The sequence below is a fragment of the Acinetobacter sp. WCHA29 genome, from assembly GCF_002165335.1.
Lineage (GTDB): Bacteria > Pseudomonadota > Gammaproteobacteria > Pseudomonadales > Moraxellaceae > Acinetobacter.
Map to the genome: position 1 here is coordinate 115,343 of NZ_NHRQ01000004.1, position 57,671 is coordinate 173,013.

The window sequence follows — 57,671 nt, forward strand, 5'->3', positions numbered from 1 at the left end:
TATCGAAAAAGACTCAGCAATCAACGACCACATTGACCAAATGCGTCTTTCTGCAACGCGTGCTTTATTAGAGCGTCGTGATGCCATTATTGTCGCTTCAGTTTCAGCGATTTATGGTTTGGGTGATCCAAACGCATATATGCAAATGTTATTGCATATTGTGCAAGGTGATCGTGTCAGCCGTGATGACATTATTCGCCGTTTAGTTGAAATGCAATATACCCGTAATGAATTGGAGTTCTTACGTGGTACTTATCGTATCCGTGGCGAAATCATTGATATTTTCCCTGCCGAGTCGGATAAAGATGCGATTCGAGTGGAGTTATTTGATGATGAGGTTGATTCGATTCGCTGGTTTGACCCATTGACAGGAAAATTGGTGCGTAAAGTGCCACGAGTGACGATTTATCCTAAAAGTCATTATGTTACGCCAAAAGATTATTTAACTCGTGCGATTGATACCATTAAAGATGAATTGAAGGATCAGCTTAAATTTTTCAAGGATCATGACAAATTACTGGAAGCGCAACGTATCGAACAGCGTACTCGCTATGATTTAGAGATGATGCAGCAGTTGGGTTATACCAATGGGATTGAAAACTACTCTCGCCATCTTTCAGGCCGCACAGCAGGCGAAGCGCCGCCGACTTTATTTGATTATATCCCTGAAGATGCCTTGCTGATTATTGATGAATCGCATGTGACAATTCCTCAAATTGGTGCGATGTATAAAGGTGACCGTTCACGTAAAGAAAACTTGGTGAATTATGGTTTCCGCTTACCCAGTGCTTTGGATAACCGTCCAATGAAATTTGAAGAGTGGGAGCGAATTGTTCCGACCACGGTTTTTGTGAGTGCAACGCCTGCACATTATGAATTGGAAAAGTCAGAGCAAATTGTTGAGCAGGTCGTTCGTCCAACAGGCTTGATTGATCCTGAAATTGAAGTACGTCCAGTATTAACTCAAGTCGATGATGTACTTTCTGAAATCAATATTCGTAAACAATTAAATGAACGTGTCCTTGTGACAACCTTGACTAAACGTATGGCGGAAGATTTAACCTCATACCTGAAAGAATATGGCGTTAAAGTCGCGTATCTGCACTCGGATATTGATACTGTTGAACGTGTGAAGATCATCCATGAGTTGCGTACAGGTGTACATGATGTTCTGGTTGGGATTAACCTGCTGCGGGAAGGTCTGGATATGCCAGAAGTATCTTTGGTTGCAATCTTAGATGCAGATAAAGAAGGTTTCTTACGTTCAGAACGTTCTTTGATTCAAACCATTGGTCGTGCAGCACGTAATGTGAAAGGTAAAGCGATTTTATATGCAGATCGTATTACTGATTCGATGCGTAAAGCGATGGATGAAACAGATCGTCGTCGTAACAAACAAATTGAATTTAATGAATTACATGGTATTACCCCACGTAGTGCGGTGCGTCAAGCAATTAAAGAAATAGATACGGGTGAAGTACTCAGTGATGATGAAATTGATGAAAAAGTGTTAGAGCAAGCGCAGAGTATCAGTGCCGACGAACAGCATCTTTTATCGGATCCAAAACTGTTTGCCAAGCATATTACCAAGCTTGAAAAAGAGATGTTAAAAGCTTCAAAAGAGCTTCAGTTTGAGCAAGCAGCTAGATTGCGAGATGAGATTGTTCGTCTCAAAGCCCATATGTTGCAATCGTAATCTAGTAGAGAAATCCTCAAGAGGGATACATATCGCAACAATCTTTGTTTATAAAATAGGCTATGTTGAAAAGCTAAATATATGACTATTGATAATAAATTTCTGTTTTGAGGATTTCCCATGCCGCTGATTAAGAATTTCCCTAAAGCAAGTTGGCGTTTAACAAAAATTGCAATTGGTGGAGTGGTCTTAACTGGACTGGCTGTAGGAACGATTGCTTATGCACAATCAAAGTCTTTACCTACAGTTGATAAAGTAGAACTGGATAAATATTTAGGTGTTTGGTATGAGGTTGCTCGTAAGCCAATGTTCTTTGAACGTAAATGCGCTTATAACGTGACAGCAACTTATACGTTAAACGAAAATGGCAATATTGTTGTTGATAACAAATGTTATGATGGTGAGGGTGCTTTACAACGCAGTTTGGGTGAGGCGTTTGTTGCGAATGCGCCTTTTAACACCAAATTAAGAGTGAGCTTTTTACCAGAAGCTGTGCGTTGGATTCCTGTTGCACGCGGAGATTACTGGGTTTTAAAGCTTGATGAAGATTATCAAACCGTGCTTGTGGGTGAACCACGCCGTAAATATCTATGGGTGTTGTCACGTACACCTCAGCCGAAAAAAGAAATTATTCATGAATATCTAAATTATGCCAAATCATTAGGCTATGATAATCATGATGTGATTTACCCTGAACATCGCTAAATCGGTTATACTTAGTTAAAACCATGCTTGCATGGTTTTTTTATTTTTATATAGTGGATAATTCAAGTTTTTAAAATACGTCCCAAATGCTTCTGAGGTCAAAATGTTAAAAGGCATCGCTTATTCAGTTTTGGCTTCTGTCACCTTTGGGGTTTTGTATTTTTACACTCAATTACTGGGTGCATTAGATAGTGAACAAACTTTTGGGTGGCGAATTATTGCCACAATTCCATTTTTGACTTTATTTATGTGGTTTAGTGGTGACTTGACGCATATCAAAACCATATTTAATCGAATCATAGCAAAGCCTAGTTTATTAGTGTTTCTAATGATCACTTCCGTACTGACCTCAGCACAATTATGGTTGTTTTTATGGGGACCTATGCATGGTCGTGGGTTACAAGTTTCTTTGGGGTATTTCTTGTTGCCTTTGGTTCTTGTGCTTGCTGGAAGCTTTTTATATGGCGAGAAATTGTCTAAGTTACAGTATCTCGCAGTATTTCTAGCAGTATTTGGTGTTGGGCATGAGATTTGGCGCTTAGGTACAATAGCTTGGGAAACTGCTTTTGTTGCTTTAGGTTATGCAGCTTACTTTATTCTTCGTAAAAAAATTCAAACGGACAACTTAGGTGGTTTTTGGTGGGATTTATTCTTGATCCTGCCAATTGCGATTTTCTTTACTCAGACAGGTGAAACTCCATATTTAAAGTTTTTAGAGCATCCTAGTTTGGGAGTTGTCGTTCTAGGTTTAGGTTTGTTGAGTGCGATTGGCCTAGGAAGTTATATTTTAGCAAGTCGCTATTTACCGTTGATTATTTTTGGTTTACTGGGGTATTTGGAGCCTGTTTTATTGGCATTGGCATCGTTGGTGCTTGGTGAAAAAATCAGCTCAGGTGAATGGTTAACTTATATTCCAATTTGGTTGGCTGTATTAGTGTTGGTAATTGAAGGGGCGTTACATCTTTATCAGCAAAGGCTTCGCAAGCAGCATTTGGAATTGAATTTAAAACAGTACTCGCAACGTTTAGAGGATGATGAATAACAAGGGATATAAAAATCCAATTTTAATGAGATACTTTAAGTTTTGCATATATGTAATCAGTTAGGTTGATAGTGAGGAACATTAAAATGCGTCTATATTCTTTAGGAATACAATCAACTTCGCTATTGCAGTTGAAAAAGGGTTCGCCAATCCAAGAGATTGGAATGTAAACGATATTTGTGAATATAAGCTCGATCACACCAAATTTTAAAATTCATTTATCCTGATGTATTTTGAATACTAAATAAATTGAGATTAAAACTTTAATTTTTTTATTTCAATATCTTGTGTTTTTGTTGGGGATTGCTTGATCAGTATTGAACTGAGCATGAGATTTATATTTTTCCTTGATAGATGTTAAATATATTATGAGTAAAATCACTGAATGCGAGGGAGAAGTTTCAGCTAATCGAATGATTAAAGTCACTTTTTGGCAAAATTCACAAAAATAATTATAGGTATTTTATGAATTTATAGTGAATTAGGACAAAATCTTAGCTCAATTAACAGCTTTTGATTCAATCTTGATGATAATTCCATTACAATTATGGCGTTTTAAAAATTCACGCCCAGTATAGATATTAAATTTGAGGACGTAACTGTGAGCAAAGACACTATCGTTGCCCTACACGCAGAACATCAAGGCCGTTGGAAAAACCGTGAAGAAATCGCGGAACGCATGATTGCTTTGATTGGTCAATTATACCGTGAGAAAAATATTGTTGTTTCTGTTTACGGTCGTTCTTTAATAAACCGTTCAGTGATTCAAATTTTAAAATCACATCGCCGTACACGTATGCTTGATGTAGAACTTTCAGTTGTTCATACCTTCCCAATTTTGGAAGCGTTAATGAAAATTGAAAACATTGGTTCTGCTGAAGTAGACATCGGTAAACTTGCTGTTGAATATAAAAATCAAGGTGGCGATGTAGATGCATTTGTTGCAAATGCCGTTGCTTCGATTCAAGGTAAAGCAAAATCTGAACAACCTAAAGATGTCGTTCTTTACGGTTTTGGTCGTATCGGTCGTATCTTAGCGCGTTTAATCATCAGCCAATCTGGTTTAGGTCGTGGTTTAAGCCTTAAAGCAATCGTTGTTCGTAAATCATCTGATGGTGACTTAGCAAAACGTGCTTCATTATTACGTCGTGACTCTATTCACGGTACTTTTGACGGTACAATTTCTGTTGATGAAGAAAACGAAGCAATCATTGCAAACGGTCAATTCATTAAAGTGATCTATGCTTCAAGCCCAAGCGAAGTGGATTACACCGCTTATGGTATTGAAAATGCGCTTTTGATCGACAATACAGGTAAATGGCGTGATGCTGAAGGTCTAAGCCAACACTTGAAATGTGCAGGTATTGCACGTGTAGTCTTGACTGCACCAAGTAAAGGTGAGATGAAGAACGTTGTATACGGCGTAAACAATACAGATATCTTAGATGAAGACAAAATCATCTCTGCTGCAAGCTGTACTACGAACGCAATTACACCTGTATTAAAAGTTTTAGATGACAAATACAAAGTATTAAATGGTCATGTTGAAACAGTTCACTCATTCACAAACGATCAAAACTTAATTGATAACTACCACAAGGCTGACCGTCGTGGTCGTGCTGCGACATTAAACATGGTGATCACTGAAACAGGTGCTGCGAAAGCGGTTGCGAAAGCATTACCAGGTCTTAAAGGCAAGTTAACAGGTAACTCTGTACGTGTTCCTACACCAAACGTTTCACTTGCGATCTTGAACTTAAACTTAGAGAAAGAAGTTGATCGTGAAGAAGTGAACGAATACATTCGTCAAATCTCGATTAATTCTAGCCTACAAGGTCAAATTGGTTATACAAACTCGACTGAAGTTGTATCAAGTGACTTTATTGGTTCACGTACTGCAGGTGTGTTTGATGCGCAAGCAACAATCACTTCTGGTACACGTTTAACAGCGTATGTTTGGTACGATAACGAAGTGGGTTATAGCTGCCAAGTATTGCGTATCGCTGAACAAATGTGTGGCGTAAGCTATACAAAAATTCCAGCTGAAACAAATGCATAATTTGTGAAAGTATAAAAAAAGGAGCTGATTTAAAGCTCCTTTTTTTATACTTAGGTATATCTAAAATATTGTATTTTAATTTACCGTTTTTCTAGGTGGAATCACCACATGCGCTTGCCGATCTGCAATGACCTCACGGCATTGCTTGGTATCATAAGCTGCATTGGTATAAACAGAGTCAATCTGCTCATCTTGTGGAATCTGATTAAGTAAATCACTAGGCACCTGTGAATCACTGACATTATTGGTTGTAAGCTGGACTGCTCGTATTTGTAGGATTTTAGCGTCTATGCCCATATGCAGTTTACGCCATTGACGACGATATTCAGGTCCATGTTTCTTGCGTTTCCATTCGCCCTTAGCTAGAAACTTCATGCCTGTAGAGTCTATCAGTAGACGCAGGCCAATTGGTTGTGCGGTAGATTTTGTGTGTAGGCTTCTTCATTTGAAAATTATATCGATGAAAAAGCCTGTACAGATAGGTTTGTGCAACAAAGCCGAAATTATGTGAAAAATAATTAAAAAGCAGATTTATTTGAGTTTTTTAAAGAAGTTGATTGATTGCTTAATAAAATTCATGCAGAGCTGAGTAAATCTATTCGAGAAATTTATTAAAATGTGGCAAAATAGTCAGCTTTTAAGAATTTAGAGGATTGGCACATGCGCTTTGTTGATGAAGCAGTCATAACCGTAGAGGCTGGCGACGGTGGCAATGGCGTAGCCAGTTTTCGCCGTGAAAAATTTATCCCTTTTGGTGGTCCAGATGGTGGAGACGGGGGACGTGGTGGAAGTGTTTATATCCAAGCCGATGATGACACAGGTACGCTCGTAGATTATCGTTATACGCGTCGATTCCGTGCTGAACGTGGTAAAAATGGTCGTGGTGCAAACTGTTCAGGTCGCGGTGGTGAAGATGTTGTTTTAAGAGTACCTGTAGGTACAACCATCGTTGATATTGAGTCTGGTGATATTATTGGTGATTTGGTTGCTGATGGTCAACGTGTCAAAGTAGCCAATGGTGGTGATGGTGGTTTAGGTAACACACACTTTAAGTCTTCAACGAATCGTTCTCCACGTAAATGCACTCATGGTATCAAAGGTGAATACCGAGAAGTACGTTTAGAGTTGAAAGTACTTGCAGATGTTGGCTTGTTGGGTATGCCAAATGCAGGTAAATCAACGTTTATTCGTGCAGTCAGTGCGGCAAAACCAAAAGTTGCGGATTATCCATTTACCACAATGATTCCTAATCTTGGGGTGGTTGATGCAGATCGTCACCGTTCATTTGTGATGGCAGATATTCCAGGTCTGATTGAAGGTGCAGCAGAAGGTGCGGGTCTTGGGATTCGTTTCCTTAAGCATTTGGCACGTACTCGTATCCTGTTGCATATTGTTGATGTTCAACCGATTGATGGTTCAGATCCAGCGCATAACGCCAAAGCAATTTTGGGTGAGTTAGTGAAATTCTCACCAACTTTGGCAAAGCTCCCTGTGGTTCTTGTCTTGAACAAACTTGACCAACTTCCTGAAGAATCAAGAGAAGAGTGGTGTCAGCATATTCTTGATGAATTGCAATGGAAAGGTCCTGTATTTAAAACTTCTGGTTTGATGTCGGAAGGGACGAAAGAAGTTGTTTATTACTTAATGGATCAGATCGAGCAACAGCGTGAGCGTGAAGTTGAAGATCCTGAGTATGCAGCAGAAATGAAAGCATTCCGTGAGCAGCTTGAGGCTGAGACACGTGAACAAACCATCGCAGCAAAAGAAGCTTATCGTGCTATGCGTAAGGCTCAGCGTGAAGCTGGCTTAGAATACGATGAAGATGATTTTGATGACGATGAGGATGAAGGCGGCGTAGAAAGCATTTACGTTCGTGATTAGTGAACCGAGGAAAAAATGATAGAAGTGGTCGATGGGCAACGTCAGCTCAATGCGTGTAAACGAATCGTTGTTAAAATCGGATCATCTTTACTCACTGCAAATGGGCAAGGTCTAGATTTAAATGCAATTTCGCATTGGGCGAAACAAATTGCGGATCTACACAATGCTGGGCACGAAATTATTTTAGTGTCTTCAGGTGCGGTTGCGGAAGGGATGGTGCGCATGAAACTTGCGAGTCGACCCACTGATTTACCCAGTTTGCAAGCTTGTGCTGCTATTGGCCAAATGGGTTTAATCCATACGTGGTCAAGCGTATTGGATCAACATGGGATTCAAACAGCACAAGTCTTACTCACGCATGATGATCTTGCTGATCGTCGTCGTTACCTCAACTCTTGTGATGCTTTGCAGAACTTGATCGATTGGCGTGTGATTCCTGTCATTAATGAAAATGATACCGTATCTACCGATGAGATTCGTTTTGGTGATAACGATACTTTAGCCGCAATGGTGGCGGGGCAGGTTCAGGCTGAGCTGTTGATTATTTTGACAGATCAGCAGGGCATGTTCGACTCTGACCCTCGAAGCAACCCAAATGCTAAACTGTTTTCTGCGGTTCGGGCGCTGGATGACAGCCTGTTTGAAATGGCAGGCGGTGGCGGTGTACTTGGGCGTGGCGGTATGGTGACTAAAGTTCGTGCAGCACGTCTTGCAGCGAAATCTGGTTGTCCTACTTTAATTGCTAGTGGTGAAAGTGAAAATGTGCTTGCTCGCCTGATGGCTGGTGAAATGTTGGGAACATTATTTACCACAGATAATGACCGTGTGACCGCTCATCAACAATGGCTTGCAGCTCATTTGCAAACCGCAGGTCGTTTAGTGATAGATGATGGTGCTGTTGAAGCGATTAAACTGAAGCATCGTAGTTTATTGCCTGTTGGTGTGAAAGCGATTGAAGGTCATTTTGATCGCGGTGATGTGGTTGAATGTGTTGATAAGAATGGTGCTCGTATTGCTGTTGGTCGTGTGAATTTTAGTTCTCGTTCAGCAGAAATGGTGAAGGGTTTACCTTCTGAGAAAGTCTACCAAGTTTTAGGTGAGGCTCGTTCTTTAGAAATGATTCATCGAGACCACATGGCAATTTACTAAATACAAATATAAAAACAGCTCGCTTAGGCGAGCTTTTTTACGTTCGTTCTATATTGGGACTAACTCTTAGTGCCTCAAATTTTAATTCTGGAAGTGATTTATTTTCTCCCATCATGTACGGGTGGTCAGCCAATGACAACATATCTAGATCTTCTTCGCTATTTCCATAAGCATAGATATATTGGTAGTCTTCTAAATTGTATTGTTGCAAAATCCGTAATTTTTTCTGTTCACGGCTACAATCTTGAGAGCGATAACGACCTGTTAAAGTACCATTCTTAATTTCTGTTTGAGTACAAATCAACTCAATATTAAGCAATTCACAGATTGGTGCTAAATATAAATCGACTGACGCAGAAACAAGAACAATATGATCACCACGCTGTTGATGGAGATAAAGCTGCTTTAGTAAAGCTGGATCTAATTGTTTTAATAATTTTTGCGCATACTCATCAACCAAATTTTCTACAAATGTGGCGGAGATACCTTCAAACATCGTTTGAAATAGTCGAGGTCTCATCGCATGTGCAGGATATAAGCGTAAATAATAGGCTTGAATCCAAGGGAGTATGGTTAAGCCTTTTTTTACAATGTGACGCTTTGATAGGGTAAAGAAAATAAACCCCGTAAAACTATCTTTAGGATAGAGCGTGCCATCAAAGTCAAATAAAGCAAGATTTATAGTTTTATGCGTTTGGCTCTTTGCATGCATGTCTCATATCGTCCATTTACACGGCTTGCAAACCAGTTTGTATTGTAATCACGACTCAGTTTTGGTCCTGAAATAACGACTTGTGGCATGGTTGCATAAATTGGTTCTTTTTTGGTTTTATTTTGATATAGCTTTTGTACAGCTAAATAAGTTTGAGTATCTTCAAATTTTTTCTCTTTCTCTTTTTTCAAATCATCACGAATTTGGCGTGGTGTCACTAAAATATTATTTTGAGCAAAAACAGCGATGAGCTCTTTTTCACTTTGGCTTTGGTTTGATTTCACATCGCCATCTTTATTGTAAAGTAATAGATCACCATCGAGACTGATTTCAGTCTTGGTGAGTGCATTTAACATGCTTTGAAACGCTGCATTTCGACTTGAGTAAACACCAGAATTGTAGTCTGCAAAGCGATAGATTGCTTTGTCATAATCAGCAGGATATTCCATTAATCGATGAATACCATAGTATAAACCTCCATATTGGGTATATAGATCATTACGCAATTCGGCAATACTACCACTTTGGCGTTTATGTTCTTTGGCGTAATTAATATGGACCTGCATTGAACCCAATGTCGTAATCGGATTCATTTTTTCCCCGATATCTTGTCCAACGAGTTTCGCTGCACCCGTTAATGCACTGACATGATAATGTTTTGACATGTAGTCGAAAATCTCACGGTAGAGCAAATCCAGCTCGCGCTCCGTTTTAACTTTACGCATTTGACTCATGTAATTATTTTCTGGAGACGGTTGATTTTTGAGTACGTCCTCAAAATAGCCTGCAATTGTTCCGCCGATGGTTTCACCCAACTTTGCTTCAAATTTTTCTTTGAGTCGAGTATTAATTTCTTGTACTGCTTTTTCTCCAAGTCCTGGGACGGCTGGATCAGCAACAAAGTTGGATTCTTGATCTACCACAGCAACCACACTACATACGTTCTGCTTGGTTTTTGGAATGCTGAGTTCCTGCATAATGTCAAAAATATCCTGTGCCCAGGACTGTCGGTCATTCACACGCGCTGGAATGACTTTCTTAATTTGTTCTGCTTCCATTTCTGGTTCTTTACCATTAGACCACCATGCTTTATCTCCACAAGCTGTTAAGCTGAGACATGCAGTGAGGATGCCCATAATTTTTAATAAAGGACGAGTAGGGAAAGATTTATTCATAATCAGAACAACACCACATAAAAAGATGAGTCAAATGGGCGAATGAAGTATACTATGTTGCTCAGAATTTGTAAGAATATATATGTATATCGGTTCATATCAACTGTCAAATAATTTGATTGTTGCACCTATGGCAGGCGTAACAGATAGACCCTTTCGGACACTATGTAAATATTTTGGTGCAGGTCATGCCGTAAGTGAAATGATGACGGCTGATAAAACCTTACGTATGAGTAAGAAAAGTTTATATCGGGCAAATTTTGATGGCGAACTTGCGCCAATTTCAGCACAAATTGCGGGTTCTGACCCAGAGCAACTTGCGGAAGCTGCTCGTTACCAAGTCGCTAACGGTGCACAAATCGTTGATATCAATATGGGTTGTCCAGCCAAAAAGGTTTGTAACAAGTTGGCAGGTTCAGCATTATTACAAGATGAAGATTTAGTAGCCCGAATTCTAGATGCGGTGGTTGCGGCCGTGGATGTGCCAGTGACTTTAAAAACCCGACTAGGATTTTTAAATGGTCATGAAAATATTTTGCGTGTGGCAAAACGTGCTGAAGAATCAGGAATTTCAGCTTTAGCCTTACATGGTCGTACGCGTGAAGATATGTATTTAAATACAGCACGTTATGAGCTGATTAAGCAGGTAAAAGAACTGATTGATATTCCATTGATTGCCAATGGTGATATTGATAGTCCTGAGAAAGCTAAATATGTCCTAGACTATACTGGCGCAGACGCGATTATGATTGGACGTGCTGCACAAGGTCGACCATGGATATTTCGGGAAATAGCACATTACTTAAAAACAGGTAAACACTTGGCAGCGCCTGATATTGCTGAAGTCAAAGCTGTGCTATTAGGGCATTTATCAGAATTATATCAATTCTATGGCGAATATTCTGGTTGTCGTATTGCGCGCAAGCATATTGCTTGGTACACCAAAGGCTTGCGTTCGAGTAATGAATTTCGCCAAAGTATGTATAAAGTAGAGAGTACTGCTGATCAGGCCAAGGTTGTAGAAGCATATTTTGATCAATTGCTTGATCTAGGGCAGCGTATGAGTGATGTGGAAGTTGAACAAGTCAATTTACTAGACATTTAATAGTGATGCTATTTTTATTTGTTTAAAAGCCTGTAATGATGGATGAGTTTCATTACAGGCTTCCGATTACTCTAAATGTGCAGTGATTTTTTGCAGAATTTGAAAGATCACATCAAATTCACTTTGCAATGGTGTGCTTTTTCGTGTCACCAATGCCAATGTGCGGTTCGGGGCATCTTCAATTGATTTTACTGCAATTTCTTCATTGAAATGAATCATGCTGTTTTTCAAGGCAATTTCGGGTAGCAGTGTAAAGCCAAGATTTGACGACACCATTTCCACTAAAGTTGGAAGAGAGCTTGCCTTTAAACGATGATCATTTTTGCGCTCACCCACAGGGCAGGCACTTAAGGTGTGATCTCGTAAACAATGACCTTCTTCGAGTAGCATGAGACGCGATAAGTCCAAATCATCTAGTGAGTTTGCATTCTCAGCATTGTTGTCATTTTTATTGTAGACAACAAATAAATTTTCTTTTGCAATTTCTGCAACTTTTAATCCACGAGTGTCAAAAGGAAGCGCCAGAACAATCATATCTAAATTGCCGTGTTCTAGCTTTTCTACGATTTTCTCACTTTGAGCTTCATGTAAATGAAGCTGAATCTTTGGCAGTTGTCGATGCACTTCATCAAGTAGTTGAGTCAAAATAAATGGTGCAATCGTAGGAATAATACCGAGATGTAGATCACCTGTTAATGGTTCACTCATTTCTCTACTTAGGCGCATTAAATCTTGTGCATCGGCAAGTAATACTCGTGCACGTGCAACGACTTGTTCGCCTAATGGGGTTAAACGAACGTTTTGACGATCACGCTCAACTAGGACGCCACCTAAGAGGCGCTCTAGTTCCATGATACCACCCGACAAAGTAGATTGAGTGACAAATGAACGGCGCGCAGCTTCAGTAAAATGTAAAGTTTCTGACAACGTAACTAAATACGATAGCTGTCTTAATGAGGGTAATGCAGCCATAGAGTCCTAGTGTGATGATCTAAAGTGATGAGCAAACAAACCGCTAAGTTGTGGAATGAAGTGAGCAGGAATATCATGCCCCATTCCTTGAATTAATTCAAATTTAGCACCAGAAATCGCCTTTGCAACAGCTTTCCCGTGACTTGGTGGTAATAAACGATCTTTTGAACCATGTACAACCAAAGTCGGTTGAGTAATATTTTTGTTCAATGCTAACAAAGAACCTGTACATAATATTGCTAAAAACTGTTGAAGTACACCCGCTGGGTAAAAACTACGGCGATATAGTTTACGAATGGTTTGAATTGCTTCAACTTGATTCACATAACCTGGTGATCCAATAATATGAAATACTTTCAAACTATGATTCACAATCGCATCTTCGTCATGTGCTTCAGGTTTGCCTAATAAACTGAAAAGTTGTTTTGGAAACGGCGGTGGCAGGAAGGGTTGATTATTACTGGTAAATAATAATCCTACTTTCTCAACTTTTTCTGGATATTTCGCTGCTACGATTTGAGAGATCATGCCACCCATTGAAGCGCCTATGAGATATGTTTTTTCAAGCCCCAATTGGTCGATTAACATCGAAACATCATCAGCCATATCATATAAAGTGTAAGGTGCACCTTCGTTACCAAGCCCAATGATGAAGCGACTCATGAGTTTCATGGTATTGAGGCGTTTTCTTTTTTCACGAATTTTTGAAGATAAACCAATATCACGATTATCGAAACGGATAACGCGGAAGCCTTGATCAATCAATGATTTACAAAAGAAGTCAGGCCAAAACAGCATTTGAGCACCTAAACCCATAATCAACAGAATTGTTGGGTGTTCTGGATTGCCGCCCATTTCAACATGCAGTTCAATACCATTACCTAAAGTGACTTTGGTTTCTTGCATAAATGGAGCATAAGGTGACACATTAAATTGTAAAGCACTGTTCATGGCATTCATTCCGAATTGAATTCTTTTTATAGAATTAGAGTCTGCTAGAAATTTCTTTCTTAACAGACTCTAATTTAAACCTTAAACTTGTGCTGGAATCAAGTCTGGAACAAGTTTGGTTAAAGTTAAACGTTGTTTGCTTGCAGTCGCACCTAAAAGCACAAAACCTCTCAATGTACCTTCATCATCTGCTGCTCTAGCAAGCATACCATCTTCAAACTCTTCAGTTTCCCAATTCACGTCCACACCAATTGGTGCAGGTAATACAGTCAATGGTGCAGCAGGTGTTTTTACCGCAACAGGCATTGCAGGGTAGTGTACAGCAGTACTTTGCCCGCTCAGTGTTTTTGCTAATGCACGTGCTTGTTGCATGATTGGCATGACATATGGCAGTAATGTTCCATTCACTTCTGCACAGTCACCCACCGCATAGATGTCAGGCTGGTTGGTTTCCAATAGGGTATTGGTAATGATGCCACGACTTGTTTGAATATCTGCAGCTTTTGCTAAAGATATATTTGGCTGTAAACCAATCGCTGAAAGAACGATATCTGCAATTAAAGTCTGACCTGTTGCCAAAGTCACTTGGTAATCTTCACCATCATTGATTTTGGTTACTTTTTCAACAGTGGTCGACAATGCGAATTTAATACCCGCTTGTTCTAAGTTTGTTTTAAATGCTTCAGCAACGTGATTTGGTAGCAAGCGACCAAGTGGTTGTGGTGCAAGATCAATTACGGTGACATCGTAGTTGCTATGTAATAAATCATTGGCAAATTCACAGCCAATTAACCCAGCGCCTAGAATCACAACGCGTTTATCTTTACGCTTTGCTAAATTTTCACGGAACGTACGGTAGTCGATCAAGGAGTTCACGACATGAATATCATCACTACCATCACCAGCAATTGCTAAACGAATTGGGTTTGCACCTACTGCAAGGACCAGTTTTGAATAAGGTTGAGTGAAAATTTCACCATTTTTTTCTAAAGTGATTTCATGTTGTTCAGCATTAATTTCTTTCACCAAGGTTTCAGCTTCAATGCGCATATTCAGTTGCGTTGCCATTTTAGCTGCATCACCTAGGGCAATTTGTTCAGGTGCTTTATTCCCTGCAAAGGCATTAGATAATGTTGGTTTTGCATAATTTACCGCATCATCTGCGCAGATCATAACGAGTTCTTGTTCTGGGCTGAGTTTGCGAAACTCACGTGCAACAGTATAGCCTGCCATGCCCGATCCGATGATGACGATAGGATGCATTATATTCTCCAGTATTTCTTTCAATAAAAACAAACGATAGGAAAAAAAAGACCATGATCATGATCACGGTCTTTTAGATCTATTTAGATTTCAATCATTTCAAAATCAGCTTTTGAAACGCCGCAATCTGGGCAAGTCCAATCATCAGGGATATCTTCCCATTTGGTACCTGCTGCAATGCCGTCTTGTGGCCAACCATCTGCTTCGTCGTAAATCCACCCACAAACGATACATTGATATTTTTTCATGTGACTCTCCAAACTGATAGGTATGCTCAAATTGCCTTTCAGTAAAACTATTCCATAATGTCGCTACGATCGCTGTAATACAACAAACTTGTGTTAATCAGGAGTTAGATTTTTACGCAGAACTCCATTTAAGTAAAGCAAATGCAAGAGTTTAATCATTTATGTAGAAAGTGGAATGGCAATTTGTTCTGAAAGTCTTGTTATTTGAGCAATTACTCTAATTTTTTATGGATCTGTATATCTCTATCGCATTTTAAAAACAGTAAAAGTATAAATATAAGATGGTTGAAAAGTAACCATTTAAAATTAAAAGATCAAAAATAACACCAAAATTATGGAGAAAACTAAAATGCAGACTTTATCTTACGGTATTGAAATTAAGGCTTCGAAGCAAAAAGTGTGGGAAATATTATGGCAAAAAGAAAGTTACCAAGCTTGGACCCAATTTTTTCTTGCAACTCGACCATACGATCAGACTAGAAAGTAGGCGGTAAAACCTATTTCTATGATGATAAGGGGGGCATGATTTCAACAATCGAACGTTTAGATGAGCCGAATGTGATTATTTTTAAACATATCGGGATGATTCAAGATGGAGAGGAAGATACTGAAAGTGACGATGTAAAATCTTGGGCAGGTGCATTAGAAAAGTACATGTTATTTGATTTGGATGACGTTACTCAACTCTATGTAGAAGTGGATATTCAACCCCAATATATTGAAATGATAAATCAAGGTTTTGAAAAAGGGTTAGCTTTGGTTAAACAACTCGCTGAGCAATAGAAATCATTTTAAGTACATATTTATTGCAAGATAAAAGTATTATTTTCGCTTTGAAGTTGATAAATCTTTGCTTTTTTCACGATTGTGTGACTGAAATGGTGCGAAAATGGGCTTTGATCTGCTATTCTATGCCACTTCAATTTTACTTAAATCGAGGCAGAGATGACGCAACAAAACGCTCAATCGACTTCTGAACAAACACTTTCCGAAAACGATTTAATCGCACAGCGTCATGCCAAGTTAAAGCAAATCCAAGAGACTGCTAAACAAAGCGGTAAAAGTCCTTGGCCGAATACCTTTAAACGTGAGCACTATACAGGTGACTTACAGGAACAATTTAAAGATCAAGATAAAGCACAAATCGAAGGTGCTGAAAAAGTTTATGTAAAAGTCGCGGGTCGTGTCATGTTGAACCGTGGGTCATTTATTGTGATCCAAGATATGACAGGTCGTATCCAACTTTATGTAGATCGTAAAGGTTTGCCAGCAGACGTTTTAGAAACGATTAAAAGCTTAGATCTTGGCGATATTATTGCCGCTGAAGGTTATATCGGACGTTCTGGCAAAGGTGACTTATATGTACACCTTGAAGGATTTGAATTATTAACCAAATCACTTCGTCCGCTTCCAGATAAATTCCACGGTTTAACGGACACAGAAGCGAAATATCGCAAGCGTTATTTAGATTTGATCGTCAACGAAGAAACACGTAAGACTTTTGAAATTCGTGCCAAAGTGGTTGCAGGTATTCGTGCGTTCTTAACCAATGAACGTTTCATGGAAGTTGAAACACCAATGATGCATGTGATCCCGGGTGGTGCATCTGCAAAACCATTCGTAACACATCATAATGCATTGGATATGGAACTCTATTTGCGTATCGCGCCAGAGCTCTATTTAAAGCGCCTTGTAGTGGGTGGTTTTGAGCGTGTGTTTGAAATTAACCGTAACTTCCGTAATGAAGGGGTGTCAACACGTCATAACCCTGAATTTACCATGATCGAGTTTTATCAAGCCTACGCTGATTATAAAGACTTGATGGCATTGACTGAAAACATGCTTGAGAAATTGGCAGTCGACATTTTAGGTTCTACCGATGTGCCTTATGGTGATGAGGTGTATAGCTTCAAAGGTCCATTCAAGAAAATATCAATGTTTGACGCCATTCTTGAGCACAATCCAGACTTTACGCCTGAAAATGTAAATGATCGTGAGTTCTTGGCTAAATTTACTCAAGATGTGTTGAAAGAAAAAGTGAAGCCTGGTTTCGGTTTAGGCAAATTACAAACAATCGTGTTTGAAGAAACTGTTGAAACTAAACTTCGTCAACCAACATTCATTACAGAGTATCCAGCTGAAACCTCACCACTCGCTCGTCGTAATGATGATAATCCACACATTACCGATCGTTTTGAGTTCTTTATTGGTGGTCGTGAGTTAGCCAATGGTTTCTCTGAGTTAAATGATCCAATTGATCAGGCTGAGCGTTTCCAAGCACAGGTTGAAGAAAAAGATGCTGGTGATGATGAGGCAATGCATTACGATGCGGACTTTATTGAAGCACTAGAATACGGTTTACCGCCAACAGCAGGTGAAGGTATTGGTATTGATCGTTTGGTTATGCTATTTGCTAATGCGCCAAGTATTCGTGATGTATTGTTATTCCCACACATGCGCCGTAAAGATTAATTACTCACTTATTATTAATAAAAGGCCACTTTAAAAGTGGCTTTTTATTTGTTGGTTAAGAAATGTAATTGTTTGGTTTGATGATTGAAAAAAAAGCATAAAAAAACGATGATGTGCTAATGAATAAATTTGAGACCAGTTAAGGTATGTTTGTAAAAAAATCGCTTTATATCGCATTATTTTCGGCTATTTCAGCTGCTACTTTTGCACAAGGGCTTGTATTGAATGATGCAAACTTACGCACTGACTTAAATTGGTTAAATCAGCAAGGTGTTATACAAATCAGTACTTCAACTTGGCCGTTGAGTGGTGATGAAATTCAACGAGCTTTGTTGCAAGCAAAAGTGGCAAATAATACACAGCAAAAAGTCATCAATTCTGTAAAGAGTGCACTTCAAGCCGATAATGAAACCGTAAAAGTTGGTTTGCATGCGGCTACTGATTTAAAAACTATTCCTCAAACATTTGGTGAGAATCAAAAATCACAATATCAAGCAGCTGTTGAATTTAATGCGGGTGGGGAAAGCTGGGATGCAAAACTACGTGTTAATGGGGAAAAAGATCCTTTAATTGATAATGGTCATGATGCCAATGTTGAAGGTTCATATATTGCAGGAAAGCTTTGGAATCAATGGTTAATTGCTGGCCAAATCCCTATTTATTGGGGTCCTGGACATGATGGAAGTTTGATTCGTGGTGATGCTAGTCGTCCTGTTTATGGGGTGACTGTTCAAAGAGCAAATCAAAATGCATTTGAATCAAAATGGTTATCATGGATTGGACCTTGGCAATATCAGGCTTTTGCAGGCCAGTTAGATGATTACAAAGCTGTACCTGATGCTAAATTAATTGGTTTACGTTTAACAGCTCGTCCATTTCCAGCATTAGAAATTGGTGCTTCACGTGCCATTCAATGGGGAGGTGATGGTCGACCTGAAAGTTTAAGTTCACTTTGGGATGCCATTACAGGAACAAAAGACAATGGCGGTACTGGTAAAGAAGATCCTTCTAATCAGATTGCAGGATTTGATGGTCGGTTATTTTTACAACCTTTATTGAACGTTCCAGTCAGTTTGTATGGTCAGTTTATTGGTGAAGATGAAGCTGGTGGATTACCTGCAAAATATATGTACCTCGGTGGTGCAGATTTTTCTTCAATTTATAAAGATATGCCATATCAATTATATGCAGAATGGGCTGACACGCGTACCAATGGCGAGGTAAGACGTATTTCTTATGCCCATACTATTTATAAAGACGGCTATTACCAGCACGGTTTCCCATTAGGACATGCAATTGGTGGTGATGGGCAAACATATTCTGTTGGTGGCGATATTCGTTTTGATGTGATGAATCGTCTAAGTGGACGTGTACTTTATGCCCAAGTGAATGAATCTAACTTGTTAATTAATGAGGCTTTCCCAAAACAAGACACCTTAAAAGGTTTAGATTTAACATGGACACATTATTTAAAGCCAACGATTCCATTGAAAATTAATGGTTGGGTGAGTGACTCTGATCTCAATGGTAATGATGGTGGTATTTCTGTTGGCGTTGAGATTCCATTAGAAAAAAATATGTTCCGTTTCTAATCTTAACTAAATAGATAAGAAGCCGAATTCGGCTTCTTTTTTGTTTAATTTAATTTCATGTTATTTTTAACAGTTATTCTTCTCTTTTCGAGCTATGCATATCACAATTTTGCATATTGATATGAAAAAACAAGCTAAAGAAGCCGTTCTAAATTATTATAATGGATAAACTTTACTAGATTGCTCATTTGTCCACTAGTAAGAATATCGATATCACGAAAAATTGGAGTTGTTATGATACTCGTTCCTCCACACGGTCTTCCAAGTGGTGGTTTAATACCACTTATAGATTTTATGGGTAACATTGATAAGGGGGGATATGTACATGACTGAAAATAGATTAACTCACCTCAAGCAACTTGAGGCAGAAAGTATTCATATTATTCGTGAAGTTGCAGCTGAATTTGAAAATCCAGTGATGCTTTATTCAATTGGTAAAGATTCAGCAGTCATGTTACATCTTGCCTTGAAAGCATTTTATCCTGCTAAGCTTCCTTTTCCACTCCTGCATGTAGATACAGGTTGGAAGTTTAAAGACATGATTACATTCCGTGACAACATGGCAAAAACTCATGGCTTTGATTTGATCGTACATCAGAACAAAGAAGGTCGTGATGCAGGCATTAACCCATTTGATCATGGTAGTTCAAAATATACAGACATCATGAAAACTCAGGGTTTAAAACAAGCATTAGATAAATATCAGTTTGATGCTGCGTTTGGTGGTGCACGTCGTGATGAAGAAAAATCACGTGCGAAAGAACGTGTTTATTCATTCCGTGATACGAAGCATCGTTGGGATCCAAAAAACCAACGTCCAGAACTTTGGAATCTTTACAATGGTAAAGTGAACAAAGGTGAGAGTATTCGTGTTTTCCCTTTATCTAACTGGACTGAGTTAGATATTTGGCAATATATTTACTTAGAAAATATTCAACTTGTTCCTCTTTACTTCTCGGCTGTACGCCCAGTTGTGGAGCGTAGCGGTACGTTAATCATGGTCGATGACGAGCGTATGCGTTTAAAGGAAGGTGAAGTTCCTCAAATGAAATCGGTACGTTTCCGTACACTTGGTTGTTACCCATTAACAGGTGCAGTTGAGTCTGAGGCGGATACATTGCCTGAAATTATCCAAGAAATGCTTTTGGCTACCAGTTCAGAGCGTCAGGGTCGTATGATTGACCATGATGAAGCTGGCTCAATGGAAAAGAAAAAGCAGGAAGGTTATTTCTAATTTCCTTAAGCAAGTCCCTCTGTTAAAAGAGGGATGTAGGGAAATTACAAAATTAGATTTCAAATTTTGTGGAGTTTTGAGCAATGTCTCATCAATCAGATCTTATTAGCCAAGATATTTTGGCATATTTAAAACAGCACGAAAATAAAGACCTTTTGCGCTTCTTGACTTGCGGTAACGTCGATGATGGTAAGTCAACGCTAATTGGTCGTTTACTTTATGATTCAAAGTTGATCTATGAAGATCAATTACAAGCAGTAACGCGTGATAGTAAAAAAGTAGGTACAACAGGAGATGCTCCTGACCTTGCTTTACTGGTTGATGGTTTACAAGCTGAACGTGAACAGGGGATTACGATTGATGTAGCCTATCGTTATTTCTCTACAGAAAAGCGTAAGTTCATCATTGCTGATACGCCAGGACATGAGCAATATACGCGTAACATGGCAACAGGTGCATCAACGGCTGATCTTGCGATTATCCTGATTGATGCGCGTTATGGTGTGCAAACGCAAACTCGCCGTCATACTTTTATTGCAAGTTTACTTGGTATTAAAAATATCGTTGTTGCGATCAATAAAATGGACTTGGTTGAGTTCTCTGAATCTCGTTTCAACGAAATTCAAGTTGAATATGATGCATTCTTAAGCCAGTTAGGAAATCGCCGTCCTGAAAATATTGTATTCGTGCCAATCTCGGCATTGAATGGCGATAACGTGGTGAATCCATCAGCAAGCACGCCTTGGTACAATGGTCAAACCTTGATGAGCATTCTTGAGTCAGTGGAAATCAAGCGTGATTCAAACAAAAAAGAATTCCGTTTCCCCGTTCAGTATGTGAATCGTCCAAATCTTGATTTCCGTGGTTTTGCAGGTACGATTGCGCTGGGTGAAATCAATGTCGGTGATGAGATTGTTGCATTGCCATCAGGTAAAAAATCAACGGTGAAAGAAATTGTCACTTTTGATGGAAACCTTGAACAAGCAAGTGCAGGTCAAGCGGTTACTTTAACGTTAAATGATGAAATTGATATTTCACGTGGTAATGTTTTAGTTCGTGCAGGTGAACAACCGCTTATTTCGCGTAGTGTTCGTGCATCTGTTGTATGGATGAATGAACATCCACTAGTGAAAGGTAAACTATATAACCTTAAAATCGGTACGCAAACTGTTCCTGCAAAAGTCAGTGCGATCAATTACCGTGTCAACGTAAATACACTTGAACATACTCAAGTTGAAGAGCTTGAGTTAAATGCAATTGCAGATCTTGTAATTGAGTTTGATGCTCCAGTGGTATTTGACCAATATCAAGACAGCCGTTATACGGGTTCATTGATCTTTATTGACCGCTTAAGCAACGTTACTGTTGGTGCGGGGATGATTGAAGCTGCAGTTGAATGGACAGCGCATAGCAATCCTGTGACTGCGGAAGATCGTGCGGCTCGTTTAGGTCAGAAACCTGCAGTGATTGGTGTTTCTGCTCAGTTGATTGAACAGGCTCAGGCTTTGGAAAGTTTGTTGATTCAACAAGGTGTGGTTGCGATTGCAAAAGTTGGTTTAACGACTGAGCAAATTGTTTTATTGCGAGAAACAGGTGTAGTGGTGATCACGACAACTGTTGATGGTACAGATACCGATATTAATGCTGAAACAGTTGAAGAAGCAGCTGAAAAAATCGTGGAGTTAGTTCGTCTTTAATAGCTTGGACTGACTTCTAAAAGCCTGCTCATGCAGGCTTTTTTATTTTATAAATTCGAAATTTATATCTTTGAAGGTTTTTGATTCTTCGATTTAATTTAAAATACTGATAAATATATCGGGCTGATATTTTTTTATTCTGTTTTGAAAGGTCTTTTATGAGACAATAGTTCTTTGAATTATTGTCTAAGGACTCCCATGACTGAGCAAACTCCTGAATATTTAAGTGATATCGAAATTTTAGACATTTTACAGTCTATGAAAAAAGATAAGCTTGATGCAGAAGCGAACGAAATCATCCGTAATGGGGGTAAGGCTGGGCGTCAAGAAGCGCACAAGCAAGCTTTGGTTGCACTGAATACAAGTTTTGAAGATAAATTTGTAGAAGCAGTAACACTTGCATTAGGTTTAAATTCTGGACAAGCTAAAAAAATTCGTTATAAAAAAGATCGTATTCGTATTTTAAAAGTGCGAGGTATTGATTATCTTGCGATTGATGGAGCTGAAACAGCTCAAGTTCTGTCTCAGGTTGCTCAAGCAATTGTGCGTGAAGATTCAATAGTGACTCATGATCTGCATAACATCTTTCCATTTTGGAAAGAAGGGTGGCCAATGGTTCAGTTCGATAGTGCGTATAAAATCCTATCAGAAGATATTGCAATTCATTATCAAGCTACATTAGATCAATTAATTTCACTATATGGTGGAAATTAAATTTTCTACGAAATCAAATAAATTATTATAAATAACAAGGATGTTAAATTTATGAGTTTGAATATAGAGATCCCACATGAGGCTCTAGACGCTTTAAGAGCAGGTCAGTTGATCGATGCAATCAAAATTACTCGTGAGAAAACAGGTCTTGGGTTGAAAGAATCCAAAGACTTGGTCGAACGGTATTTAAAAGAACATCCACAAGAACAAGCGCTAATTCAGGAGCAGTTAGCCCAACGCAGTCGTGGTGGAATCCAAATCTTTATTTTGATTTTCTTCATATTGGTGATTTTAGTTTGGTTTTTGACCAGATAAATTAAGCCCTTCAAAGGGCTTAATTTTTATGAGTTATTCAGTTGTTGTTGAAGGCGGTTCATTTTCTAAGCTGGGAATAATTTGAGTGACCAGTAATTGATCGATTTTATAATGGTCAATATCAACTACCTCAAACTTAAAACCCGCATATTCTACTGCATCAGCTGGACGTGGAATTTTGCGTAAACGATACATGATGAAACCAGCAATCGTTTCATAATTTTCATTTTCAGGAAATTCTTCAATTTCCAATACATGTTTCACATCTTCAATTGGGGTGCTACCATCAATCAGCCATGAGTGATTATCACGCTTAATAATTTGTTGATCTTCTTCCATTGGTGTGACCCAATCACCCATCACAGTAATCATGATGTCGCTGAGTGTAATCACACCAACCACCAAGGCATATTCATTAATAACGACCGCAAATTTTTCTTTGGTTGAACGGAAGCGATCTAGTAATTCTGAAAGTGTTAATGTGTCTGGAATAATAAGAACAGTACGGATTGTTGATTCATTAAGCTGAAGGAGGGATTGATTGTTTAAGATACGCACCAAAATATCTTTGGTATCAACATAACCAATGACTTGGTCAATTTGTTCATTACAAACTAAAAACTTGGAGTAGGGATATTCGGCTAATTTTTGGCGAATACTGTTCTCATTTTCTTTTAAAGTGAAATAAACCACATTTTCACGTGTCGTCATACTGGACGGAACTGTGCGTTCCTCCAGCTCAAACACATTTTCAATAAAATGGTGCTCCTGCTTTTGCAGAACGCCTGCCTGTGCGCCTGCATCCATAACCGCAGAAATATCATCAAACGTAATATTGTCATCACGAATGGTATTTACTTTAAATAACCGGAACAATAAGTTTGCAATTGCATTGATTCCCCAAGCTAAAGGCTTGCAAATCTTGATAAAAACTTGAATCGGCTCAATAACGCGAATGGAAATTTTTTCTGGGGCGATCATTGCCAAACGTTTTGGCATTAGATCCGCGAACAAAATAAAAAGCGAAGTTACCAAAGTGAAAGATAAAGCAAAACCAATCGTTTCTAGCCAAGGGCCTACATAAAACTGTTTAAGCATTTCTACAAAAAATGGGCGAAAAGCTGCTTCACCTAAAATACCGCCTAAGATAGCAACAGCATTTAAACCGATTTGTGAGGCTGCAAAAAAGTCCGCAGATTGTTCCTGTAAATCTAAAACTTTTTGTGCTCGAATTTCACCAGATTCAGCCAAAATTTTTAATTTAACTTTTCGTGCGCCAGCAAGTGCAATTTCAGTGAGCGAGAGAAAACCTGCCGCAGTTATGAGCAGAATAATGACAATAATATTTTGGAAGAGACTCACACATCACCTGTGGTTCATCGTTTATTATGAATATGTTGTAACATAAAAAAAGAAGAGAGGTAATTGGGTATTACCTCAGTATAACAATTTTGCTTATGAAACAAGCATATCCGTAGAGGAAATCATATTGTTACAAAGCAATATTTTAGTATTGTGAAAATTGTGAATTATTTAAAAGAAACTCACGATTTTCTTCTTCGATCATTTGGCGTGCTACAAAGAGGATAAGTTGTCTTAACCAACGATGTGCAGGATGATGGTGTAGCAATGGGCACCAAGCCATTTTAAGCTCAAATTCTGGAATGTAAAAAGGAGGGTCTTTAATAAGAAGACGAGGATTTTGTGCTTGCAAACGGGCCATACGTGTTGGCAATGTTGCAATTAGATCAACATTTTGTGCTAAAAGTGCAGGCATTTGATAGTGGCGAGTAAAAACTGAAATCTTACGACGTTGACCAATTCGTTCCAAAGCTTGGTCAATCCAACCAAGTCCTGCTTGTTTATCTGGATTTACACCAAAGCCAACACCCATACCTGTTTTAGAAACCCAAATATGTTGAGCATCTAAATAGCTTTTAAGGTTGAGATGTGTTACGGCAGGGTGTTTATCATTTAAAATACAGCTAAAACTATCGCGCCATACCAAAACTTGATGGAAGCTTTGTGGGATTTCATTGAAGCGGTTAATGGCTAGATCAACTTTGCCTTGCTCCATATCTCGATAAGAGACATCACTTGGGGTTAAGAAGTCCAGTACAACATTTGGCGCTTCAGAGCGAAGTGCTTTTACAAGACGAGGTACAAGTGTTGCTTCAGCATAATCGGAAGTCATTATGCGAAAAACGCGCGTACTAGTATAAGGCCTAAATTCGGTACGTGGTTCGAGAATCATCGACAAATCTGATAATGCATCACGAATACGTGGTTGTAATTCAAGTGCGCGCTCAGTTGGTGTCATGCCTTCAGAAGAACGAATGAGCAGAGGGTCGTTAAATAAATTACGTAAGCGACGTAAAATATTACTCATTGCAGGCTGAGTGACACCCAGTTGTTCTGCAGCACGTGTGACATTTTTTTCACGAAGAAGTACATCAAGATAAATTAATAAATTGAGATCAACCCGCTCCAGATTCATAAAAAAAATACCGAAAATAAAATTTTTGAATTGTGATGAATTATGACATAACTAAAGCCGTTTGTGTAACTTAAAACGAGATAAAAGGTATAGCAAATAGTTGAATGGTTTGGTCTTGTTAAATTTGAATAAGCTTATAACAGATTCATTATCATGAGGAAATGATATTCAATATATAAAAACACTATAGCCATTTCTGCATTTATTCACTTTATTCATTCATATGTTTTGGTATTGGATAGTTGTTTTAAATGTATAGAAATAATACGATTTAGATTGTTTAATGAATAATTTATGATGAATTTTATTTTAAAAATATTTATATATCAAAGGCTTAGTTTATTTTTTTGAATATTCTATATCGTTTTATCTGTATATTTCATAAATAAATACTGAAAATTAACCAAGAATATTGGATTAATCTGTTTGCACAGACTAAGCTGTGCAATATGTTGATGAAGTGCTTAAAATCTAGACTATAAAAGCATGGTTTTTTGCGATCATTCGATGCCAATCCCTCTAAAGGAATATATCATGTCTACATATTTAACAGCGATTGATGCAATCCGCGAATTAAAAGCAAAATTCGGCGACACTTGGCGCGATATTAGCCCAGAAGATGCTGCTCGTATGCAAATGCAAAACCGTTTCAAAACTGGTTTAGATATTGCTAAATATACAGCTGCGATTATGCGTCGTGATATGGCTGCTTATGATGCTGACTCTAGCAAATATACTCAATCATTAGGTTGCTGGCACGGTTTCATCGCTCAACAAAAAATGATTGCGAACAAAAAATACTTCGGTACTACTGAACGTCGCTATATCTACCTTTCTGGTTGGATGGTTGCTGCACTTCGTTCAGAATTTGGTCCACTTCCTGACCAATCTATGCACGAAAAAACTTCTGTTCCTGCATTAATCGAAGAAATCTATACTTTCTTACGTCAAGCTGACGCGAAAGAATTAAACGATTTATTCCGTGCTCTTAAAAAAGCTCAAGAAGCTGGTGACACTGCTAAAGCTGCTGAAATCACTGCTCAAATCGATGGTTTCCAAACTCACGTTGTGCCAATTATTGCTGACATCGACGCTGGTTTCGGTAACGAAGAAGCGACTTACTTACTTGCTAAGAAAATGATCGAAGCTGGTGCTTGTGCGCTTCAAATCGAAAACCAAGTATCTGATGCGAAACAATGTGGTCACCAAGCAGGTAAAGTAACTGTTCCACACGAAGACTTCATCGCTAAAATCCACGCTTTACGTTATGCATTCTTAGAAATGGGTCTTGACGACGGTATCATCGTTGCACGTACTGACTCTGAAGGCGCTGACTTGACTCAAAAAATCCCAGTGGTTAAAGAGCCAGGCGACATCGCTTCTCAATACATCAGCTACTTAGACACAACTGAAATCGACATTTCAGAAGCTCAAGAAGACGAAATCCTGATCAAGCGTGATGGTAAACTTCACCGTCCTAAACGTCTTGCTTCTGGTCTATACCAGTTCCGTGAAGGCACTCAAATTGACCGCGTTGTACTTGACTGTGTAACTAGCTTACAGAACGGTGCTGACCTTCTTTGGATCGAAACAGCGACGCCTAACGTTGCTGAAATCGCTCACATGGTTAACCGTGTACGTGAAACAGTTCCAAATGCTAAGCTTGTTTATAACAACAGCCCATCATTCAACTGGACGTTAAACTTCCGTCAACAAGCTTACGACCGTTGGGTTGCTGAAGGTAAAGACGTTTCTGCTTACGACCGTGCTAAATTAATGAGCGCTGAGTACGATGCTACTGAATTGGCTGCTGATGCTGATGAAAAAGTACGTACATTCCAAGCAGATGCTTCTCGTGAAGCGGGTGTATTCCATCACTTGATCACACTTCCGACTTACCACACTGCTGCTCTTTCTACTCATGAGCTTGCACAAGGTTACTTCGGTTCTGAAGGTATGTTGGCTTATGTTGCTGGCGTACAACGTAAAGAAATCCGCGGTGGTATCGCTTGTGTTAAACACCAAGCAATGGCTGGTTCTGACATCGGTGATGATCACAAAGAAATCTTCTCTGGTGACAACGCTCTTAAAGCGCACGATGATGCTAAAAACACAATGAACCAATTCGCTGCTCACTAAGCCTCGATTGATTCAAAAAAACCCTGCTTAAGCAGGGTTTTTTATTTTAATCATAAAAATGCTCGCAACAGCGAGCATTTAAAATTTAAAAAGATTATTCAGCTTCTTTTTTGAGTTGATATTTATCAGCCAAATCACCCGTAATTTCTTTACCATCCATATCTAATGCTTTTAAATAACCCTCAGCAACAAAATATTTACGGCTATCACCAGCTTTATCTAATTCAATAATAGAAGAATTTTTGTTATCGAATTGGAAACTACCCTTGCTTTCAAATGGTTTGCCATCACCCTTACCAAGATAGGTTTCTTTAATCTCATAAGTTTTATCTGAATTAAGTTCTAGTTCGGTTTTAATACCTTCACAATCTGCACAAGGGAGTATGCCTTTATATGTGCCATTCCAATCTAATGCATTTTCAGCAGTATGTGCAGTATCAGCTACAGTTGCTTCTGATACAGTTTCAGTTGTAGCTGGTGTTTGCTCTTCAACTTTTTTATTTTCAGTTTTACTACAAGCGGCTAATACAAGAGAAGCTAGAGAAATTGCAATAATTGACTTTTTCATTTGGTATTAAGCTCTTTTTTGAAAATATTGTTATTTAAACTATGGGATTTTAAGAAGAAAGGGTAGTGACAGTGTGTAAGGGTTATTTAACCTTTGGTAAATCTATAAATGGCAGAATTTAAATTTATTATTTAACCTACTTATTGCAAAGTATTAAAATTTTAGAAAAAAGTAAATTTTAAATATAAAAAAACCTTTATCGTTAGATAAAGGCTTTTTAAATTTTGGAGCGGGAAACGAGACTCGAACTCGCGACCCCAACCTTGGCAAGGTTATGCTCTACCAACTGAGCTATTCCCGCAATAGGACGCATTATAGAGAGTTTCATCCAACTGTCAACTCTCTATGTTGCTGAGTGTTGAATTAATCAGCACGTCGCCAAATTGTGCCTTGGCGAGTATCTTCTAAAACGACACCTTGATCGAGTAAAGACTGACGAATGCTATCGGCTTTTGCAAAATCTTTAGCTTTTTTTGCATCAACACGCTGTTGAATAAAATCTTCAATTTCTACATCAGAGAGATTAAGCGCTTCTTGACCAATATCAGACTTTAAAAAATCTTCAACATCATATTGCACTAGACCAAGAATGTTCGTCAGATAACGTAGCGTTGAATAAAGAACAGTTGCTTGTTCAGCCTGTTCTTCTTTAACCGCACGATTTAATTCTTTATTGATTTCAAATAGTACTGCGATTGCTTCCGCAGTATTAAAATCATCACGCATTGCACTGTTGAAGCGTTCAACAAGATCTTGCGCTAAAGTTTCAACTGTTTTTTGACCATAAACTTGCTGATAAGCTTTAAATGAATGATAAAAACGACTTAGTGTGGTCTTTGCTTCTTTTAATGCAACATCAGAGAAATTGACAGGGCTACGATAATGAGATGAGACAATAAAGTAACGAATCACTTCGGGATGGAATTTTTCCATGACATCGCGAATGGTAAAGAAGTTGCCTAAAGATTTAGACATTTTTTCGCCATCAACATTGATAAAACCAACATGCATCCAATAATTGACATATTGTTCACCTGTTGATGCTTCACTTTGTGCGATTTCATTTTCATGGTGAGGGAACATGAGATCTGAACCACCACCATGAATATCGAAATGATTGCCTAAGCAGCAAGTCGACATTGCAGAGCATTCGATATGCCAACCTGGGCGACCATTGCCCCATGGTGAAGCCCATGCAGGTTCATTTTCTTTGGCATGTTTCCAAAGTACAAAGTCGAATGGATGTTTCTTGTCTACTTCGACATCGACACGTTCTGATGCTCCTGCTTGCATGTCGTCCAATTTACGACCGGATAAGCGACCATATTTATCAAATTTAGTCACTTCAAAATAGACATCACCATTGGCAGCGGGGTAGGCAGCACCTTTATCAACCAGTGTATTGATCATATTTTGCATTTGATCAATATATTCAGTTGCTTTTGGTGCCTCGTCTGGTGCTGCACAGCCTAAATTAGCTGCATCTTCATTCATTGCATCAATAAAACGAGCCGTGAGTTGTTGAATGCTTTCGCCATTTTCATTGGCACGCGCAATAATTTTGTCATCAATATCCGTGATGTTACGAATATAGCGAACTTTCCAGCCTTGGCTGCGTAAGAAGCGGATGATGTAATCAAATGCAACCATAACTCGAGCGTGTCCAATATGACAGTAATCATAAACAGTCATACCACAGACATACATGTCGATTTGACCTTCTTGACGTGGGACAAATTCAACTTTTTTACGTTGCTCAGAATTATATAGAACAAAAGGTTGCATAAGGGTTTTCAAACACTCTACAAAAATCGTGATTCATCATAACGTATGCATTGTATTTCATAAAGTTATCATGTGAAAAAAATGGAGGAGTGATTGACTTTATAAATGCCTTTTTTTTAGCAATATCGCATATTATGATTTTTTACTCTTGAGTTTATGATGAATAGCAATCTCAGATGTCTCATTCTTGCTTATCAAAGTGCAGTATGTGAGGTTCTAGCTCTTATGCAAGGATCTGGTATAAAGCAACCTATTACAAATATTGAATGAGCATGTATGGATATCCCTCAACTTGGTAAATTGATAGGAGGTATTCCATATTTTAAACATGGTTTTGGTTGTAAGGTTAAATTACCTAGAGGTGCCGTAGATTTTGATTTTGGAGAGCAGGGGCAGATCAATGGTTTTGATTTATGGAGACTGCTTGATTTTGCTGGTTCAAGATTATTTGAATATGGATTTTCTAGCGAAGCTGCTTTAAAGCAATGTTTTGAAGATGAAGTGAAAGCAGGTCGTTTAGTCTATTCAGGGTATATACTTTATTACTTAGTAGATTCTAGCAATTAACATAAGTTCAATCTCTCTTCATTTTTGATGAAAACTACTACATTTAGAAACGTGCATATTTTTCAATTATGCTAGAATCAGTATCATTCTTTTGATTAAAATCATCTGCCTTCAGGTGGATAGCGTATTATTCTGGGGTCAAAATCATATGTCACAAGCCATAAATTTTCAAAAAAGCGCATTAGAGACCCTGCGAATTGAGCAACAAGCCTTAGAAGTTCTTGCAACACAAATTAATGAAAGTTTTGATCGTGCATGTGAAATTCTTTTGCAGTGTAAAGGGCGTGTTGTTGTGACGGGTATGGGCAAATCAGGTCATATCGGTCGAAAAATGGCAGCGACACTTGCATCAACTGGGACACCATCATTTTTTATGCACCCAGGTGAAGCGGGGCATGGTGATTTGGGTATGTTGGTTCGAGGTGATGTATTAATCGCGATTTCAAATTCAGGCAAAAGTGATGAAATCATGATGCTCATGCCGTTAATCAAACATCTAGGTGTACCATTAATTACTATCAGTCGTGATGATAAAGGACCAATGCCACAGAATGCGGATGTTGCACTGACATTAGGTGAGGCGGATGAGGCTTGTCCTCTAGGTTTAGCACCAACATCTAGTACGACTGCAACACTTGTTTTAGGCGATGCATTAGCCGTCGCATTGTTGGAAGCGCGTGGTTTTACCGCAGATGATTTTGCTCGTTCCCATCCTGCGGGAGCATTAGGTAAACGCTTACTTTTACATGTAAAACATTTGATGCATACAGGGACTGAATTACCCAAAGTTAAACCTGATACACCGATGAACAAGGTGTTATATGAAATCTCAGATAAACGTTTGGGTCTTACCACGGTTGTTGATGAGAACGATATTTTATTAGGTATTTTTACTGATGGTGATTTACGCCGAATGATTGATCAGCAGCAAGGTTTTGATGTAAATCTCCCAGTTGCTGAAGTTATGACCAAAAATCCACTCACTATTTCTGAAGAAGCCCGTGCGGTGGAAGCATTGGAAAAAATGCATGAGAGAAAGATTAATCAATTTGTAGTTGTTGATCATACCAATAAAGTGATTGGTGTGATTAGTATGCATGACCTTATTCAGGCAGGAGTAAATTAAGCCATGGCATCTTATGCTTTACAAGAACAAGCACGTCATTTACAAGCATTAGTGCTTGATGTGGATGGAATCTTAAGCGATGGCTTTGTAACTCTAACAAACTCAGGTGATGAACTTAAATCATTTGATATTCGTGATGGGTTAGGTATGAAATTGGTTCAACAAGCAGGAATGAAAGTGATTATTATCACTGGACGTAAGAGCAATATTGTTGAAAAAAGAATGACAGATTTAGGTGTTGATCTTATTTTTCAAGGGCGAGAAGATAAAGGTGTGGCATTACGTGAAGCTTGTGCTCAGTTAAATATTTTACCTGAAGATTGTTTATATATGGGCGATGACTGGCCTGATTTATCTGCATTTGCGATTGCTGGCATGAGTATTACTGTTCCCAATGGACATGAGGAAGTTCGTCGTCGTGCAAATTTAGTCACTCAAGCGATGGGTGGACGTGGCGCAGTTCGAGAAGTATGCGATATGCTCTTATGTTCAAAAGGCGTTTACCAAGAGCTACTTGCAAAATATTTAGCTGTACCACATTAATAGTAGCGTGAATTACCCAAAGGTCAGGTAACTCTGTTTATGGATACCAAGGTTTTATATGTTGTCGCTGTTTTGATTGCTGCTTTAAGTGGTGGCTATTATTATTACAGCGGCAAAGCAAAAAAGTTGGATGTTGATTCAGCGAAAAATATGACTTATTCAGCGCAGGGTGTTCACTTAACTCAGACTGATGAGCAGGGTAATTTATACATTCGGGCTGAGGTGAAACAGTTGCAGCAAAATATGCAGCAGAAAACATCCCAACTTGATCAATTAAATGCCGTGATGTACAAGCAGGGTAAGGCTGATGCAACGTTTTATGCAAAACAAGCACAAGCCTATGACGATAATACAAAGATCATATTACAAGGCAATGTCGTTGCAACTAAATTGTCTGATCAGGGGAAAATGGAGTTTCATACTAATGAACTCACAGGATATCCAAAAACCAGAGAATTAGAGACACAACACTCAGTCACTGTAAAAACGCCAAGTTCTGAGTTTGTTAGTCAAGGTCTAAAGGCAAATTTGAATAATGGTCAATATGAATTCTATAAAATTCGAGGAAAGTATGCGCCAAGCTTTTAATTCTAAATTTCGTTTCACTTTCCTAAAACAGGTCACTTGTATTGCCGCTGTATTATTTTCTTCGGCTTCAAGTTTTGCTTTGCCATCAGACCGTAGCCAACAGTTATCATTGGTTGCTGATCGTGCAACCTATAATGATAAAACGGGTGTAACAACCTATACGGGTAACGTAGTGATCGAGCAAGGCACGATGAAGCTTCAGGCTGATTCTATTATTGCGACATTGAATAGCAAAAAAGAAATACAAACGATTACAGCTAAAGGTCAGTTGGCAAAATTTCAGCAGCAAATAGATGCTAAAAAAGGTTTAGCGCGTGGTGAAGCGCAGACCATTGTTTATAATGCCGATACAGGAATTATTACTTTGACTGGTAAGGCTTATCTGTATCAAGATGGTTCTAGTATTCGTGGTAATAGTCTGAAATATAGTATGAACAAAGGTGATGTAGAGGCACAAGGTTCTTCATCAAATCGAGTTCAAATTATTATTCCGCCATCAAGTTCTAAAAGTTCTCCAGGGGCGCGTGATTAATGGATCAATCAGTACAGCAATCACAAACTTTATGTATTAAACACCTAGCTAAAAACTATAGTAAACGGTGGGTGGTAAAAGACGTTTCATTTACGATGCAAAGCGGTCAAATTGTCGGTTTACTTGGACCAAATGGTGCAGGTAAAACCACAAGTTTCTATATGGTTGTCGGACTTGTTCGGATGGATAAGGGTGAAATCCATTTAGATAATTTAGATTTATCTGATCTAGCGATGCATGAGCGGGCACGTAAAGGTATTGGATACTTACCACAAGAAGCATCAATTTTTAGAAAGCTCACAATTTCCGAAAATATCATGGCAATTTTGGAAACACGCAAAGATTTAAATAAGCAGCAACGCCAGCAACGCTTAACTGAATTATTAAATGATTTTAAAATCAATCATATTAAAGATTCATTGGGGATGAGTGTTTCAGGTGGTGAACGCCGTCGTGCTGAGATTGCTCGTGCGTTGGCTGCTGATCCGAAATTTATGTTATTGGATGAACCATTTGCGGGTGTTGATCCAATTTCTGTGGGTGATATTAAAGATATTATTCAAACGTTAAAGAGTCGAGGAATTGGTGTTTTAATCACTGACCATAATGTTCGAGAAACCTTAGCCATTTGTGAAAAAGCTTATATTGTCAGTGAAGGTTCTGTGATTGCAGAAGGTACTCCGCAAGAAATTTTAGATAATGAGCAAGTGCGTAAAGTATATCTAGGTGATGATTTTGTGGTTTGAATCAAATTAAATAAAAAGAGAACCATTTATGGTTCTTTTTTTATCTAAAATTATTATAAATAATAAAAAGATACGTGATTAACGTGTTTGATAGTGAATGGTTTTTTATTTCGGTGTGAAAAGTTATAATTCCTTTTTTAGTTTGTATTTATGTTTATGCCTTTCACCATTGCCAATACGGTAACTTTTGAAGAAGACATTAAAAAAAGTCGCTTCCAAGCGATTGCTGCAATTGTTGAAAATGAGCAGCAAGTTAAAACTTTTTTAGAACAAAACAAAGATATTTCAACAACACATCAATGCTGGGCATGGAAAATTGGACACCATGTTCGGTTTAATGATGATTGTGAGCCTTCTGGCACAGCAGGTCGTCCCATTCTAGCGACAATCGAAGGCAATGACTTAACCAATGTCATCGTCTTGGTGAACCGTTGGTACGGCGGTATTAAGCTCGGTACAGGTGGACTGGTACGGGCTTATGGTGGATGTGCAGGTCAATGTTTATTATTGGCTGAAAAAATTGAGTTGATTGAGAAAAAACAGATTCAATTTGCCTGCCTATTTAATGAATGGGCAATTATTCAATATGAGTTGATGCAGCAACAAATTGAATATCAAGAACGTTACACTGAAACAGGTGTTCTTATTGAAGCACGAGTACAAGTACATCAAATTGAGCCTTTAAGGCATAAGCTCCAAGATGTTACACGTGGACGTGAATCGCTTAAGGTGATAGAGGAACAAGAAGATGACAACTGATCCTTTATTAAAGTATCGAGAACAACATAAGCATCGTTTGAATTATATGCCTTGGTTGTACTGGTCACTTAAGCCTAGACATCGAGAATGGGCCGAAGCATGGCAAGCTGAATATCAAGCTTATTTGATGGAAATGGAAACAATAGAGATTGGCAAAAATTGTTTTATTTCCCCTTTAGCACATATTTTTGCTGAGCGTGGGCGCAAGATCACGATTGGAGATAATACTTTTATTGCAGCAGATTGTACTTTACATGGACCTTTAGAGATTGGTAACGAAGTCGCGATTAATCATCATTGTATTTTAGATGGCGGACGTGCAGGCATTAAGCTGCATGATCAGGTTCGAATAGCTGCTTATAGTCATTTATATGCGTTTGATCATGGCATGGATTTAGACCGACCAATATACCAGCAAGCTGTTACCTCCAAAGGAATTGAGATTGGGCGAGATGTATGGTTAGGGGCTCATGTTGGTATAAAAGATGGCGTGAAAATTGGACATCATGCGGTTGTGGGGATGAATAGTATGGTTACTAAAAATATAGAAGATTTTGCAATTGTGGCAGGTAATCCAGCTAGATTGATTCGTTATCGTACTGAATAAAATCAATTAAAAGCTCATGAGATTCTATACATAAATTTAACCCACCATACTTTGATCTGTGATAAGTTAAAAACAAGTACAAGACCTAAGGTGTTAAACCTAAAGAGAGGCGAACATGAACCGTGTCATTGCATGTATTGATTCTTCACCCTGTATCGAGGCTGTCGCTGAAGCAGCCGCATGGGTGGCGAAGCAAACGCAAAGAGAATTAGTACTGTTGCAAATTCTGGACTATTATCCAGCAAGCTATCATTTAGGTGAAATCAGCGGTGTCATTGGTTTTGAAAGTAATGCGATGTTACTCAAAGAATTAGCTGAACTAGAGCAAAAGCAAAGCGAGCTTGCACTCGATTATAGTAATAACTTACTCAAGCATATTTCTGAGCTGATCGAAAAACAATATGGTTTAACCAGTACCAAGATTCAGGAAAAAGGCGATTTTCTTGAACAGAGCTTTAATATTTTAAAAGAGAATGATGTTGTCATTATCGGGCGTGTGGGTGAACGGGCGGCCGAGAAGAATAAGCCAATTGGCAGTAACGTGGAAAACTTTATTCGTGGTGCAAACTGTACAGTGATTACTGTGGGAGAGCATTTTGAACCACCGAAACGTTTTATTTTCGCTTATGAGTATTCACCGACTTGTCAAAAAATGCTGCAACGTATAGCACAAAGTGATTTATTGAAAAAGTTACAATGTCATTTACTTTATGTCGGTGATCACCCAGAAATGCTGGCAGAGCCAGAAAAATATTTAAAAGATGTGGGTTTAGATGTTATACCCATTTATCGATACGGGGATGTTGCCCAAAATATTCTTGAATATCAAAGAGAACATGATATTCAACTCATTGTTTTAGGTGCTTTTAGCCATAGTAAAATTCATCAATTTTTCTTAGGCAGTATTACTACAACGATCTTCCGAAATGCCAATGTTCCCTTACTCGTAGCTAAGTGATTCATTTTCTTCCATATAGTTATCCGCAATTACTGTGGATAACTATATGGAAAAGCATTGTGGATAAATATAAGTTATTGATATTAAATAATTAAAAATTTTAGATTGTTTTTTGATCTCTATTTTACGATTGCAATTGCAAAACCATCATGCCCTTTAGATCCTACTGTTTGTAGAGCAGTGCAAGAGAGCAGTTGAGGATGATCTTTTAATGCTGAGAATGCTTCACGAATGCCTTCAATACTAGGCTTCTTATTATTCTCATCTAAGATCGCACCTGCACGAATGACGTTATCAAGTACAATAATCGTACCTGAGTGAGAAAGCTTTAAGCTTAATTCAAAGTATTCACGATAACTTTGTTTATCGGCATCAATAAAAATCAAATCAAAGGGTTCACTGCCTTCAGCAATGAGTTGCTTCATAATATCTGCACCACGACCTTTCTTGAGCTCGATATTGGTTGGCATCTTGGCAAAATCGATATTTTCCTGAGCAATAATGACGTGAGTATCTCGACCTTCTACCGTGAGTAGATAGCCATCCTCAGGTAATGCTTTTGCAAGCCAAATAGTACTGTAGGCACCAAAAGTTCCCAGTTCCAGTACCCGTTTGCATTGGTTCATCTGAATCAACATTTGCAAAAACATGCCTTGATTAGGCGCAACAGCCAAATGATTAGAAAACCCCTGAGTATCGGTATTGTCTAATGCATGTTGAAGTCTTGGGTCTGTGGGAATTAAATGTGAATTGATATAGTCATCAATGTCGGTCCACATCTGTTGCATAATCAAGTTTACCTATGAATCTGTTAGCTGCATTTTAAACATTTATGCTTAGAGTGCAATTTGATTACTGAATTAATCACTATCATTGAAATAAAAAAGAGACCGTTTAGATCTCTTATCGATTTAAATTATCGTTTATTAGAAGTTACACATTGAACTATTTCGGGTGAGGTCAGGCCCCCAAGTTCGATAACCTTGCGTATCGATATGAATTTGGCCAGAGCTGTACAAGCCTATTCCAAGATTTAAACTCTGCCCATGCTGGATCCAAAATTGGCATAGTTTAAATTTGGTCTGTTCAATATATGCATAGTCTTGCGGTTGTGGAACCTCAGGCCCGATACGGAAGTCGATTGCTGAATTGAACAAATGCTTAGAAGAACCCGCACCACCTGCACATTGGTTTAAAGGTAGATCGCGGTAAACAGAAGTGACTTCGAAATCAGTTAAAATCTTAGCAGCGATTAAATATTTAAAGACCCGTAAGGTTGAAAGTGAATTATTCCATAGCTCACGATTTGGCACCATATATTCTGAGCGACCACATTTTTGCCAGTCCCGTGCAGTACGCAGTAATTCAAAACTTGGAATAATATGCGCCACATTGTTGCGTGTTAAAAACTGCTCATATTCACGCACACGTGCATAGTTCTCGCCCTGATTGAGCCATTGGCGATAAGAGTTTGGTTCAACTTTATTTGGAATTGGGCGAGTAAAAGTAACTTGTTCTTGAGGAATGTAAATTCTTTTATCTTGATTTTGATTCACTTTAGTGGCTGAACTGACACAACCGACCATCATCACAGGGATGATACAAAATGATAAGAGACCCTGTAATTTATTTCGCATCATAAAAAAGCAGTTCACAATCTATAAGTAATAGATGAATTATTTTAATGCAAAATAACGCACAAATAATGGTGCAATTGCAAAGAAATGTGTGATTCGAGTATAAAAAAAGACCAGTTAATACTGGTCTTTTCTATGATTATTTTTCTAAATATTGCAATTTATTTGGCTTGCCATTCCATTCTTCACGATCAGCAGGTTGTTCACCAATTTGAGTGATGTTATTACCTGCCCATTTTTCAGAGAGTTCAGCATTCAGCTCAATAAACGCTTCTTGACCTTCAGGTAGCTCATCTTCAGAGAAAATCGCATTTGCTGGACATTCAGGTTCACACAACGCACAGTCAATACATTCATCTGGATTGATGACAAGAAAGTTTGGACCTTCATAGAAGCAATCTACAGGGCAAACTTCAACACAGTCTTGATATTTACATTTAATACAGTTTTCGGTGACAACAAAGGTCATGGCGGCAGCTACCTAAAAAATATGGTTTTCATTTTGCATAGCGTATTTTAGGCAAAAAATACCGATAGAAACAATTCCTTTTATTGATATTTATTATTCGTATCAATGAAATGGGCTTATTTATATGACTTTTATTGATAATAAGTCTCAATAACTTAATGAATTGTCGAATTTCTCCTTGCATTACATGATGCAAAATAAGCGCACAAATATAATTGCGATCTTACAACCAGAGAAATCAGCTCTGACCTAGGGCCAAAGCTGATGATTTAATCTTAATTTTCGAGTGCTTGGCTGGATTTGAATAAGGCTTTGAGCTGATAAAGCTGTTCAAGTGCTTGACGTGGTGTTAGATCATCCACATCAATTTTATCTAACAATTCAAGCGCAGGGGATTGAGCTTCCACTTCAACAATTTTCTCAACAACTTGAGTTTCAATTTCATGCTCAAGTGAACTGAATAAATCATTTTGAACTGTATTTTGCAAATGTTGATGCTGTTGCTTTTCCAGAATTTTCAAACGTTTCTGTGCTTCTTTAATTACACTTGCTGGAATACCTGCCAGTTTTGCAACTTGTAAGCCGTGGCTTTGGCTTGCAGGACCGTGTTGTACTTTGTGCAATAAAATTAAATTACCATTCAGTTCTTGTGCTGTCACATGATAATTATCAATACCAACTTCACCACCCAGTTCGGTTAACTCAAAGTAGTGTGTTGCAAACAGACATAGACATTTCACACGCTTCGTCAAATCAAGTACACACGCCCAAGCTAAAGAGAGGCCATCATAAGTACTCGTACCACGACCAACTTCATCCATCAAAACCAAAGATTGACTTGTAGCATGATGTAAAATCTGTGAGGTTTCAGTCATTTCCACCATAAAAGTAGATTTACCTGTCGACAAATCATCCGCAGAACCGATACGGGTAAAGATACGATCAATTGAACCCAGTTTTGCCGATTTTGCAGGAACGAAACTACCACAGTAAGCAAGTAAACTGATTAATGCGGTCTGACGCATAAATGTCGATTTACCGCCCATATTTGGACCCGTAATAATCGCCATACGGTGTTGTGGGTCTAGAGTCGTATCATTCGGTGTAAATGGTGCTTTATTTAAAGCTTCAACCACAGGATGACGACCAGCTTGAATTTTGATGCTGGTTTCAGCCGTAAATTCAGGTCTTGTCCAATTATTTAATCTGGCTTGATGTGCAAAATTTGCCAGTACATCAATATGCGCAATTGCTGCGCTCATCATTTGTAGTTGAGCAATATTTTGGCGAAGCTCATCTAATAAGGATTCAAACAAAAGCTTTTCACGGGCAAGCGCGCGTGATTCACTTGAAAGGACTTTATCTTCAAAGCTCTTGAGCTCTGGAGTGATATAACGCTCGGCATTTTTTAAGGTTTGACGGCGAATATAATCGGCAGGTGCCTGCTCGGCCTGAACGCGTGTCAACTCAATATAGTAACCACTGACACGATTATAACCAATTTTAAGTGTATTGATTCCAGTACGTTGGCGTTCGTTAATTTCTAAATCAATTAAAAATTGCCCTGCATGATCACGAATTTTACGTAATTCATCCAGTTCATCATCATAACCTTCAGCAATCACATTACCATCGCGTAATAATACTGGCGGATTTTCAACAATTGCCGCCATTAAATGTTGATGTAGACTTTTGAAATCACCTAATTGATTATCCAACTGATTTAATAATTGAGATTGTTGGTTTTTTAGCACAGGTGCTAAAGCATGCCGTAAAAATGGAATTTGTGCACATGCTTGACGCAGTTGAACTAAATCGCGTGGACGTGCACTGCCCAAAGCAACACGACTCAATACACGTTCGATATCACCAATTTCTTTGAGCACTAAACGTACAGGAGATTCATGGTAGCCTTTTAATAATTGCTCTGAGGCATCTAAGCGAGCATCTAATATGGCAGTATCACGAATCGGTTGCATAAGCGTTCGACTGAGTAAACGGCCACCCATTGCGGTTTGGCAATCATTAATCAGTTGGAATAAAGATGTGCCATGTTCAAATAACGGATCAATAATTTCTAAATTACGCCGTGTAATTGGATCAAGTGCAATAAAGTCAGTGCTTTGCTCAATTTGAATGGAACGAATATGTGGTAAAGCCGTTTTTTGTGTTTCTTTGGCATAATGAATTAATGCTGCGGCTGCAGCTTTTGCCAAAGGGAGTGGATCTAGACCAAAGCCTGATAAAGTTGAAACTGAGAACTGGTCACACAAAGTTTTTTGTGCATTATTTAAATTAAAATCAACATTTGGACGTTTAGTAATTGGGCAGTCTAAATTCTTTTTAATTTGTTCAATAATATTTTGATCGATCAGATCTTCATCAATGAGAATCTCGCTAGGCATTAAACGAGCTAGCTCAATCGCCAATTGTTCTGGCTTATAGTTTTGTTGTTGAACTTTAAAAATACCCGCACTCAAATCAAGTAATGCAAACCCAATTTGATTTTGTTGAATACATAAAGCAACCAGATTTGAAGACTGATAACTGCTAAGTAATGCATCATCAGTCAAAGTACCTGGTGTTAGAATACGAACTACTTTACGTTCCATAGGTGCTTTACCGCGAGAACCTGCGTTCTCACCTTCACCAACTTGCTCACAAATTGCAACTGTGCGACCAGATTTAACTAAGCGGGCAAGGTAGCCTTCGGCTGAATGATAAGGCACACCAGCCATTGGAATCGGTTGCCCACTCGCTTTACCGCGATGAGTCAGTGTAATGCCGAGTAGTTTGGCTGCTAAATGCGCATCTTCAAAGAATAGTTCATAAAAGTCACCCATACGATAGAACAGCAATGCATGTTGATAGTCTGTTTTGACTTTGAGATATTGCTGCATCATTGGGGTGTGAGAAGATAAGTCAGCCATGATTTCAGCACTGTTCATGCGTATTAAGTCCTTAAATTTTTGAATAAATTAAAATATAGAAAGTCTAATTGTCTAACTGATAGGGAGTCAACAGGAACTCATCTAAGGAAAAGTACAGCTTTTATATCTAAGAATTGAGCCAATAGTGAGTGAAATCTTATTTTAAACCTAGAACAGCAGTTTTCATAAAAAATTAAATTTAAAAAATCTCATAGTTTGTTATTTGATAGAAATTAATGAGAGTAGAGTAATTGTTGACTAGTGAACTGGTTTTAAAAAAAATAGAGGGTTCTCGTAATTAAAAAGCACAGTAGTCGGAAACAAGAAGAACTTTATATGTTGATATCATTGCAAAATTAGTAGATAGAAAGGTCGATACTATTGTAAGAAAAGATATTGTGGAACTTCTTAAAAGTATTGTTGATCGTGGTAGAGATCCGTCAGAATTGATCACTACTTAAGATTATGCTATTGGTTTAGATTAATTTTCAGAAAATTTTTGATAATCCTATTTTATTGGCTAAATCTGGTTTAAAACACACGCACATGAAACTTAGTTCGTATAAGCTTACCAGAATGCTTTTCAGATTTTGAATTGAAACAACTACTTTCTCGGTTGTCAGAATCAGGTTCGTCTAAACATCATAAAAGTATATTAATGATTGTGCTATCTGGATTGAATCACAAATAATTCCCCAAAAGAGAGTTTTTTAAATCTCTGTTTTATGTTGAAAATTAAATATTAACAACAAAAGAATAAGCTTTTTGATTCAGATTGCTATCTATTAGAATTGCATCAAACGACATGTTTTCTAATAATGATTTGAGATTGTGATGCATTTTCAATGATTCTGAAGAAAGATTAATAAGAATAATTCGATTAACTGGATCGATTATAAATTCAATAGTTTCAGGATGTTTGTTGGTTAAAACTAAGCGATTTTCATGAAGTAGTTCTGTAATTTGTTCACTAAGTTGATTAATTTTAATTTCTTCTTCACTTGATGATGTGGTTTTAGAAACATGAATTTGAGCAGAATAACGTTCAAAATCCTTTGGTGTGTCAATAATTTCAACTTTGTAAAAACTAAATGAGTCAGTTTCTAATTTTAAAGAAGATAATTGGTTCTTTTCTAAGAAGTCAGTTTCCATCGGTTTGATATTTGACTGATAAAGATTTGATACGTCTTTTGCTTCTTTTATAGCTTTTTTTGCTCTATTTTGTGCATCCAAGAGCGGGTCATAAGTATGCTCAATTTTTGATGAATTTACATGCTCATCGATACTAAAGAACTCTGGTACTTGATTTTCTGTTGATGCATTTACTTGTGCTGTACTATCAAATATTGTTTCGCTGATTGGTTGAGGTTGAGGTTGAGGTTGAGGTTGAGGTTGAGGTTGAGGTTGAGGTTGAGGTTGAGGTTGAGGTTGAGGTTGAGGTTGATCGATTGTTGCTGTTGTTTGCGAATCTTTTGAAGACAAAAACATTGCATCTTTATGATTTACACTTGATGCCGAAACTAACGTAATCTTTATATTTGAATTTATATGATCGTTTTTTTTAACTGCAAAATTTAAAAGTAGGATTACAATAAAAACATGCATCATAATGCTAAAGAGAAATGCGATATGTGAAATATTGAGTTTATTTTGAGACAACATATTTTTCTCCTCAGCATTTATCGCTCAGGTCAGAATAAATAGCGGAAGGTCATTCTGAGGTTTCTGCCCTCAGTAGGATGGATATGCCTATCATAAATTCCTTCACGTTCTGAAGAGTTAGGTGAGCATGTAGGCTCACTGAGATCTTGACGAGTGCATGATGCATAGTAGTATTCGATATCATTTGTTTTTTGATCGAATACATTAAAGAGTTCAACTTGTGCTAGAAAGTTTTTATTAAATTGATAGCTTCCTTGTAAGTTAACTAAAGTTGATGAATCGGAACGAACTGAGTTATCCTCAATCAAAGGGCGAGAACCAAAGTAACGCAAACGTCCTCCAAAATTAATTTGGTCATTCAGTTTATAAGTAAATCCAGCAGCTATGGTCTTTTCTATTGCCCCAGGAATATGATTTCCTTCCGAATTTTCATTTTTAAATCTTGCTTTTGACCAAGCCAGATCTAGATCGATAATCCAAGCATCTGTTGGTTGATAGAATTGTGAAATTTCGATACCTTGTCTTTTACTTGGTCTACTTGCTTCTGTCGTACCAGCATCGCCAATAAATACCAGTTCTGAATCTGAATCAAGTTGCCATAGAGCTATTGTTGAGGTGAGCTCAGGTATAAGTTTTGCTCTTAATCCCAGTTCTGAATTTATTGTTCTTACCAATGGAGAAACGGGGAGAGTTGCTTTTAAATAGTTACTATCACGAGAATCAATGTTTAGGTGCGTTGTAGTTCCTCTAGCATCATTGCTATGAAAGCCATATGCATAATTAATGTAATATTCAGTATTCTCCCACGGACCTAAAATTATGCTCATTTTAGGGCTGAAAATATGATCAGTTTTATGACCACTATTTTCTTCTTTATCAGAATTTACATCAAAAGAATAAAAATCACCACGAACGCCTAAAATAGTTTTTAACCAAGGTTGCCACGTGGTTTGATTTTGTCCCCATATTCCAATAGACCATTGATTAACATTATCATTTCTTATAGTGTTGAAACGCTGTCGATCTTGTGTCTGGTAAAGACCTAAGTTGTTAATATAATCATACCTAAGAGATGATCCAAATGAGTTTAAAAGCTCTTTGCTTGACCATTCACTTAATGAACCTTTTTGAAATTTAAATCCAAGTGTCGTTCGTTCTTCAGCTTGCTCAAATTGGTCTCCATGGACTGGATCATTTAAAAAATAACTAAAGTCAGAAAATAGATTCAGTTTGTTACATATGGCATAAGTGGAGATTGTTGAGTATTTCGTTTTCTCATAATTTTTAGCATTATACCAAATAGCAGTCCGAGCAGACTTACCACCATCACTCTTGTTTAAGCTATCAAAGCGATTAAGTTCACCGCTTTCAATCAGCCGCTCTGGAATTTGATCAGTAGCATCCCATCGTGCTTGATAATGTTGAAAGCTGATGGATTGATTTTTATTATGGTCACCAGTGAAATATTTTAAGAATAGATTTTGTTTTGAAAGATTTTCAGGATTAACCCAAGGTCCGTCACTGTTGATGTTTTCAACTGCACCGATTAATTCCCCATCACTAAGAACTAAGTTTCCAACGGCTAAAAATCTCAGTAAATTGTGATTACCTAACGTTATTTGTGCGTAAGGATTATCTAGAGAATGGATACTCGAAATTTTTGCTGTACCTGCTGATGCAAAATCACCATCATCAATCGATACTGCTCCTTTGTGATATTGAATTGATTCAATCAGTTCGGGGATTAGAAAATTTAAGTCTGTGTAACCTTGGCCGTGGGCATGACTCACCATGTTAATGGGTTGTTCATCAAATGATGTTGCAAAGTCAGTTCCATGATCTAAGTTAAAACCTCTCAGAAAGTATTGATTTGCCTTACCACTACCACTGTGTTGAGTCACAATGACACCAGGGATCGTTTCTAAAACTTCTGCTGGACGTGATAAAGGTCGAGTTTCAATTTGTTCTTTCGATATTGTTCCTTGGGATGAAGTAAATGCGACCCCAAAAGTGCTATCTAAATTTGATGATGCTGTTATTTTAATTGTAGGAAGTGTTGTTGTAAGTTCACCTCCAGCATGAGTAAGCTGACCTAAATAGAAATGACTACTTCCTATCAACAAGCAATACAAAATTCTTTTTTTCATTTTTATTCCATTAATTTTATAAATTTTCGTGATTTTCACAAACATGAAATCATTATTCATTTCATGTTTTCAGTTATTTATCAAATTTAGATTTATAGTTGCTTTAACATTTGTTTTAATTTTTGAATGTAGGTCGGATTTTCATAGCCAGTCTCATTACTCCAATTTAATAATTTTTCTATGCTTTCACGATTTTTACTATCAAGTGCAAGGGCGGTATAAATCTCAAAATCGTCATTTTCTCTTTGCATATTCCAGTTTTTGGCAGCTATGCGTAAACCTTCATCATATTTTTTTGAAACCCATAGGAATTGAGCTTGCTCTCTGAGATGTATGTGATCCTTATGGTCGAGTAGATTTTGTACTCTTTGAGTTAGTTCATTTAGGTCTTTTTCTGCAAGAGGATCGTTTAGTTTCTGTTTGCTTAAAATAATTCTATATAACGCGCCATCATGATAACGATATGGGGTCAGAATTTTGATTGCGTTTGAATATTCTTGTTGAGAAATATACCAATTGGATTTAGTAAGAGTGTTGGGTAAATTATCTACATTAAGTAATGGAATAGATTGGCTCGCAAGAGTTGGATCATTAAATCTTGTCGCTATTTCTAGCATAATATTACCTAACCATTGCTGATCGTTTTTATTTAGCCTTGTTGCCATTTGAATAAGTTCATTTGTTCTAGACTTTATTTCTGAAATATTTTTTGTCATTGCATCCACTTGCAGGACACAACCAGCTTGATAAAGTTTCACACTCTGTTGATCTAATTGATCACATAATTTAAGTGACTGATTAAATTGACCTTGTAATCTATATATATTTGCGAGTTGTAAAATTGCATCATAATTTTTAGGGTCTTTTTTTAATACGTCATTAAGTATTGTTTCTGCTCTGCTGAAATTATGATTTGCTTGAGCGAGTCGAGTTTCTAACAATTTATTTTCTGTGTCTGATGAATTGAAGCTTGATTTCATTAAGTCTTCAGCTTGTTCTAAAAACTTACCGTCGCCTTTTGAATAAGCTTTTTCAAGTAACACATTAACGATTTGATTTCTCAGCTCATCATTATGATTGTTTTTTAACATTACTGAATAATTTGGATGTTCTGAACTCGATGAGGATTCTTCATGGTGATGTTTGGGGTGAGCGAAAGCAGTACTTAAATACAATGAAGCTATTATTGGTAATGTTAGCTGACGAATTAACATTTAAAACTCCTATAAAGACTCTTAACAGAAGTTTGTTAAGAGTCTTAATCTTAAAATTTCACTGCAACGGGTTCTGATTTGTTATCTATAGTAGATTCTGAAATTTCAGTAATACTTTTAGGTTCAGCCTGTTCGTAGTTACTTTGAGGTTGATTGGTTAATGACAAGGTTTCTTTAAGAACGGGGTCATTTGGGGATGGGTTGTTATTATTTGGTTTTGAATTATTGTCATTACCACCGCAGCCACTTAATCCAATACCAACCATAAATAGCAAAATGAGTTTTCTCATGGTGACTACTCCTAATTATTTGCTAGCTGTATTAAATGGAGAGCCTGCTACTGGAGTATTTAAGTATGGGAAAGCAGTACCAAATTGTTGTGGTGATTGTAGAGCTCCATCTGTAAAGCCTATTCCTCCAGCTTTAGCATCGCTCGCTTTACAACCAACAGCGGTATTGACACCATCAATTGTGCAGAGTAAGCCCATAGCAACTCTCAGCTCAATATCGACGACATCATCACCAGGTCTACGACCGTTCGGGAATCCTGCAGTATCTCCACCGATTACACCAAGACGATTTTGTTTATCTTTAGCTGCTGGAGTAATAGCAGTATTTAGACGTAACATTTCAGATGCTTTTACATTTTTAGGTTGATTTAAGCCAGGAATACCTAAAAGAAATGCGTTAACTAAGTCAGTTCTTGGAAAGTTTGTTGGCGCAACTACGGCACCACCAGTTGCCTCTTTAAAAAGAACTTCTATTAATGTAGGCAGGGTTGGGTTAGTCACATAGTCAGCAAATTGCCCATCATTCACAGGCTTACTTGCATTAAATTTATCTTTATCTTTAAGACCAATGACGACTTCATTAACTAAAGGCATGCCTAAACGTGAAACTTGAGTCCAAGCACCACCAACTTTACTTGCACTGGAAAGATTGCTTTCAGGATTAGGATTTAATAAGGTGGCTTGAGGTAAGCTTGCTGTTGTCCATCCTCCAATCACTGTATCATTTGAAGCCACTAAACAAGATTGTGGAACTTCTAAAGCAATTGTAGTGACGTTTTTATTTGCAATATTATTCAATCCTTGATCTTCAGCGTTTACGCCTGAAGGTGCGAGTTGAGTCGCAGGAATCTTAATATTCACTAAATCGAATACTTCACCTAAGTTAACAGCAAAAGGATCTTGACGTTGACCGACAAAAACTTTACCAGAACCACAATTTCCAAAGTTAATGTTTTGGACAAATGTATCTGCGTAGGCTTGATAGTTTGGAATTGATTTTGCGCCAACATTATCGAATGGCTTTTTAAAAGAGCCTAAAGTACTTCGATCACCTTTACGTCGGTCACCTTTAATCATGGTAACAGTATATGTTTCAGCGGTATTTTGAGCTGAACTACTATCATTTGTGATTTTACCAATGTTAGATAATGGTACAGAAACATTCTTGCCACCTACAGGAACTTGTAAGTCTTTTAACTCTTGATTGAATTTAAATTGGAAAGTAATGTCTTCTTGCCCATCTCCGTTGTTGTCAATGTGTATTTCATATAAGGCTTTAGGATCTAAAGCGAAATAATTAGGCCCCCCATAAGCATCTTGTAAAGGCTGATAGTTTGCTAGTATGGTTACGAAATTACTTCGGCTCGGCTCATAACTTTTAAACATATAAAAATCTGTAGCGTCAACCTTGGGTGTTTTACTGATTGATGGTGCTTCGCGGTGGCTTGAAGCGAATGATGTCACACTAAAACTACTTAGCATAATTGCTAAAAGTAGGCGAGAGTCCATTTTGTGTCTCCTTGACCATGTTGATCTTGGGTATATTTTTGATGAATTTTTATTCGTCTTATAATTTTCTGATATGAATTTAGATCAGTATAAGACTCTTAATATTTATACTGGTTCGATAGTGAAGTTTCTGTGAGCAAGTTTGAATTTAAAAAATTTTTTGTGCTGCAGTAGATAAGATTAAATAAGTAACATCTAAAAAGTAAACATGTATTTATTGCCAAAATATTTTGATATCTGATACACCCAATTTTGTATTTGATTAGCCGTCATTACTTTGAAATCACGCCAATGATACTTCATCTGTCACCATACCATATCTCAATGCGATTTAATTCAGGGCTATTGTAAGAACACTTGGCCTACCTGAACGATGACCTTCTTGAATAGATTCAAATTGGTAGAGTTGCCAATGGCGACGTTGTAACCGTATAGTTTCAGGTATTCGACTTTGAAGTTTAGCTACTTCTGCTACAGTTTTACCTTCGGATAGCCACAATATGGTTTGTGCGCGTTGTCTTTCTCGCCAATGTGCAGCGTGTTTGGTGAGATCAATAAGTTGTTTTTGTTCAACTGGGTTGAGATGGATTGAAACGATACGTGGCATAGTTGAGCAGCAGCTAATCAAACATACCTTTTCGCATGGTTAGTTTGATTAATCAACTTAATGTATCTTCAACCATTTTTAATGGTTCGATTCACATTACTTTCAGTGATATGGTAATTTTCCGCCAATTCCAATTGAGTGTTGTAATTACGCAAGTAATTGAGTGTTAATAATTGATCCTCTATAGCTAAAGTATGAGGATGCCCTGATTTCTTTTTGAGTAATTCCAGTTCTTTTAAAACCTTTACCATTTCACCAAAAACTGGTCGAGTTACGCCAACCAAACGTTTGAATTCAGAATCTGAAATGAGGCAGTTTTTACTTTCATAAGAGGTTTAATGTAAAATTTTCTGAAATATTTTTAAATAACATTGTAACTGTATGGTTAGTTTAATATTAAAGAAATTTCTAACCAGTGCTTAATTTCAACCACTTAGTCGTCTAAAAAATAAAAATATAATAGTTATAAGTCTTGTTACAAGCTATTAGTCGACAATCGATAGAAAATTTCTCATAGTCCTATCAACAATATTTTGGGAAGAAGTATTATGGATAAGATTACGGTAATTATTAAAGATCAAGAAGAAAATGAATCGATTGTTGTGGCACAGCTCAATGATTTAGAAGACCAAGATATTCCTTTTTTTAAACGAGTTGAGCATATTGAAGTAGAAGGGAATATCATTTTTCCAAATATCGATTTACTTTTTGAAAGTGATATAGATGGAAAGATTTATAAGTTAGTTGCACCTGTGAATGATAAAAGATTTATCTGACCTCAACCTTCTATTTTCAATACGATAAAAGAGACCCACTTATGAGATTCAAATAAGTGGGCTTTATTTGAGAGCAACAAAAGTGATTTAAATCAAGTTGCCATGTCACTGAATACTCGTCCTAGAAAAGCGTTAGATTGGCTTACACTATTAGAGAAGTTTTCTCAACTTGTTGATTATCATAAGGTTTTTGAAACTGTCGCACCTCAGGTTTGAATTCGCCTAGTGTTATGTGATCTCAATGAATTGGGTTAAGCCCTTTAACAATGTCATTAAACTCAGAGCCATTGAGCCAAAAAGATTTTTTTAGAAAAAGGGTAGTCATAATACTTTCCGCTGCTTCACTATTTTGGTTGTCACAAAATAGTCCATAGCTCTCACCTAATACAGTGTTGTTCTCGATGAGACGAATAAAGAAAGCATGTTGTTCGTCAGCATAACCTAGAATAGCATCACGTCGATTGTTCATTTTTCATGTCTCCACATCAAAAATCTTTTGAGTAAAATCTACTGCTCACAGATCAAATCTATTCTTGAATTAGATCAATGATTTAGGTTTTAAAAAATTAAATTTATTTTTTAAATCATTGATTTTAAATACTAAGATCAGCTTATTTCACATCCGTGTATTAGTTAAATAAGCCAAAATTTGATCTATTAAATTCATTGTTATGCAAAACTAATTGTACGTCAACTTGAATTTGTAACTTTTTCAAGTTAAATTATTTGTAAGTATTTTAAACTTGGGTAAGGAGGAATTATGTCCAAAAAAAATGAATTTGAGCATGGTGGTGCCCGAAGTAATGCAGGACGTAAAGCACAATTCAGTGAGCCAACCAAAGTCATCCGTGTTCCCGAATCTCAAGTTGATTTCATCAAAAATTGGTTACTGAATAATGTCAAAACCGATACTCGTACAGATTTGACTGCTCAAATGAAAATCCAAAATGTACAAGCAAAGAATGACCGAATTTATCATATTCCACTAGCAACCGAACGAGTTGCTGCGGGTTTTCCATCACCTGCCCAAGATTATGTTGAGCAATCACTCGATTTAAATGAATTTTTAATTCGTAACGAAAACTCGACTTTCATTGTCAAAGCCAACTCACTGTCGATGTTGGACGCAGGAATTGATATTGATGATCCATTAGTGGTAGACCGTAGTCTTTCAGCAAAGTCTGGGGATATAGTGATTGCTTTGATTGACAATGATTTTACGGTCAAACGTTTGATGATTGATCATCATTTCAGCCCTCCAAAGGTATGGTTAAAAGCTGAAAATCCAGATTATCAAAATATTTATATCACAGACGGACAGGAGTTACAGATCTGGGGTGTGGTGACTTATAATTTGAAGCCAATGAGGTAAGCCAATGAGCCTACCACAACGTATTTTTGCTTTAATTGATGTGAATAACTGTTATGTCAGTTGTGAGCGCGTGTTCAATCCAAAGCTAGAAAAGCGTCCTGTGGTGGTTCTATCTAATAACGATGGCTGTGTGGTTTCCCGCTCTTATGAAGCAAAAAAGCTCGGCATTCGTATGGCTGTGCCATTTTTCCAAATCGAAGATATTATTCGTCAGCATCAAGTGCAGGTCTTTTCCAGTAATTATGCTTTATATGCGGAAATGTCGCGTCGTTTTATGAACATATTAGGCAACTTTGTAGATCCCTCTGAACAGGAAGTTTATTCGATTGATGAATGCTTTTTAGAGTTGACTGCCTATCAGCATATTCATGATTTAACCGAATATGCGCACCAAATTCTAGATACGGTGAAAAACTGGTTGGGTTTGCCATGTTGCATCGGCATTGGTTATTCCAAGACTCAAGCCAAACTGGCCAATAATCTAGCCAAGACACACGCATGTTTTGATAGTGTCTGTAATATCGTTGCTGAAGACCCATGCGTGATTGAAGACTTGTTACAGCAGATGCCTGTAGGTGAAGTGTGGGGTGTTGGACGAAAGATTCGTCAGCGCTTAGAAAAAATGAATATCTACTCGGTGTTGGATTTGGTTCAAGCTGATCCTAAAATGTTAGGTAAGTATTTTTCTGTGGTCATGGAAAATACGGTTAAAGAATTACAAGGCATGGCTTGCTTAGAAATTGAAGATGTTGTGACAGATCGACGACAGGTGTTAAGTAGCCGTTCCTTTGGTCAGCCGATTGAGGATAAAACTAGCCTGAGTGGCGCTTTAACCGAATTTAGCTTACGTGCGATTGAGCGTTTGCGAAAGCAAAACTTACTCTGCAAAGCTATTGGCGTTAGCATTCGCACCAATCGTTTTGACAAAGATCAATATTATCGTCCCTATACAGTGATGTATCTATCCGACTATAGCGATGATCGTTTAGAAATTATCAAAGCTGTGTTACAGGGGCTAGATCGAATTTATCAAGCTGGTCATCGTTATAAAAAAGCAGAAGTGATTTTGTTGGATATTATCCCACAACATAGCCATACAGTAGATTTATTCCATGACACCAATAAATTGATTGCTCGAAAAAATCTTTCGATCGCTTTTGATGAGATTAATAAAAGATTTGGTCGGGATTGTATGACACTAGGACGATTGATTACGCCGCATGGGCGGGCGTGGCGTATGAATCAAAACCATAAATCACCGAGTTATTTGACCAAGTGGGATGAGCTTCTGAGGGTTCTCTAAAGTATTAATGGTACAGCTTATATTTTTCAATATTAACTCTGAAACTTATTATTTTTCCTTAAGAACGTTTGAATTTAACAAAGTAAGACCCTAATGATTTATTGAAGTATTTTAAAAAAAATGTGGAAAATAGATGAATGAAAAATTATCTATTCTTGTTAAATAATTGCCTAAATTAAAGATAAGCGTATCTTTTAAATAATGAATTGAATTTGTATGGATTTGATTGAACAAAAGGAAGCCATTTTGACGAGATCGGTTTATGTTAGACTACTCAACTTACGGTATCGCAAATTACCGTGAATAACCAAAATGAGTAGGTAAGATGATTGGGCAGCAGAGAAACAGGCTAGCAGCTTTGGGAATAGATGTTTGGATTCCTCGGGAAGTTGTATGTCAAAAAAACACTGCACCAAGTCTATGGCGAGATCAATTAATTGATGACGTTTCTGAGTCTACAGAACGTACATTTGAAGTTACACCGATTTTAGAAGACATTCCAGCAACATCTGCACATACGCCACCGATCACCGAAATTGAAGTATCGCAGCAAACGAAAGTTGTTACAGAACCTATTGTTAAAGCAGCGCTTGATGAAAAAGAACAGATTGTTATTACTGCTCAGGTTCGGTCATTTGAATTGCAAATGTATGTGTTGGAAAACTGCGCCATTTTATTAGAAACCAGTCAGCTTAGCGAGGCTCAAAGCCAACTCTGGCAAAATATTCAAAAGGCAAGATTAGGGCAGTATGCTGAATTAAAATGGCCATTTCCTTTGGCTGCTTTTCAGGAAAGTCGGGGATTCTCCTCGTATATTCAAGGTTTTCTGGATGCAACCGCAACACAAAAAAAGATATTGTGCTTAGGTCAATTGGACTTTATTCAGCATGCTAATATCTTATATTTAGCGAGTTTGGAAGAAATGTTAGCCCAACCTTTATTAAAAAGACGGTTGTGGCAGCTCATGCAATAAAGATCGGAAATCGAATCATGAAGAAAGTTGTTGTATTCAGCCAAATAGATCAAGATGTTTTAGCGCAGTTACAGCAAGATTATCGGGTCGTGGTACTTAATCCTAAACTGGGTGATATCAACGACCAGATTCGAACAGAGGTTGTTGATGCTGATGCCATGATTGGCGCAGGACGACTGTTAAACGAAGGTAATTTGGCACCCGCCCAAAAACTTAAAATCATTTCGACAGTGTCTGTTGGTTATGATAATTATGATGTTAACTATCTTAATCAAAAGAAAATTTGGCTTGCTAATACACCACATGTTTTGACAGAAACAACGGCTGATCTTGCCTTTACTTTGTTGCTGAGTGCCGCACGCAAAGTTCCATACCTTGATGCATGGACCAAACAAGGTCAGTGGAAACGAACGGTATCTACTGAACAATTTGGTATGGATGTTTTTGGTAAAACGCTAGGGATTATTGGCTTAGGGAATATTGGTGCTGCCATTGCCCGTCGCGGATTTTATGGTTTTAATATGAATATTTTGTACCATAACCGCCGTGAAAAGATTGAGGTGGCTCAAGCATTTAATGCACAATATCGCGACTTAGATCAGTTATTGCAGCAGTCTGATTTTATTGTAGTTGCTGTCGATTTAAATCATGAATCCCAAGCACTGATTGGCGCAGAACAGTTTGACTTAATGCAAAAACATGCTGTCTTCGTCAATATCGCACGTGGCTCTGTAGTCGATGAAAACGCTTTAATCGAAGCATTAAAACAAAATAAGATCTTTGCTGCTGGATTGGATGTCTATGCCAAAGAACCTCTGCAAAATTCAGCATTATTTGAGTTGCCAAATGCAGTAACCTTGCCGCATATTGGCTCAGCAACGACTGAAACGCGTCAGAAAATGGTGAAACTTGCTTATCAAAATTTAGTGGACGCACTACAAGATAGAACACCTCGTTATCTCGTTAATCCAAAGTTTGAATAATTGCTTACAATGCTGATCAGTCAATTGCTGCATTATTGTGCGGGTCTATCTTTTTAAATTGATTAATATTGGTACACTTGCGCTTTTTGAAATTTTGTCTTCGGGGTGTCTGTGTTTGAGAAATTGGCTGAAAAAAGTTTAAATCTAATGGGTTGGGAACTGGATAATCATTGGGATTTGAATGTTGATCAATGCGTGATGATTGCAGCTCCACATACCAGTAATTGGGATGCTTTATATGCACGGTTGGCATTAAAAGCTTTAGGTGTAAATGTTCGTCTTACGATTAAAGATAGTTATATGAAGTTTCCATTTGGTCCATTTGTGCGTGCAATGGGTGGTATCGGGATTGATCGTAGCGTGAAACAAGAAGGACAAGCGCGACCGAGTATGGTTCAACTCATGAGTGACTTGTTCAAAACACATCCTAAATTAGTGATGTTAGTGACACCAGAAGGGACGCGTGCTAAACAAGAACAGTGGAAAACTGGTTTTTATCATGTTGCAACCAACGCAGGCGTACCGATTGCATTGGCGTATATGGATTATGCTAAGAAAAAAACAGGCGTAGGAAAAATTGTTTATCCTACGGGAGATTATGAAAAAGATATGGTTGAGATTATGTCTTTTTATGCAGACATTAATGCAAAGTTTCCAGAGAAATTTAGTGTCGATCAACGTTATGTAAACACGAAATAATAGTGTTGATTTCAAAAATATAAACTAAGGCAGGATTTTCCTGCCTTTTATAACACTTCGTTGCAAATATCTTCATTTTCTAATGTTATATTAAATTTCTTGATTAGAATCATAGAGAAACGACTTGAGATCGCTGCTGCTTGCATGTGGTTTATTGGCCACTACTCAATTGAGTCATACTCAGATCTTTTTGCCTACACAGACAATTGGACAAACAGAAGTACCTGAAATTGGTAGTGGTATAGGTTTGCTTGATCAACAGAAAGAAAAACTGATTGGTGAAAAAGTTTATCGTGAAGTTCATCGACAGATGCCAACGGTACAAGATGCGTGGTTAGAAGATCAATTTCTACAGGTTTTTTCAGGTATTCTTAGTCAGACTCAGCTTGGTCAACCGATTGGTTTAGTGGTTATAAAAGATCCACAAATTAACGCATTTGCAGTGCCTGGTGGTTTGTTTGCATTAAATACAGGCTTAATTACATCTGCAAAAAATTTGGATGAAATAGCAGGGGTCATGGCACACGAGATCGCCCACGTTGCACAGCGACATTACAGTCGTTCACAAGAAGCATTTAAAGGACAGGGGCTACTTGCTCTTGCAGGTATTCTTGTCGGTGCGGCAATCGCATCTAAAGCAGATGGTGATGTTGGTTCCGCAGTAATGTTAGGCACACAAGCGGCGTTGATGGACAAGCAACTCAGTTATAGTCGTAATCAAGAGCGTGAAGCAGACCGTATTGGTATGCAGTTTATGTATTCTGCTGGATACAATCCACAAAGCATGGCAGATTATTTTGAAACCATGCATCGTGAAACAAGTCGTGTGAGTTTCCTACCTGATTTTTGGCTCACTCATCCACTAACGACAGAGCGTATGAGTGAAGCCCGATTACGAGCAAACCAACTCCCAAAAGTAAAATCAAAAATATATGATCTTGATTTTGAGATTTTAAAGTTATATACGCTCGTAATTTCAAACCAAGCGACAGAAACTCAATTACAAGCTTTTGCAAATCAAAAAAATACAGCTGCACAATTAGCGCTAAGTAAGTTTTATTTAGAACGTGGTGATTATACTCAGGCACAAGCAAATTTAGATTTGGTAAAAGCAAAGCTTAAATATCATGTATTGGTTCCACTGATTCAAACAGATATTTACTTAGGGCAAAATAAATTTGATCAGGCTTATAGTAGTATAAATTTCATTCAAAAAACGATGCCTGAAAATAGGGCACTATCTTATAAACTTGCAGAAGTTTTAATTCGGCAAGGGCAGGCTGCTCAAGCTCAAACAGTGGTTCAACGGTTTATTCATAAAAACCAGAGAGATATTGAAGGTTGGCAACTGTTGCAACAGGCAACAAACTTAGATAAAAGTTCGCCACTACAAGCAATTAATGTGCTTTGTTACCGTGCTGAAGCTGAATATTGGTCTGGCTATGAAGAAAATGCGATTAAATCCATGTTGCACGCTCAGCGTTTAGCCAAAGGAAATTTAGCCATGTCAGCAAAAATTGACTCTCGCTTAAAACAAATGCAAGATGATCGCCGTATGAAAATTTAATCTTTATCAAGAATTAAGAGAAATAAAAATGATCAAAGGACAATGTTTGTGTGGTGCTGTGCAGTATCAATATTATGGTGAAATTGAAAACAGCATTCTATGCTATTGTAGTGATTGTCAGCAGGCGCAAGGCTCAATCGCTGGTTGGAATAGCCCACTTGACGAAACACAATTTAAAATTCTGTCAGGACGTGATCAGCTCAAAGAATATTTCCACACACCGAATAAAGCACGTGTATTTTGTCAAAACTGCGCAAGCCCACTTTACTCATATCGTACCGATTTAGCTAATGTGATTCGTTTACGCCTAGGAACAGTGACAGATGGGAATCTTTCTGCACCAAAAGAAGAATTTTTTACTGAGCACAAACCAAACTTTATTGAATTAAGATAAGATGATCTGCGTAAAAAATCGCTGAGAAGTTAGAACATTTATGAAGAAAATTTTAGTTTTTATTTTTGCGATAAGCAGTGTGGGGACTAGCTCAGCAGCATCAGTTGAGCAATATGTCAATTCGGTTGAGAAAATTCGTAGTGTCTATGCACAGGATATTCGTGGTTTTTTACGTAGTCTTAATCCACAGATTTCACAGTTCACACCTGAGCAGCAAGCTCAGTATTGTGGTATTAATCAGCGTTATATTCAGGATATGTCAGATGCGATTGAAAAAAATCGCTCATCCTTGCCGCTACAATACGCAAATATGACTAAACAGGATATAATCAAACAAGTGACTGAGTCAAATGAGATGCAAATGCTAGTGAAATATAATGTTCAGTGTGATTTTAAGTAAAAATAATCTCTTGGGTTCATTATTTAATGAATCCAATTTTTAAATAGAGTAATTTGTATAAAATGGATAAAATTAAGCAGATTAGCTTAATTTTGCTTTAATTTTAGCAGATACTTGTGCAGGATCGGCACGCCCGGCTATGATCGGACGTAGAGAATTCATCACCTTACCCATATCTTTCATGCTAGTAGCTTCTTGAGCAGCAATCGTTTGCTCAATGATGGAATCAAGTTCTTCCTCAGTCATAGCGGCTGGTAGAAATTGAGAAATAACCTCAACCTCGGCTTGTTCCTTACTAGCTAAATCATCTCGACCAGCGCCAGAAAAGGCCTTGATCGATTC

The 57,671-nt window shown here is 37.7% G+C and carries 53 protein-coding genes, 1 tRNA gene and 6 pseudogenes (2 of these 60 running past the window's edge); 34 read left to right on the top strand and 26 right to left on the bottom strand.

The genetic code is table 11. The annotated features are described in order from the left end of the window. The 4 genes from uvrB to CDG59_RS04540 all read left to right on the top strand — a co-directional run. Positions 1 to 1,696, top strand: the 3' portion of a protein-coding gene (gene uvrB, locus CDG59_RS04520) for an excinuclease ABC subunit UvrB (protein ID WP_087543874.1). Its footprint begins 329 nt before the window's first position; only the last 1,696 of its 2,025 coding nucleotides appear in the window; the start codon falls outside the window, past its left edge; the stop codon is at positions 1,694 to 1,696. Positions 1,697 to 1,816: 120 nt separating this feature from the next. Further along, the gene (locus tag CDG59_RS04525) at positions 1,817 to 2,401 is read left to right on the top strand and encodes a lipocalin family protein (RefSeq protein ID WP_087543876.1); all 585 of its coding nucleotides are present in this window, start codon (positions 1,817 to 1,819) and stop codon (positions 2,399 to 2,401) included. Positions 2,402 to 2,504: 103 nt separating this feature from the next. Further along, on the top strand, positions 2,505 to 3,443 hold the full coding sequence (rarD, locus tag CDG59_RS04530) for an EamA family transporter RarD (protein ID WP_087543878.1): 939 nt from the start codon (positions 2,505 to 2,507) through the stop codon (positions 3,441 to 3,443). A 601-nt stretch (positions 3,444 to 4,044) separates the two neighbouring features. Further along, on the top strand, positions 4,045 to 5,502 hold the full coding sequence (locus CDG59_RS04540; protein ID WP_004663078.1) for a glyceraldehyde-3-phosphate dehydrogenase: 1,458 nt from the start codon (positions 4,045 to 4,047) through the stop codon (positions 5,500 to 5,502). An 87-nt stretch (positions 5,503 to 5,589) separates the two neighbouring features. Here CDG59_RS04540 and CDG59_RS04545 read toward each other — a convergent pair. Further along, positions 5,590 to 5,907: pseudogene (locus CDG59_RS04545) on the bottom strand (transposase); the annotation flags it as partial. A 255-nt stretch (positions 5,908 to 6,162) separates the two neighbouring features. On the opposite strand from CDG59_RS04545, the gene cgtA reads away from it, so the two are divergent. Both cgtA and proB read left to right on the top strand, forming a co-directional pair. Then, entirely contained in the window at positions 6,163 to 7,383 is a 1,221-nt protein-coding gene (gene cgtA, locus CDG59_RS04550; RefSeq protein ID WP_087543882.1) for an Obg family GTPase CgtA, read from the top strand. Between the two features lie 15 nt (positions 7,384 to 7,398). After that, on the top strand, positions 7,399 to 8,532 hold the full coding sequence (gene proB, locus CDG59_RS04555; RefSeq protein ID WP_087543884.1) for a glutamate 5-kinase: 1,134 nt from the start codon (positions 7,399 to 7,401) through the stop codon (positions 8,530 to 8,532). A gap of 37 nt (positions 8,533 to 8,569) precedes the next feature. On the opposite strand, the gene CDG59_RS04560 is transcribed toward proB, so the two are convergent. Together CDG59_RS04560 and CDG59_RS04565 are read right to left on the bottom strand one after the other, a co-directional pair. Beyond that, positions 8,570 to 9,244, bottom strand: a complete 675-nt coding sequence (locus CDG59_RS04560; RefSeq protein WP_087543886.1) for an HAD-IB family hydrolase — start codon at positions 9,242 to 9,244, stop codon at positions 8,570 to 8,572. Next, positions 9,211 to 10,419 (bottom strand): DUF1615 domain-containing protein, encoded by a 1,209-nt coding sequence (locus CDG59_RS04565; RefSeq protein ID WP_087543888.1) that lies wholly within the window; start codon positions 10,417 to 10,419, stop codon positions 9,211 to 9,213. The genes CDG59_RS04560 and CDG59_RS04565 overlap by 34 nt, the downstream gene beginning before the upstream one ends. 82 nt (positions 10,420 to 10,501) lie before the next feature. Here CDG59_RS04565 and dusB point away from each other — a divergent pair, with 82 nt between their 5' ends. Beyond that, positions 10,502 to 11,524 carry a tRNA dihydrouridine synthase DusB gene (gene dusB, locus CDG59_RS04570; protein ID WP_087543890.1) on the top strand — a complete coding sequence of 341 codons (1,023 nt, stop codon included), beginning with the start codon at positions 10,502 to 10,504 and terminating at the stop codon, positions 11,522 to 11,524. A gap of 66 nt (positions 11,525 to 11,590) precedes the next feature. On the opposite strand, the gene oxyR is transcribed toward dusB, so the two are convergent. The 4 genes from oxyR to rubA form a co-directional block, all read right to left on the bottom strand. Continuing rightward, a complete protein-coding gene (gene oxyR, locus CDG59_RS04575) occupies positions 11,591 to 12,496 on the bottom strand; it encodes a LysR family transcriptional regulator OxyR (protein WP_087543892.1) in 906 nt (301 codons plus the stop codon). 6 nt (positions 12,497 to 12,502) lie between these two features. Next, positions 12,503 to 13,447, bottom strand: a complete 945-nt coding sequence (gene estB, locus CDG59_RS04580; protein ID WP_005157595.1) for an esterase EstB — start codon at positions 13,445 to 13,447, stop codon at positions 12,503 to 12,505. 81 nt (positions 13,448 to 13,528) lie between these two features. Beyond that, positions 13,529 to 14,710 carry a rubredoxin reductase RubB gene (rubB, locus tag CDG59_RS04585; RefSeq protein WP_087543894.1) on the bottom strand — a complete coding sequence of 394 codons (1,182 nt, stop codon included), beginning with the start codon at positions 14,708 to 14,710 and terminating at the stop codon, positions 13,529 to 13,531. A gap of 83 nt (positions 14,711 to 14,793) precedes the next feature. Then, positions 14,794 to 14,958: a rubredoxin RubA gene (gene rubA / locus CDG59_RS04590; protein WP_004663059.1), complete on the bottom strand. Its 165-nt coding sequence runs from the start codon at positions 14,956 to 14,958 to the stop codon at positions 14,794 to 14,796. Between the two features lie 349 nt (positions 14,959 to 15,307). On the opposite strand from rubA, the pseudogene CDG59_RS04595 reads away from it, so the two are divergent. The 7 genes and pseudogenes from CDG59_RS04595 to CDG59_RS04625 all read left to right on the top strand — a co-directional run bounded on the left by CDG59_RS04595 (position 15,308) and on the right by CDG59_RS04625 (position 22,982). Further along, positions 15,308 to 15,741 (top strand): annotated as a pseudogene (locus CDG59_RS04595) (SRPBCC family protein). Positions 15,742 to 15,903: 162 nt separating this feature from the next. Beyond that, on the top strand, positions 15,904 to 17,430 hold the full coding sequence (gene lysS, locus CDG59_RS04600; RefSeq protein WP_087543896.1) for a lysine--tRNA ligase: 1,527 nt from the start codon (positions 15,904 to 15,906) through the stop codon (positions 17,428 to 17,430). Between the two features lie 146 nt (positions 17,431 to 17,576). Beyond that, positions 17,577 to 19,022 carry a capsule assembly Wzi family protein gene (locus CDG59_RS04605; protein WP_087543898.1) on the top strand — a complete coding sequence of 482 codons (1,446 nt, stop codon included), beginning with the start codon at positions 17,577 to 17,579 and terminating at the stop codon, positions 19,020 to 19,022. A 325-nt stretch (positions 19,023 to 19,347) separates the two neighbouring features. Beyond that, complete coding sequence (gene cysD / locus CDG59_RS04610; protein WP_004663051.1) at positions 19,348 to 20,256, top strand: sulfate adenylyltransferase subunit CysD; 909 nt, start codon at positions 19,348 to 19,350, stop codon at positions 20,254 to 20,256. A gap of 83 nt (positions 20,257 to 20,339) precedes the next feature. After that, positions 20,340 to 21,953 carry a sulfate adenylyltransferase subunit CysN gene (cysN, locus tag CDG59_RS04615; protein WP_087543900.1) on the top strand — a complete coding sequence of 538 codons (1,614 nt, stop codon included), beginning with the start codon at positions 20,340 to 20,342 and terminating at the stop codon, positions 21,951 to 21,953. A gap of 198 nt (positions 21,954 to 22,151) precedes the next feature. Beyond that, positions 22,152 to 22,667: a hypothetical protein gene (locus tag CDG59_RS04620; protein WP_005157583.1), complete on the top strand. Its 516-nt coding sequence runs from the start codon at positions 22,152 to 22,154 to the stop codon at positions 22,665 to 22,667. Positions 22,668 to 22,718: 51 nt separating this feature from the next. Further along, the gene (locus tag CDG59_RS04625) at positions 22,719 to 22,982 is read left to right on the top strand and encodes a ribosomal protein L7/L12 (protein ID WP_087543902.1); all 264 of its coding nucleotides are present in this window, start codon (positions 22,719 to 22,721) and stop codon (positions 22,980 to 22,982) included. Positions 22,983 to 23,015: 33 nt separating this feature from the next. Here the strand turns inward: CDG59_RS04625 and CDG59_RS04630 are convergent, their stop codons facing one another. Both CDG59_RS04630 and CDG59_RS04635 read right to left on the bottom strand, forming a co-directional pair. Further along, entirely contained in the window at positions 23,016 to 24,344 is a 1,329-nt protein-coding gene (locus CDG59_RS04630) for a hemolysin family protein (RefSeq protein ID WP_005157561.1), read from the bottom strand. A 145-nt stretch (positions 24,345 to 24,489) separates the two neighbouring features. Further along, complete coding sequence (locus CDG59_RS04635; protein WP_004663040.1) at positions 24,490 to 25,479, bottom strand: LysR family transcriptional regulator; 990 nt, start codon at positions 25,477 to 25,479, stop codon at positions 24,490 to 24,492. Between the two features lie 534 nt (positions 25,480 to 26,013). Here CDG59_RS04635 and CDG59_RS04640 point away from each other — a divergent pair. Continuing rightward, positions 26,014 to 27,618 (top strand): isocitrate lyase, encoded by a 1,605-nt coding sequence (locus tag CDG59_RS04640; protein ID WP_087537123.1) that lies wholly within the window; start codon positions 26,014 to 26,016, stop codon positions 27,616 to 27,618. 94 nt (positions 27,619 to 27,712) lie between these two features. On the opposite strand, the gene CDG59_RS04645 is transcribed toward CDG59_RS04640, so the two are convergent. The 3 genes from CDG59_RS04645 to cysS form a co-directional block, all read right to left on the bottom strand. After that, positions 27,713 to 28,186, bottom strand: a complete 474-nt coding sequence (locus CDG59_RS04645; protein ID WP_087543904.1) for a copper resistance protein NlpE — start codon at positions 28,184 to 28,186, stop codon at positions 27,713 to 27,715. A 225-nt stretch (positions 28,187 to 28,411) separates the two neighbouring features. Then, positions 28,412 to 28,487: transfer RNA gene (locus CDG59_RS04650), tRNA-Gly, on the bottom strand. A 62-nt stretch (positions 28,488 to 28,549) separates the two neighbouring features. Continuing rightward, positions 28,550 to 29,971 (bottom strand): cysteine--tRNA ligase, encoded by a 1,422-nt coding sequence (cysS, locus tag CDG59_RS04655; protein WP_087543906.1) that lies wholly within the window; start codon positions 29,969 to 29,971, stop codon positions 28,550 to 28,552. A 276-nt stretch (positions 29,972 to 30,247) separates the two neighbouring features. On the opposite strand from cysS, the gene CDG59_RS04660 reads away from it, so the two are divergent. The 9 genes from CDG59_RS04660 (at position 30,248) to CDG59_RS04700 (ending at position 36,397) form a co-directional block, all read left to right on the top strand. Further along, entirely contained in the window at positions 30,248 to 30,538 is a 291-nt protein-coding gene (locus CDG59_RS04660) for a DUF6896 domain-containing protein (RefSeq protein ID WP_227519108.1), read from the top strand. 148 nt (positions 30,539 to 30,686) lie between these two features. After that, positions 30,687 to 31,664 (top strand): KpsF/GutQ family sugar-phosphate isomerase, encoded by a 978-nt coding sequence (locus CDG59_RS04665; RefSeq protein WP_087543908.1) that lies wholly within the window; start codon positions 30,687 to 30,689, stop codon positions 31,662 to 31,664. A 3-nt stretch (positions 31,665 to 31,667) separates the two neighbouring features. Beyond that, positions 31,668 to 32,207: a KdsC family phosphatase gene (locus CDG59_RS04670; RefSeq protein ID WP_005157544.1), complete on the top strand. Its 540-nt coding sequence runs from the start codon at positions 31,668 to 31,670 to the stop codon at positions 32,205 to 32,207. 39 nt (positions 32,208 to 32,246) lie between these two features. Continuing rightward, positions 32,247 to 32,795 carry an LPS export ABC transporter periplasmic protein LptC gene (lptC, locus tag CDG59_RS04675; protein WP_087543910.1) on the top strand — a complete coding sequence of 183 codons (549 nt, stop codon included), beginning with the start codon at positions 32,247 to 32,249 and terminating at the stop codon, positions 32,793 to 32,795. Then, on the top strand, positions 32,779 to 33,327 hold the full coding sequence (gene lptA / locus CDG59_RS04680; RefSeq protein WP_087543912.1) for a lipopolysaccharide transport periplasmic protein LptA: 549 nt from the start codon (positions 32,779 to 32,781) through the stop codon (positions 33,325 to 33,327). Before lptC ends, lptA begins: the two co-directional genes overlap by 17 nt. Then, entirely contained in the window at positions 33,327 to 34,073 is a 747-nt protein-coding gene (lptB, locus tag CDG59_RS04685; protein ID WP_004663024.1) for an LPS export ABC transporter ATP-binding protein, read from the top strand. The genes lptA and lptB overlap by 1 nt, the downstream gene beginning before the upstream one ends. A gap of 156 nt (positions 34,074 to 34,229) precedes the next feature. Next, positions 34,230 to 34,832, top strand: coding sequence for an IMPACT family protein (locus tag CDG59_RS04690; RefSeq protein WP_087543914.1), 603 nt, complete (start codon positions 34,230 to 34,232; stop codon positions 34,830 to 34,832). After that, on the top strand, positions 34,822 to 35,439 hold the full coding sequence (locus tag CDG59_RS04695) for an acyltransferase (RefSeq protein WP_087543916.1): 618 nt from the start codon (positions 34,822 to 34,824) through the stop codon (positions 35,437 to 35,439). Before CDG59_RS04690 ends, CDG59_RS04695 begins: the two co-directional genes overlap by 11 nt. 115 nt (positions 35,440 to 35,554) lie before the next feature. After that, positions 35,555 to 36,397 carry a universal stress protein gene (locus CDG59_RS04700; protein WP_087543918.1) on the top strand — a complete coding sequence of 281 codons (843 nt, stop codon included), beginning with the start codon at positions 35,555 to 35,557 and terminating at the stop codon, positions 36,395 to 36,397. A gap of 119 nt (positions 36,398 to 36,516) precedes the next feature. Here CDG59_RS04700 and CDG59_RS04705 read toward each other — a convergent pair whose 3' ends face one another. The 12 genes and pseudogenes from CDG59_RS04705 to CDG59_RS04760 form a co-directional block, all read right to left on the bottom strand. Continuing rightward, positions 36,517 to 37,185 carry an O-methyltransferase gene (locus CDG59_RS04705; RefSeq protein WP_005157533.1) on the bottom strand — a complete coding sequence of 223 codons (669 nt, stop codon included), beginning with the start codon at positions 37,183 to 37,185 and terminating at the stop codon, positions 36,517 to 36,519. 138 nt (positions 37,186 to 37,323) lie between these two features. Beyond that, positions 37,324 to 38,037: a D-Ala-D-Ala carboxypeptidase family metallohydrolase gene (locus CDG59_RS04710; RefSeq protein WP_087543920.1), complete on the bottom strand. Its 714-nt coding sequence runs from the start codon at positions 38,035 to 38,037 to the stop codon at positions 37,324 to 37,326. A 136-nt stretch (positions 38,038 to 38,173) separates the two neighbouring features. Continuing rightward, entirely contained in the window at positions 38,174 to 38,503 is a 330-nt protein-coding gene (gene fdxA, locus CDG59_RS04715) for a ferredoxin FdxA (RefSeq protein WP_004663008.1), read from the bottom strand. 275 nt (positions 38,504 to 38,778) lie between these two features. Further along, positions 38,779 to 41,451, bottom strand: a complete 2,673-nt coding sequence (mutS, locus tag CDG59_RS04720; protein ID WP_087543922.1) for a DNA mismatch repair protein MutS — start codon at positions 41,449 to 41,451, stop codon at positions 38,779 to 38,781. Positions 41,452 to 42,168: 717 nt separating this feature from the next. After that, positions 42,169 to 43,095, bottom strand: a complete 927-nt coding sequence (locus CDG59_RS15275) for a hypothetical protein (RefSeq protein ID WP_171294984.1) — start codon at positions 43,093 to 43,095, stop codon at positions 42,169 to 42,171. 29 nt (positions 43,096 to 43,124) lie between these two features. After that, a complete protein-coding gene (locus tag CDG59_RS04730) occupies positions 43,125 to 45,242 on the bottom strand; it encodes a TonB-dependent receptor (RefSeq protein WP_087544021.1) in 2,118 nt (705 codons plus the stop codon). A gap of 92 nt (positions 45,243 to 45,334) precedes the next feature. Continuing rightward, positions 45,335 to 46,456 (bottom strand): tetratricopeptide repeat protein, encoded by a 1,122-nt coding sequence (locus CDG59_RS04735; protein ID WP_087543924.1) that lies wholly within the window; start codon positions 46,454 to 46,456, stop codon positions 45,335 to 45,337. Between the two features lie 50 nt (positions 46,457 to 46,506). Next, on the bottom strand, positions 46,507 to 46,746 hold the full coding sequence (locus CDG59_RS04740; protein WP_087543926.1) for a hypothetical protein: 240 nt from the start codon (positions 46,744 to 46,746) through the stop codon (positions 46,507 to 46,509). 15 nt (positions 46,747 to 46,761) lie between these two features. After that, positions 46,762 to 48,255, bottom strand: a complete 1,494-nt coding sequence (locus CDG59_RS04745) for a DUF4331 domain-containing protein (protein WP_005165096.1) — start codon at positions 48,253 to 48,255, stop codon at positions 46,762 to 46,764. Between the two features lie 195 nt (positions 48,256 to 48,450). Then, positions 48,451 to 48,599: pseudogene (locus CDG59_RS15745) on the bottom strand (transposase); the annotation flags it as partial. A gap of 2 nt (positions 48,600 to 48,601) precedes the next feature. Beyond that, a pseudogene (locus CDG59_RS04755) lies at positions 48,602 to 48,862 on the bottom strand (hypothetical protein); the annotation flags it as partial. Positions 48,863 to 48,939: 77 nt separating this feature from the next. Further along, positions 48,940 to 49,170: pseudogene (locus CDG59_RS04760) on the bottom strand (IS5/IS1182 family transposase); the annotation flags it as partial. Between the two features lie 240 nt (positions 49,171 to 49,410). Here CDG59_RS04760 and CDG59_RS04765 point away from each other — a divergent pair. Next, a complete protein-coding gene (locus tag CDG59_RS04765; protein WP_004662973.1) occupies positions 49,411 to 49,638 on the top strand; it encodes a hypothetical protein in 228 nt (75 codons plus the stop codon). Positions 49,639 to 49,722: 84 nt separating this feature from the next. Then, positions 49,723 to 49,854 (top strand): annotated as a pseudogene (locus tag CDG59_RS15005) (IS30 family transposase); the annotation flags it as partial. A gap of 22 nt (positions 49,855 to 49,876) precedes the next feature. Here the strand turns inward: CDG59_RS15005 and CDG59_RS04770 are convergent. Beyond that, positions 49,877 to 50,107, bottom strand: a complete 231-nt coding sequence (locus tag CDG59_RS04770) for a hypothetical protein (RefSeq protein WP_004662971.1) — start codon at positions 50,105 to 50,107, stop codon at positions 49,877 to 49,879. Between the two features lie 291 nt (positions 50,108 to 50,398). On the opposite strand from CDG59_RS04770, the gene CDG59_RS04775 reads away from it, so the two are divergent. From CDG59_RS04775 to CDG59_RS04810, 8 genes are all read left to right on the top strand, one after another. Next, a complete protein-coding gene (locus CDG59_RS04775) occupies positions 50,399 to 51,010 on the top strand; it encodes a LexA family protein (RefSeq protein ID WP_005159261.1) in 612 nt (203 codons plus the stop codon). A 4-nt stretch (positions 51,011 to 51,014) separates the two neighbouring features. After that, a complete protein-coding gene (locus tag CDG59_RS04780) occupies positions 51,015 to 52,313 on the top strand; it encodes a Y-family DNA polymerase (RefSeq protein ID WP_087543928.1) in 1,299 nt (432 codons plus the stop codon). A gap of 325 nt (positions 52,314 to 52,638) precedes the next feature. After that, positions 52,639 to 53,286 carry a hypothetical protein gene (locus CDG59_RS04785; RefSeq protein WP_087543929.1) on the top strand — a complete coding sequence of 216 codons (648 nt, stop codon included), beginning with the start codon at positions 52,639 to 52,641 and terminating at the stop codon, positions 53,284 to 53,286. 17 nt (positions 53,287 to 53,303) lie between these two features. Then, positions 53,304 to 54,269, top strand: a complete 966-nt coding sequence (locus CDG59_RS04790) for a 2-hydroxyacid dehydrogenase (RefSeq protein WP_087543931.1) — start codon at positions 53,304 to 53,306, stop codon at positions 54,267 to 54,269. Between the two features lie 111 nt (positions 54,270 to 54,380). Further along, positions 54,381 to 54,968 (top strand): 1-acyl-sn-glycerol-3-phosphate acyltransferase, encoded by a 588-nt coding sequence (locus CDG59_RS04795; RefSeq protein WP_087543933.1) that lies wholly within the window; start codon positions 54,381 to 54,383, stop codon positions 54,966 to 54,968. 124 nt (positions 54,969 to 55,092) lie between these two features. Further along, positions 55,093 to 56,535, top strand: coding sequence for a M48 family metalloprotease (locus tag CDG59_RS04800; protein WP_087543934.1), 1,443 nt, complete (start codon positions 55,093 to 55,095; stop codon positions 56,533 to 56,535). A gap of 28 nt (positions 56,536 to 56,563) precedes the next feature. Further along, complete coding sequence (locus CDG59_RS04805; RefSeq protein WP_087543936.1) at positions 56,564 to 56,929, top strand: GFA family protein; 366 nt, start codon at positions 56,564 to 56,566, stop codon at positions 56,927 to 56,929. 40 nt (positions 56,930 to 56,969) lie between these two features. Further along, positions 56,970 to 57,329 carry a hypothetical protein gene (locus CDG59_RS04810; protein WP_087543937.1) on the top strand — a complete coding sequence of 120 codons (360 nt, stop codon included), beginning with the start codon at positions 56,970 to 56,972 and terminating at the stop codon, positions 57,327 to 57,329. 81 nt (positions 57,330 to 57,410) lie between these two features. Here CDG59_RS04810 and CDG59_RS04815 read toward each other — a convergent pair whose 3' ends face one another. Continuing rightward, positions 57,411 to 57,671, bottom strand: the 3' portion of a protein-coding gene (locus tag CDG59_RS04815) for a GatB/YqeY domain-containing protein (RefSeq protein WP_004808327.1). It continues 186 nt past the right edge of the window; 261 of the gene's 447 nt are visible here — the last part of the coding sequence; its start codon lies beyond the right edge, outside the window; its stop codon occupies positions 57,411 to 57,413.

Excerpts from the sequence above, each read along its gene's own strand:
- cysS (WP_087543906.1), bottom strand. The coding sequence starts at position 29,971 with ATGCAACCTTTTGTTCTATATAATTCTGAGCAACGTAAAAAAGTTGAA.
- lysS (WP_087543896.1), top strand. The coding sequence starts at position 15,904 with ATGACGCAACAAAACGCTCAATCGACTTCTGAACAAACACTTTCCGAA.
- CDG59_RS04625 (WP_087543902.1), top strand. The coding sequence starts at position 22,719 with ATGAGTTTGAATATAGAGATCCCACATGAGGCTCTAGACGCTTTAAGA.
- lptC (WP_087543910.1), top strand. The coding sequence starts at position 32,247 with ATGGATACCAAGGTTTTATATGTTGTCGCTGTTTTGATTGCTGCTTTA.
- oxyR (WP_087543892.1), bottom strand. The coding sequence starts at position 12,496 with ATGGCTGCATTACCCTCATTAAGACAGCTATCGTATTTAGTTACGTTG.
- CDG59_RS04775 (WP_005159261.1), top strand. The coding sequence starts at position 50,399 with ATGTCCAAAAAAAATGAATTTGAGCATGGTGGTGCCCGAAGTAATGCA.
- CDG59_RS04525 (WP_087543876.1), top strand. The coding sequence starts at position 1,817 with ATGCCGCTGATTAAGAATTTCCCTAAAGCAAGTTGGCGTTTAACAAAA.
- CDG59_RS04690 (WP_087543914.1), top strand. The coding sequence starts at position 34,230 with ATGCCTTTCACCATTGCCAATACGGTAACTTTTGAAGAAGACATTAAA.
- CDG59_RS04560 (WP_087543886.1), bottom strand. The coding sequence starts at position 9,244 with ATGCATGCAAAGAGCCAAACGCATAAAACTATAAATCTTGCTTTATTT.
- estB (WP_005157595.1), bottom strand. The coding sequence starts at position 13,447 with ATGAACAGTGCTTTACAATTTAATGTGTCACCTTATGCTCCATTTATG.
- CDG59_RS04785 (WP_087543929.1), top strand. The coding sequence starts at position 52,639 with ATGATTGGGCAGCAGAGAAACAGGCTAGCAGCTTTGGGAATAGATGTT.
- CDG59_RS04740 (WP_087543926.1), bottom strand. The coding sequence starts at position 46,746 with ATGAGAAAACTCATTTTGCTATTTATGGTTGGTATTGGATTAAGTGGC.
- CDG59_RS04565 (WP_087543888.1), bottom strand. The coding sequence starts at position 10,419 with ATGAATAAATCTTTCCCTACTCGTCCTTTATTAAAAATTATGGGCATC.
- CDG59_RS04695 (WP_087543916.1), top strand. The coding sequence starts at position 34,822 with ATGACAACTGATCCTTTATTAAAGTATCGAGAACAACATAAGCATCGT.
- fdxA (WP_004663008.1), bottom strand. The coding sequence starts at position 38,503 with ATGACCTTTGTTGTCACCGAAAACTGTATTAAATGTAAATATCAAGAC.
- rubA (WP_004663059.1), bottom strand. The coding sequence starts at position 14,958 with ATGAAAAAATATCAATGTATCGTTTGTGGGTGGATTTACGACGAAGCA.
- lptA (WP_087543912.1), top strand. The coding sequence starts at position 32,779 with ATGCGCCAAGCTTTTAATTCTAAATTTCGTTTCACTTTCCTAAAACAG.
- CDG59_RS04710 (WP_087543920.1), bottom strand. The coding sequence starts at position 38,037 with ATGATGCGAAATAAATTACAGGGTCTCTTATCATTTTGTATCATCCCT.
- rubB (WP_087543894.1), bottom strand. The coding sequence starts at position 14,710 with ATGCATCCTATCGTCATCATCGGATCGGGCATGGCAGGCTATACTGTT.
- CDG59_RS15275 (WP_171294984.1), bottom strand. The coding sequence starts at position 43,095 with ATGTTGTCTCAAAATAAACTCAATATTTCACATATCGCATTTCTCTTT.
- CDG59_RS04605 (WP_087543898.1), top strand. The coding sequence starts at position 17,577 with ATGTTTGTAAAAAAATCGCTTTATATCGCATTATTTTCGGCTATTTCA.
- cysD (WP_004663051.1), top strand. The coding sequence starts at position 19,348 with ATGACTGAAAATAGATTAACTCACCTCAAGCAACTTGAGGCAGAAAGT.
- CDG59_RS04805 (WP_087543936.1), top strand. The coding sequence starts at position 56,564 with ATGATCAAAGGACAATGTTTGTGTGGTGCTGTGCAGTATCAATATTAT.
- cysN (WP_087543900.1), top strand. The coding sequence starts at position 20,340 with ATGTCTCATCAATCAGATCTTATTAGCCAAGATATTTTGGCATATTTA.
- CDG59_RS04735 (WP_087543924.1), bottom strand. The coding sequence starts at position 46,456 with ATGTTAATTCGTCAGCTAACATTACCAATAATAGCTTCATTGTATTTA.
- CDG59_RS04745 (WP_005165096.1), bottom strand. The coding sequence starts at position 48,255 with ATGGACTCTCGCCTACTTTTAGCAATTATGCTAAGTAGTTTTAGTGTG.
- cgtA (WP_087543882.1), top strand. The coding sequence starts at position 6,163 with ATGCGCTTTGTTGATGAAGCAGTCATAACCGTAGAGGCTGGCGACGGT.
- proB (WP_087543884.1), top strand. The coding sequence starts at position 7,399 with ATGATAGAAGTGGTCGATGGGCAACGTCAGCTCAATGCGTGTAAACGA.
- CDG59_RS04640 (WP_087537123.1), top strand. The coding sequence starts at position 26,014 with ATGTCTACATATTTAACAGCGATTGATGCAATCCGCGAATTAAAAGCA.
- mutS (WP_087543922.1), bottom strand. The coding sequence starts at position 41,451 with ATGAACAGTGCTGAAATCATGGCTGACTTATCTTCTCACACCCCAATG.
- CDG59_RS04665 (WP_087543908.1), top strand. The coding sequence starts at position 30,687 with ATGTCACAAGCCATAAATTTTCAAAAAAGCGCATTAGAGACCCTGCGA.
- CDG59_RS04670 (WP_005157544.1), top strand. The coding sequence starts at position 31,668 with ATGGCATCTTATGCTTTACAAGAACAAGCACGTCATTTACAAGCATTA.
- CDG59_RS04765 (WP_004662973.1), top strand. The coding sequence starts at position 49,411 with ATGGATAAGATTACGGTAATTATTAAAGATCAAGAAGAAAATGAATCG.
- CDG59_RS04780 (WP_087543928.1), top strand. The coding sequence starts at position 51,015 with ATGAGCCTACCACAACGTATTTTTGCTTTAATTGATGTGAATAACTGT.
- CDG59_RS04770 (WP_004662971.1), bottom strand. The coding sequence starts at position 50,107 with ATGAACAATCGACGTGATGCTATTCTAGGTTATGCTGACGAACAACAT.
- dusB (WP_087543890.1), top strand. The coding sequence starts at position 10,502 with ATGTATATCGGTTCATATCAACTGTCAAATAATTTGATTGTTGCACCT.
- CDG59_RS04790 (WP_087543931.1), top strand. The coding sequence starts at position 53,304 with ATGAAGAAAGTTGTTGTATTCAGCCAAATAGATCAAGATGTTTTAGCG.
- rarD (WP_087543878.1), top strand. The coding sequence starts at position 2,505 with ATGTTAAAAGGCATCGCTTATTCAGTTTTGGCTTCTGTCACCTTTGGG.
- CDG59_RS04660 (WP_227519108.1), top strand. The coding sequence starts at position 30,248 with ATGGATATCCCTCAACTTGGTAAATTGATAGGAGGTATTCCATATTTT.
- CDG59_RS04810 (WP_087543937.1), top strand. The coding sequence starts at position 56,970 with ATGAAGAAAATTTTAGTTTTTATTTTTGCGATAAGCAGTGTGGGGACT.
- CDG59_RS04700 (WP_087543918.1), top strand. The coding sequence starts at position 35,555 with ATGAACCGTGTCATTGCATGTATTGATTCTTCACCCTGTATCGAGGCT.
- CDG59_RS04705 (WP_005157533.1), bottom strand. The coding sequence starts at position 37,185 with ATGCAACAGATGTGGACCGACATTGATGACTATATCAATTCACATTTA.
- CDG59_RS04730 (WP_087544021.1), bottom strand. The coding sequence starts at position 45,242 with ATGAAAAAAAGAATTTTGTATTGCTTGTTGATAGGAAGTAGTCATTTC.
- CDG59_RS04645 (WP_087543904.1), bottom strand. The coding sequence starts at position 28,186 with ATGAAAAAGTCAATTATTGCAATTTCTCTAGCTTCTCTTGTATTAGCC.
- CDG59_RS04620 (WP_005157583.1), top strand. The coding sequence starts at position 22,152 with ATGACTGAGCAAACTCCTGAATATTTAAGTGATATCGAAATTTTAGAC.
- CDG59_RS04635 (WP_004663040.1), bottom strand. The coding sequence starts at position 25,479 with ATGAATCTGGAGCGGGTTGATCTCAATTTATTAATTTATCTTGATGTA.
- lptB (WP_004663024.1), top strand. The coding sequence starts at position 33,327 with ATGGATCAATCAGTACAGCAATCACAAACTTTATGTATTAAACACCTA.